At 41.3% G+C, this 57671-nt stretch carries 49 protein-coding genes (2 of these 49 cut by a window edge); 16 read left to right on the forward strand and 33 right to left on the reverse strand.

What is annotated here, in order from left to right; all coding sequences use genetic code 11:
- The 4 genes from J3455_RS13990 to prlC form a co-directional block, all read right to left on the reverse strand.
- A protein-coding gene (locus tag J3455_RS13990; RefSeq protein WP_349561942.1) for a methyl-accepting chemotaxis protein crosses the window boundary here: on the reverse strand, positions 1-441 show its 5' portion. The gene continues 1485 nt to the left of window position 1, outside the view; only the first 441 of its 1926 coding nucleotides appear in the window; it begins with the start codon at positions 439-441; the stop codon falls past the left edge of the window.
- 283 nt (positions 442-724) lie between these two features.
- Positions 725-1480, reverse strand: a complete 756-nt coding sequence (locus J3455_RS13995; protein ID WP_167658703.1) for a class I SAM-dependent methyltransferase — start codon at positions 1478-1480, stop codon at positions 725-727.
- A gap of 43 nt (positions 1481-1523) precedes the next feature.
- Positions 1524-2702 carry a response regulator gene (locus J3455_RS14000; protein ID WP_297330634.1) on the reverse strand — a complete coding sequence of 393 codons (1179 nt, stop codon included), beginning with the start codon at positions 2700-2702 and terminating at the stop codon, positions 1524-1526.
- A gap of 109 nt (positions 2703-2811) precedes the next feature.
- Positions 2812-4863 carry an oligopeptidase A gene (gene prlC, locus J3455_RS14005; protein WP_167658705.1) on the reverse strand — a complete coding sequence of 684 codons (2052 nt, stop codon included), beginning with the start codon at positions 4861-4863 and terminating at the stop codon, positions 2812-2814.
- A gap of 151 nt (positions 4864-5014) precedes the next feature.
- Here prlC and gorA point away from each other — a divergent pair, with 151 nt between their 5' ends.
- The 4 genes from gorA (at position 5015) to J3455_RS14025 (ending at position 10271) form a co-directional block, all read left to right on the forward strand.
- Positions 5015-6376 (forward strand): glutathione-disulfide reductase, encoded by a 1362-nt coding sequence (gorA, locus tag J3455_RS14010; protein ID WP_349561943.1) that lies wholly within the window; start codon positions 5015-5017, stop codon positions 6374-6376.
- A 119-nt stretch (positions 6377-6495) separates the two neighbouring features.
- Entirely contained in the window at positions 6496-7542 is a 1047-nt protein-coding gene (locus tag J3455_RS14015; protein ID WP_349561944.1) for a helix-turn-helix domain-containing protein, read from the forward strand.
- A 198-nt stretch (positions 7543-7740) separates the two neighbouring features.
- Positions 7741-9414, forward strand: a complete 1674-nt coding sequence (locus J3455_RS14020) for a hypothetical protein (RefSeq protein ID WP_349561945.1) — start codon at positions 7741-7743, stop codon at positions 9412-9414.
- Positions 9415-9539: 125 nt separating this feature from the next.
- Positions 9540-10271 carry a MauE/DoxX family redox-associated membrane protein gene (locus J3455_RS14025; protein WP_349561946.1) on the forward strand — a complete coding sequence of 244 codons (732 nt, stop codon included), beginning with the start codon at positions 9540-9542 and terminating at the stop codon, positions 10269-10271.
- A gap of 54 nt (positions 10272-10325) precedes the next feature.
- On the opposite strand, the gene tldD is transcribed toward J3455_RS14025, so the two are convergent.
- The 9 genes from tldD to J3455_RS14070 form a co-directional block, all read right to left on the reverse strand.
- A complete protein-coding gene (tldD, locus tag J3455_RS14030; RefSeq protein ID WP_130049770.1) occupies positions 10326-11765 on the reverse strand; it encodes a metalloprotease TldD in 1440 nt (479 codons plus the stop codon).
- Positions 11762-12592 (reverse strand): carbon-nitrogen hydrolase family protein, encoded by an 831-nt coding sequence (locus J3455_RS14035; RefSeq protein WP_130049771.1) that lies wholly within the window; start codon positions 12590-12592, stop codon positions 11762-11764. The genes tldD and J3455_RS14035 overlap by 4 nt, the downstream gene beginning before the upstream one ends.
- On the reverse strand, positions 12582-16439 hold the full coding sequence (locus J3455_RS14040; protein WP_349561947.1) for a YhdP family protein: 3858 nt from the start codon (positions 16437-16439) through the stop codon (positions 12582-12584). The genes J3455_RS14035 and J3455_RS14040 overlap by 11 nt, the downstream gene beginning before the upstream one ends.
- Entirely contained in the window at positions 16439-17911 is a 1473-nt protein-coding gene (gene rng, locus J3455_RS14045; RefSeq protein WP_130049773.1) for a ribonuclease G, read from the reverse strand. Before rng ends, J3455_RS14040 begins: the two co-directional genes overlap by 1 nt.
- A gap of 1 nt (position 17912) precedes the next feature.
- Positions 17913-18482 carry a Maf family protein gene (locus J3455_RS14050; RefSeq protein WP_167658712.1) on the reverse strand — a complete coding sequence of 190 codons (570 nt, stop codon included), beginning with the start codon at positions 18480-18482 and terminating at the stop codon, positions 17913-17915.
- Positions 18482-18961: a rod shape-determining protein MreD gene (mreD, locus tag J3455_RS14055; RefSeq protein WP_054552785.1), complete on the reverse strand. Its 480-nt coding sequence runs from the start codon at positions 18959-18961 to the stop codon at positions 18482-18484. The genes J3455_RS14050 and mreD overlap by 1 nt, the downstream gene beginning before the upstream one ends.
- On the reverse strand, positions 18954-19796 hold the full coding sequence (gene mreC, locus J3455_RS14060; protein WP_130049775.1) for a rod shape-determining protein MreC: 843 nt from the start codon (positions 19794-19796) through the stop codon (positions 18954-18956). Before mreC ends, mreD begins: the two co-directional genes overlap by 8 nt.
- Positions 19796-20839 (reverse strand): rod shape-determining protein, encoded by a 1044-nt coding sequence (locus J3455_RS14065; protein ID WP_054552787.1) that lies wholly within the window; start codon positions 20837-20839, stop codon positions 19796-19798. The genes mreC and J3455_RS14065 overlap by 1 nt, the downstream gene beginning before the upstream one ends.
- A 133-nt stretch (positions 20840-20972) precedes the next feature.
- On the reverse strand, positions 20973-23000 hold the full coding sequence (locus tag J3455_RS14070) for an SUMF1/EgtB/PvdO family nonheme iron enzyme (protein ID WP_167658713.1): 2028 nt from the start codon (positions 22998-23000) through the stop codon (positions 20973-20975).
- Between the two features lie 236 nt (positions 23001-23236).
- On the opposite strand from J3455_RS14070, the gene J3455_RS14075 reads away from it, so the two are divergent.
- A complete protein-coding gene (locus J3455_RS14075; protein ID WP_349561948.1) occupies positions 23237-24136 on the forward strand; it encodes a 1-aminocyclopropane-1-carboxylate deaminase/D-cysteine desulfhydrase in 900 nt (299 codons plus the stop codon).
- Here J3455_RS14075 and J3455_RS14080 read toward each other — a convergent pair.
- The 3 genes from J3455_RS14080 to J3455_RS14090 all read right to left on the reverse strand — a co-directional run bounded on the left by J3455_RS14080 (position 24133) and on the right by J3455_RS14090 (position 28191).
- Positions 24133-25860, reverse strand: a complete 1728-nt coding sequence (locus J3455_RS14080) for an EAL domain-containing protein (protein WP_349561949.1) — start codon at positions 25858-25860, stop codon at positions 24133-24135. The genes J3455_RS14075 and J3455_RS14080 overlap by 4 nt on opposite strands.
- 253 nt (positions 25861-26113) lie before the next feature.
- On the reverse strand, positions 26114-26803 hold the full coding sequence (ssb, locus tag J3455_RS14085) for a single-stranded DNA-binding protein (protein WP_054563349.1): 690 nt from the start codon (positions 26801-26803) through the stop codon (positions 26114-26116).
- 20 nt (positions 26804-26823) lie between these two features.
- Positions 26824-28191, reverse strand: a complete 1368-nt coding sequence (locus J3455_RS14090) for an MFS transporter (RefSeq protein ID WP_130049780.1) — start codon at positions 28189-28191, stop codon at positions 26824-26826.
- Positions 28192-28354: 163 nt separating this feature from the next.
- On the opposite strand from J3455_RS14090, the gene uvrA reads away from it, so the two are divergent.
- The 3 genes from uvrA to J3455_RS14105 all read left to right on the forward strand — a co-directional run bounded on the left by uvrA (position 28355) and on the right by J3455_RS14105 (position 32244).
- The gene (gene uvrA / locus J3455_RS14095; protein WP_130049781.1) at positions 28355-31174 is read left to right on the forward strand and encodes an excinuclease ABC subunit UvrA; all 2820 of its coding nucleotides are present in this window, start codon (positions 28355-28357) and stop codon (positions 31172-31174) included.
- Positions 31175-31186: 12 nt separating this feature from the next.
- Positions 31187-31675 (forward strand): hypothetical protein, encoded by a 489-nt coding sequence (locus J3455_RS14100; RefSeq protein ID WP_349561950.1) that lies wholly within the window; start codon positions 31187-31189, stop codon positions 31673-31675.
- A 68-nt stretch (positions 31676-31743) separates the two neighbouring features.
- Positions 31744-32244, forward strand: coding sequence for a hypothetical protein (locus J3455_RS14105; protein ID WP_349561951.1), 501 nt, complete (start codon positions 31744-31746; stop codon positions 32242-32244).
- 14 nt (positions 32245-32258) lie between these two features.
- On the opposite strand, the gene J3455_RS14110 is transcribed toward J3455_RS14105, so the two are convergent.
- Positions 32259-32504: a hypothetical protein gene (locus tag J3455_RS14110; protein WP_130049783.1), complete on the reverse strand. Its 246-nt coding sequence runs from the start codon at positions 32502-32504 to the stop codon at positions 32259-32261.
- A gap of 278 nt (positions 32505-32782) precedes the next feature.
- On the opposite strand from J3455_RS14110, the gene J3455_RS14115 reads away from it, so the two are divergent.
- Entirely contained in the window at positions 32783-32974 is a 192-nt protein-coding gene (locus J3455_RS14115; protein WP_130049784.1) for a hypothetical protein, read from the forward strand.
- Positions 32975-33029: 55 nt separating this feature from the next.
- Entirely contained in the window at positions 33030-33923 is an 894-nt protein-coding gene (locus J3455_RS14120; RefSeq protein ID WP_250661611.1) for a TraB/GumN family protein, read from the forward strand.
- Positions 33924-34050: 127 nt separating this feature from the next.
- Here the strand turns inward: J3455_RS14120 and trpS are convergent, their stop codons facing one another.
- Genes trpS through rpe form a run of 3 tightly spaced genes read right to left on the reverse strand, consistent with a single transcriptional unit; the run spans position 34051 to position 36454 of the window.
- Positions 34051-35055, reverse strand: coding sequence for a tryptophan--tRNA ligase (gene trpS / locus J3455_RS14125; protein ID WP_130049786.1), 1005 nt, complete (start codon positions 35053-35055; stop codon positions 34051-34053).
- A gap of 50 nt (positions 35056-35105) precedes the next feature.
- Positions 35106-35771, reverse strand: a complete 666-nt coding sequence (locus J3455_RS14130) for a phosphoglycolate phosphatase (protein ID WP_130049787.1) — start codon at positions 35769-35771, stop codon at positions 35106-35108.
- Positions 35768-36454 carry a ribulose-phosphate 3-epimerase gene (gene rpe, locus J3455_RS14135; RefSeq protein WP_167658718.1) on the reverse strand — a complete coding sequence of 229 codons (687 nt, stop codon included), beginning with the start codon at positions 36452-36454 and terminating at the stop codon, positions 35768-35770. The genes J3455_RS14130 and rpe overlap by 4 nt, the downstream gene beginning before the upstream one ends.
- A 333-nt stretch (positions 36455-36787) precedes the next feature.
- On the opposite strand from rpe, the gene J3455_RS14140 reads away from it, so the two are divergent.
- Both J3455_RS14140 and J3455_RS14145 read left to right on the forward strand, forming a co-directional pair.
- The gene (locus J3455_RS14140) at positions 36788-37084 is read left to right on the forward strand and encodes a hypothetical protein (protein ID WP_130049789.1); all 297 of its coding nucleotides are present in this window, start codon (positions 36788-36790) and stop codon (positions 37082-37084) included.
- Between the two features lie 5 nt (positions 37085-37089).
- Entirely contained in the window at positions 37090-37275 is a 186-nt protein-coding gene (locus tag J3455_RS14145; RefSeq protein ID WP_130049790.1) for a DUF2970 domain-containing protein, read from the forward strand.
- Here J3455_RS14145 and J3455_RS14150 read toward each other — a convergent pair.
- The 9 genes from J3455_RS14150 to J3455_RS14190 form a co-directional block, all read right to left on the reverse strand.
- On the reverse strand, positions 37247-38089 hold the full coding sequence (locus tag J3455_RS14150; protein ID WP_130049791.1) for a Dam family site-specific DNA-(adenine-N6)-methyltransferase: 843 nt from the start codon (positions 38087-38089) through the stop codon (positions 37247-37249). The two genes, J3455_RS14145 and J3455_RS14150, sit on opposite strands and share 29 nt — an antisense overlap.
- A 53-nt stretch (positions 38090-38142) precedes the next feature.
- On the reverse strand, positions 38143-39561 hold the full coding sequence (locus J3455_RS14155; RefSeq protein WP_130049792.1) for an AAA family ATPase: 1419 nt from the start codon (positions 39559-39561) through the stop codon (positions 38143-38145).
- Positions 39561-40631 (reverse strand): 3-dehydroquinate synthase, encoded by a 1071-nt coding sequence (gene aroB, locus J3455_RS14160; protein ID WP_349561952.1) that lies wholly within the window; start codon positions 40629-40631, stop codon positions 39561-39563. The genes J3455_RS14155 and aroB overlap by 1 nt, the downstream gene beginning before the upstream one ends.
- Before the next feature lie 27 nt (positions 40632-40658).
- Positions 40659-41177, reverse strand: a complete 519-nt coding sequence (gene aroK / locus J3455_RS14165; RefSeq protein ID WP_036973192.1) for a shikimate kinase AroK — start codon at positions 41175-41177, stop codon at positions 40659-40661.
- 179 nt (positions 41178-41356) lie between these two features.
- Complete coding sequence (locus J3455_RS14170; protein WP_286256953.1) at positions 41357-43450, reverse strand: type IV pilus secretin PilQ; 2094 nt, start codon at positions 43448-43450, stop codon at positions 41357-41359.
- Positions 43437-43973: a pilus assembly protein PilP gene (locus J3455_RS14175; protein ID WP_130049795.1), complete on the reverse strand. Its 537-nt coding sequence runs from the start codon at positions 43971-43973 to the stop codon at positions 43437-43439. Before J3455_RS14175 ends, J3455_RS14170 begins: the two co-directional genes overlap by 14 nt.
- On the reverse strand, positions 43970-44575 hold the full coding sequence (locus tag J3455_RS14180) for a type IV pilus inner membrane component PilO (protein WP_130049796.1): 606 nt from the start codon (positions 44573-44575) through the stop codon (positions 43970-43972). Before J3455_RS14180 ends, J3455_RS14175 begins: the two co-directional genes overlap by 4 nt.
- Positions 44565-45137, reverse strand: a complete 573-nt coding sequence (locus J3455_RS14185; protein ID WP_130049797.1) for a PilN domain-containing protein — start codon at positions 45135-45137, stop codon at positions 44565-44567. Before J3455_RS14185 ends, J3455_RS14180 begins: the two co-directional genes overlap by 11 nt.
- Positions 45125-46204 (reverse strand): pilus assembly protein PilM, encoded by a 1080-nt coding sequence (locus J3455_RS14190; protein ID WP_130049798.1) that lies wholly within the window; start codon positions 46202-46204, stop codon positions 45125-45127. The genes J3455_RS14185 and J3455_RS14190 overlap by 13 nt, the downstream gene beginning before the upstream one ends.
- Positions 46205-46336: 132 nt before the next feature.
- Between J3455_RS14190 and J3455_RS14195 the strand changes: the two genes are divergently transcribed.
- Positions 46337-48847 carry a penicillin-binding protein 1A gene (locus J3455_RS14195; protein WP_130049799.1) on the forward strand — a complete coding sequence of 837 codons (2511 nt, stop codon included), beginning with the start codon at positions 46337-46339 and terminating at the stop codon, positions 48845-48847.
- Between the two features lie 83 nt (positions 48848-48930).
- Here J3455_RS14195 and metL read toward each other — a convergent pair whose 3' ends face one another.
- Positions 48931-51276 (reverse strand): bifunctional aspartate kinase/homoserine dehydrogenase II, encoded by a 2346-nt coding sequence (gene metL, locus J3455_RS14200; protein WP_349561953.1) that lies wholly within the window; start codon positions 51274-51276, stop codon positions 48931-48933.
- A 5-nt stretch (positions 51277-51281) separates the two neighbouring features.
- Positions 51282-52541, reverse strand: coding sequence for a cystathionine gamma-synthase (gene metB, locus J3455_RS14205; RefSeq protein WP_167658725.1), 1260 nt, complete (start codon positions 52539-52541; stop codon positions 51282-51284).
- 224 nt (positions 52542-52765) lie between these two features.
- On the opposite strand from metB, the gene metJ reads away from it, so the two are divergent.
- Entirely contained in the window at positions 52766-53086 is a 321-nt protein-coding gene (gene metJ / locus J3455_RS14210; protein ID WP_036973203.1) for a met regulon transcriptional regulator MetJ, read from the forward strand.
- 99 nt (positions 53087-53185) lie between these two features.
- On the opposite strand, the gene J3455_RS14215 is transcribed toward metJ, so the two are convergent.
- Positions 53186-54427 carry a malic enzyme-like NAD(P)-binding protein gene (locus J3455_RS14215; RefSeq protein WP_130049802.1) on the reverse strand — a complete coding sequence of 414 codons (1242 nt, stop codon included), beginning with the start codon at positions 54425-54427 and terminating at the stop codon, positions 53186-53188.
- A gap of 572 nt (positions 54428-54999) precedes the next feature.
- Entirely contained in the window at positions 55000-55215 is a 216-nt protein-coding gene (rpmE, locus tag J3455_RS14220; RefSeq protein WP_036973208.1) for a 50S ribosomal protein L31, read from the reverse strand.
- A gap of 233 nt (positions 55216-55448) precedes the next feature.
- Between rpmE and priA the strand changes: the two genes are divergently transcribed.
- Together priA and J3455_RS14230 are read left to right on the forward strand one after the other, a co-directional pair.
- Entirely contained in the window at positions 55449-57629 is a 2181-nt protein-coding gene (gene priA / locus J3455_RS14225) for a primosomal protein N' (protein WP_130049803.1), read from the forward strand.
- Between the two features lie 15 nt (positions 57630-57644).
- Positions 57645-57671 carry the beginning of an SPOR domain-containing protein gene (locus tag J3455_RS14230; RefSeq protein ID WP_130049804.1) on the forward strand. The gene runs 501 nt beyond the window's last position, so only the first 27 of its 528 coding nucleotides appear in the window; the start codon lies at positions 57645-57647; its stop codon lies beyond the right edge, outside the window.

The following is a 57671-nucleotide window of genomic DNA, read 5'->3' on the forward strand; positions in this document are numbered from 1 at the left end:
CGGCTCGGCTTTGCTTGCATAGCCAATTAAAGATGAGGCCGAACCTGCCATTTGCCTTAACGAGTTATCGAGCAGCGCCATTTCGTTACCCGATAGCTTACCTAAAGCACGATACTTACCATTAATGTCTTTATCGAGCGCCGTCAGTTGGCTATTTAGTTGGCCCGCCAAGTCATTAGGTAGCTCAGTTAAATGCTGCTTTTTAACATCGCTTATTAGCGTTGAGGCTTTATTTAAGTGTTGGCTGTCACCTTGCTCTAAATAATCATCAAGGTAACTTTTTAAATCAATAATGATGGTGTTTTTAAGCTTATTATAAGCGTTATCTTGCTGCTCTAAACCGAGTAAAGTTTGACTAGCCCAGAACAGGGTTGCTGCCAGTAAAATACTAGCGAGAGTGAGTAAAACGGCCAATAGCCGAGTAAATGATGACACGCGCATAAACGATATTCCCAAGTAACGTTACGCGCGTAGAATATTAACCTTTTATGACAATTTGATGTAAACCGTAAAAAATAACAGGTAAAAACGAATCAAACTAAGCTAAAAGGGTTACATAAATACCAATTCGCTTAATTAAGGGGTCTATTTTGAGGCAATAAAACCTCGTCGATAACAAGGCAAAAATTTCGTTATTAAGTTGCTCTTAATGAAAAATTTTTAACGCTGGTAGCGGTAGGTTTAATCCCTCAAAATGATTAAGTATTATTGCGGATTAATGGTATTAAACCATTGCTGCCTTCACATACACATCAAAGCGGTTCTTTTTAGTTTTGATTTGCATACTCGGGGTTTTATCATTTAGAAATGGGGCGTAATCTGGGCGCTTTACGACTACTCGTTTACTAGCAAGCGGATAAGCAAAATCAAGAAGATCATCGGCATCGTTATCTCCGCCCACAAGCTCTTGGAATACTCGCATTTCTTTTTTAACAAGGGCTGACTTTTCACGATGAGGAAACATAGGATCTAAGTACACAACATCTGGTGTATCGCTGCACTGCGCCAGTAAAGTATGGCTAGAGCCAAACACTAGGCTCATGTTTTCTTTCATCCAAGGACCAATTTCAGCATCGTTATAGGCGCGTTCTAGGCCGTCAAATAATAGTGCAGCTACAACTGGGTGGCGCTCATGCAAAATCACTTTACAGCCTAGTGATGCCAGTACAAAGCCATCGCGGCCAAGGCCTGCAGTGGCATCAAGCACCACTGGTGTGGCACCTTTGTTCAAGCCAACCGCTTTTGCGATAGCCTGCCCTTTACCACCACCAAACTTACGTCGATGGGCTGCAGCACCAGTTACAAAATCAACATGGATAGCACCAAGTTTTGGCTCGTCCTTTTTCTTTAAGCTGAGACCCTGATCGTCATAATGAAGCGAAAAGCCAACATTCTGCTCAGCCCACTTAGCCAAACCAAAACGCTGTTCGATGGCATCTAAATAAGGACGCATTTCTTTAAAAGGACAATGAATTACCACGCAAAACTCCGAGCTAAATTATTCGGCGCCAGTATAGCATGGCTTAAAATAGCTCGATATCCGTTTGTGAAGTGACATCTTCAGTCTCACTCGGTTCAGCCATTTTTTGTAAGCTAGCTAAAAGTTCACTACGCGATTCGATAATATGCTTTAGCTGATACTTTATAAACGCTAAGTCTTCATTGAGCGAGGTAAACTGCAATTGAGTTTGTTTTAATTGCTGTAGGTGAAATGCGACTTCGTCGCTGCCCGATAAACCACTTTGCTCAATAGACTTGTTTAGCTCATCAAGTTGGGCGGCAAATTTCTCTACAGCATGTTCGCGCGAATCACTGTTTTGGTACATTTGATCAGATAACTCATTAAACGAGTTACCTATTTGCTGCGCCTGAGTCAGTGCCCGCTCATTGTTTTCCATGTCTTGTACTTTAGCGTTAGTCACTTCAAGAATATGCGGAAATAAATCTTTATAACGGCCATAAAGCTGGGCATCATCAAGTGGCATGTTTTTAACCAGCATCGACACTTTAGGGTAATTAATAATTGTGCGATGGCTAAAGTCAACAAAGCGATTTGCATCACGGTGTTTTTCGAGTAACTCTTGCTCTAGTGGACACACTCCGCCCTCAGCACTACAAAATACGCCAATATCTTGATACCAAAACGCCAGCACTACATCGAGCTCCATCGGATTAAAAAACTCAAACATATGCTCAGATAACGCTTTGATATCGTGTGCATGATAGCTCTGCCCAACGTAGCGCATTATACGACCCATATCGCCTGAATCTGTCATCGCGATTTCGGCAGTGATTTGCGCTCGCTCTACATCACTTTTAAGCTTTTTAGAGTGCTGACGATATTGATATAACACGCGAATACGTGCCATGAGCTCTTCAGCATTAAATGGTTTTACAATGTAATCAGCTGCACCTGCGTTATAACCTTTTACACGGTCAGGTAAATCAGCTTTACCCGACAAAAACATCACAGGCGTATCTTTTGTTTGCGGGTTGGCTTTTAATTCGTTACATACCTCAAAGCCCGTTTTACCCGGCATTTCGATATCAAGTAAGATGATGTCAGGGTTGTACTTTAACGCCTGTCTTAATCCTTCGTCACCATTTTTAGCATGGATCAGTGTGCAAAAGCCCGATAGCGATTCCTCAATCACATGATGGATATATTTATCATCATCAATGGCTAATACCAGTTTTGACATGCTTAATTCCTATAAACTCTTTTTTAAGAAGAATAGTACGAGAGCGTAATTTTGCGAAGAAATATTAATAAAAAAAGCGCCTTACGGCGCTTTAAATCAACAAAAATTATTATGCAGCAATGCCGCTATGTCTCAGTAGTGCATCGACTTGCGGTTCGCGTCCTCGGAACTTTTTAAATAACTCCATAGGCTCTTCACTACCCCCTTTCTCTAAAATGTTCTTTAAGAAAGCTTCGCCCGTTGCAGGGTTAAAGATACCTTCTTCTTCAAACTTAGAAAACGCATCAGCCGAGAGCACTTCAGCCCACTTATAAGAGTAATAACCTGCGCTATAACCACCCGCAAAAATATGGCTAAAGCCATGCTGAAAACGGTTAAACGCTGGCGCTTTAACAACAGCAGTTTTACTGCGCACCTCGTCAAGTGTTGCTTGAATATTACATGGCTCACCCGCTTTGTAAGTATGGTGAATAGTAAAGTCAAACAACGAGAACTCTAGCTGACGCAGCATTTGCATACCTGATTGGAAGTTCTTCGCCGCAAGGAGTTTATCTAATAACTCTTTTGGTAACGGCTCACCTGTTTCATAGTGACCCGAAATAAAGCTCAGCGCTTCTTCTTCGTAACACCAGTTTTCAAGGAACTGACTTGGTAACTCAACCGCATCCCATGCAACACCGTTAATACCTGCAACCGGCGCAGCATCAACTTGCGTCAACATATGGTGAATACCATGACCAAACTCATGGAATAAAGTTGTCACTTCATTATGAGTAAACAAGGCAGGCTTATCACCCACTGCTTTATTAAAGTTACACACTAAGTAGGCAACAGGGGTTTGTAATTCGCCGTTAGCACGTACTTTACGACCCATGCAGTCATCCATCCACGCACCTCCGCGTTTGCGATCGCGGGCGTATAAATCAAGATAAAAGCGACCACGTAAGGTATTGCTGCTATCGTAAATTTCGAAGAAACGTACGTCAGGGTGATAAGTATCAAACTCTGTTACTTCTTTAACACTAATGCCAAATAAACGATTTACTGTAGTGAATAAGCCACTTAATACTTTATTGGCTGGGAAATATGGACGCAGTACTTCATCAGAAATCGCATACTTCTCTTGCTTAAGTTTTTCGCCATAATAAGCGTAGTCCCATGCAGCAAGTTCCGTCACACCGTGCTTGTCTTTTGCATAAGCTGTTAGCTCAGCAAGCTCTTGCTCAGCTTGCGGTTTAGACTTAGCAGCTAAATCTTCTAAGAATGAGAAAACTTGCTCAGGCGTTTCTGCCATTTTAGTTGCCAGTGACATGTCAGCGTAGCTGCTAAAGCCAAGTAACTCGGCAAGCTCATGACGCAGTGCAAGCTCTTCGCTCATAATGGCAGAGTTATCAAATTCACCAGCATTAGGGCCTTGATCAGAGGCACGGGTCACAAACGCAGTGTAAAACTCTTCACGTAACTCGCGGTTATCTGCGTAGGTCATAATAGGTAAGTAAGATGGAAAGTCTAAAGTAAACACCCAACCTTCTAGCTCTTTACTTTGTGCGGTATCAGCACCAAGTGCTAAAGCAGACTCAGGTAAGCCAGCCAGTTCACTTTCATCAGTAATGTGTTTTTGCCAAGCAAGTGTAGCATCCATAACATTGTTGCCAAACTTAGAAGCCAGCTCAGATAAACGCGCACTGATTTCGCCATAACGTTTTTGTTGTTCAGGTTTTAAAGCAATCCCTGACAGCTCAAAATCACGTAATGCATTAGTAATGGTTTTTTGTTGGGCAATCGTTAATGATTTAAATTCATCGCTATTATGAAGTGTGTTGTAAGCATCGTACAAACCTTGGTGCTGACCAACAAACGTTGAATACTCAGATAACAATGGCAAACATTGCTCATAGGCTTCACGTAACTCATCACTGTTAACGACTGAGTTCATGTGTGATACCGGTGAAAATAGGCGTGATAACTTGTCATCAGCTTCCTCAAGCGGAAGTACTAAATCATTCCATGTGTATGATTTGGTTGCCAGTACCTCATCGATTTTAGCGCGGCACTCAGCAATTGCCGCTTTTACTGCTGGCACTACGTGTACAGGTTCAATTTTAGAAAATGGCGGAAGCCCTTCTAAACCAATGAGTGGGTTATTTTCTGCAATTGTCATTTTTGTTCTCAAATTTTATGCGAAGATGATTTTGAAGTTGGGGCGAATTGATGAAATACAAGGGGCTTAACCTTGGTCTTTATTATGCTATTATCAAGTTATTACTAAATCGATTAATTAATAAAAAATTATCTATTTTTGAGGACAAACTATGGCTCAGCATTTTGATTACATTGCAATTGGTGGTGGTAGTGGCGGTATTGCCTCTGCAAACCGTGCAGCAATGCGTGGCGCAAAAGTCGCTCTTATTGAAGCAAAACACATGGGTGGCACTTGTGTAAATGTCGGTTGTGTTCCAAAGAAAGTTATGTGGCACGGCGCACAAATCGCTGAAGCTATTAACGCATATGCACCTGATTACGGCTTTGATGTTGAGTTAAAAGGTTTTAGCTGGGCTAAATTAGTTGAAAGCCGCGAAGCGTATATTGGTCGTATTCACCAAGGTTACAACAAGTACTTATCTAGCAATGGTGTGACTGTGATCAATGGCTTTGCTAAGTTTGTTGATAACAAAACAGTTGAAGTTGACGGTGAACTTTACACCGCAGATCATATCCTTGTTGCTGTTGGTGGTCGCCCTACTATTCCTAACATCCCAGGCGCTGAGCTTGGTATTGATTCAAACGGCTTCTTCGAGCTAGACGCACAACCTAAACGTGTTGCTGTGGTTGGTGCAGGTTACATTGCCGTTGAAATCGCTGGTGTACTTCATAGCTTTGGCACAGAAACCCACCTGTTTGTTCGTAAAAACAAACCGCTACGTACTTTTGACCCGTACATTATTGATACGCTTGTCGATATCATGGCAAAAGAAGGCCCTACGCTTCACACTGATTGCACTCCAAAAGAAGTAGTTAAAGAAAGCGATGGTAGCTTAACGATTCATTTTGAAAATGGTCACAGCCAAAACGTTGATGAAGTTATTTGGGCAATTGGCCGTACACCAACAACTGACAAGATCAACCTTGCAGCAGCAGGTGTTGAAGTGAACGAAAGCGGTTACGTAAAAGTAGACGAATTCCAAAACACTACAGCTGAAAACGTCTATGCAGTAGGTGATATCATCGAAAACGGTATTGAACTTACGCCAGTAGCCGTTAAAGCAGGTCGTATTTTATCAGAGCGCTTATTCAATAAAGAATTACCTGATGATTTAAAAATGGACTACGAGCTAGTACCGACTGTGGTATTCAGCCACCCACCAATCGGCACGATTGGTTTAACAGAACAAGAAGCGATTTCGCAATATGGTGCTGAAAACGTAAAGGTTTATAAATCAAGCTTTGCAGCAATGTACACAGCGGTTACTCAGCACCGCCAAGCTTGTAACATGATGCTGGTGTGTGCTGGAGAAGACGAAAAAGTTGTTGGCTTACACGGCATTGGCTTCACAGTTGATGAAATGATCCAAGGTTTTGCGGTTGCCATGAAAATGGGCGCAACAAAAGCAGACTTTGATGCTGTTGTGGCTATTCACCCAACAGGCTCAGAAGAGTTTGTGACGATGAGATAAGATTAGCTTTAAGCTAAATTAAAACCTTGTGGTGCTGCCACAAGGTTTTTTTATGCCTATGATTACAAAGTGATGATGAGTTGTTAAACTCAGTTAAAAGAATAAGAACGTAAACTACTTTGCAATCAATCACTTTATTCCCTGTACACCTTGTACAGAGTATCTTTCTGTTCCAAATGTTATTTGGTGCATTATTAATTAATAGCCAAAAACAAAGTCGTTCCTTGGTACTGCTATTTGTATTTCAAGGCTGTGTATGCGCCTTTAACCTGTTAGAAGGGTTAGGCCTTTCTGATTACTTAATCACACCGGCATTTACATTACTGTATGGGCCTATGATTTACTTTTTTACCTTGTCGATTACAGGTAAGCAGCCCTTTATAACATCACACTACGCGGTTCACTTAATTCCTGCGGCTATTTCCTTGGCCTTTACCCACTACACGCAGGAGATCATTTTACTCGGTTCGCTCAGTCAACTTGGCTACTTCTACTTTGCTTATGGCACTTTAAAGGGCTACCACAAACAACTTATGCATGCGCGCTCAGATGCTGAGAGCCTTAAATTAAAGTGGCTGATCAAAGCATTATTTATTTTTGCCATTATTGTCGTATTCGATTTGCTGCGTATGAATGTGCAACCAATCACGCCGCTCGATTTAAAGATGCACTGGTATTTATTAAACGAAATACTGTTACTGCTAATGTTTAGCTTTTTGTTGTTTCACACCATCAAAAATAGCTTTCAATTCGAGCCAGTCACATTGCCTGAAGAACCCGAAGCTGAACAAACTGATTCGTCTGACGAGCAACTTGCGCAGCAAATTTTCTCAACCATTGATAACTTGATTATTAATGAATCGCTTTATCGACAACCTAGGTTGTCATTAAACGACTTAGCAAATCAAACTGGGCTCGGTAGTAAAGAAATATCTTGGGCTATTAACAGCACAACGGGGAACAACTTTTGTGAGTACATCAACCAGCATAGAGTGAATGATGTTAAACGCGAAATAGAGCAAGACTCATCTCAAAAACTCAGCCTGATAGAACTGGCATTTCAAGCTGGCTTTAATTCTAAATCGACTTTTAATGCGGTGTTTAAAAAAGAAACGGGATTAACGCCGAGTCAATTTAAGAAGCAAACACTAAAAAACTGCTCATAAAACAGACAAAAAACGTCCTAAATCCTGTTTTAGGACGCTTTTTTACAGCCCTAACGCTAATTTAAACAAAAAACAGCTTTGAGACTCCAGATGTACAAGTCCTATTTTTTACTACTAACATTGTGCCTATTAATAAGCTTTTCGAGCTTTGCTTTAGCAACGAATCATTCTTTAGAGGTAACAAATCAAGCCTTAAAAGTGCAACCAAGTCGCGTTGGTGCAAGCGACCCAATCGCTTACTTTCAATCGAAAACAGCAGCAATAGAATTTGCTAAACAACAAAACTGGGCTCTGGTGAATAAACTCACAAAACAGCTCATTAATGAATATCAAAATGATGGCGATACTTGGTATTTACTTGGTCTCAGTTATTTTCAATTGGCTGATTATCAAAATGCCAGCAATGCTTTGCAACGCGCACTTGCAATTGGGACTAGCTTAAAAGGCATTCCTAATGGGGCCAGTAACCCTAACGATTTAATGGTGAAAATTGCAGAGGCATACGCAGAGCTTAAAAACCAACAGCAAGCAGAATATTGGCTTAAAAAAGCACTGGCAGCAAGGTGGGATGACCGCCCAACACTTGCTGGCACCAGCTTATTTAAATCTGGTACTAATCCTCACTTTGAACGCTTTGCGCAATCAGCCAGTTACAAATCACTTGCAGGTAATGATTTAGATACTGAGCTCAATCGAGATCAAAAATGGCGCGCCGATTTAGCGTTTTTAGTTGCAGAGATTAAACGTTTACACGTGGCAATGTATCAAAACATGAGCTCACAACAGTTTGCAGAAAAAGTAGCTGAGATTGATAAATCGATTCCTGATCTGACTGATCAGCAAATTGTTTTTCAGTTTATGGAGCTAATTGCGTTACTTGGCAATGGTCATAATCTATTGATCCCAGCATGGGGTGAAAAAGGCAACTTTCAGCAACTACCATTTCAGTTTTATCAATTTAGTGACGGCTTATACATCACCAAAGCAAGTAGCGATTACCAGCAATATGTTGGCCATAAAGTTGAGGCATTTGCCGATACACCAGCCCAGCAAGCTCTTGAGTTAACTAAACGTGTTAATGCTCGCGATAATGAAATGCAAACCCTTTGGCTGGGACCATATTATTTAAGTTTGCTTGATGTACTAAACGGGCTTGGCATTAGCAAAGGTAACGAGGTAACGCTCACGCTCAGCTCGCCAAAAGGCTCTCTCACCACAGTTACACCAGCGCTCAAGTCAATGCAATTTGCAGGTTTTCCTAAGTTACCAAAACTTGCTGAACACCCTACGCTTAGATACTTAGCGAAAAACAACACTCCGTTTTGGAGCGAACAAATAAAAGCGAATAAATTACTGTATGTACAATTCAATGATGTACGTAATAGCAAAGATCTCACCCTTGCTGAATTTGCTATGCAGCTACAAGCACAAATCAAACACGATGACATTGAGCATATGGTGCTAGACCTTCGCCATAACAGTGGTGGTAATGGCTCGCTGACCCCGCCTTTGGTAGCAACGGCCGCATTTTTTAAAGTATTAAAGCCACAAGGAAAGTTATTTATATTAATTGGCCGCAATACGTTTTCGGCAGGCCATGACCTAGCAGTTAAGATTACCAATATAGTGCCAGCGATTTTTGTAGGTGAACCATCAGGCACCCGCCCTAACGTGGCAGGTGAAGCAGGCTGGTTTAACCTACCATACAGTAAACAAACAGGCCTTATTTCGAGCCAGTTCCACCAGCAAAGCCGAGCTGAAGATCATCGTATTTGGTTGGCGCCCGATATGCCAATTACACTTTCTGCAAAAGACTACTTTGCAGGTGTAGACAAAGTAATGGATGCTGTTTTAACCATAACCAAGCAATAAACAGTGCTGGCACAAACCTTGTAACTGTTAATAAAGTAACCAGTTATAGCAACAATTTGCCCTTGTTTACTGTGTAATTAAGCAACTTTTACGCAGTACTCAAGGCATTTTTACAAGGAGGCACTGTGTCTAAGTCTGCAATTTTATACCGCATGGTGACCGATGAGCATATTTGCCCGTTCGGTTTAAAATCAAAAGATTTATTAGAGCGACATGGTTACGATGTTGACGATCGTCACTTAACCAGCCGTGAGCAAACTGACGAATTCAAACAGCAGCATGATGTAAAAACCACACCACAAACCTTTATCAATGATAAACGCATTGGTGGTTACGATGATTTGCGCGACTTTTTTAATCTACCTAAGGCTGGCCAACAGGGCACCAGTTACACGCCTGTATTAGCCATTTTTGCGGTCGCTATGCTACTCAGCTGCGGTTTTACTTATGCCAGCGGTGAGGCTTTATTCTCTTTGCAAAACCTGATGCTGTTCGTTGCAGTATCAATGGCGGTATTAGCGATACAAAAGCTACAAGACTTATACAGCTTTTCTAACTCATTTATTACCTATGACTTACTAGCGATGCGTATTGTGCCCTACGCTTATGTATACCCGTTTATTGAGGCGTATGTAGCGATAGGTATGGTAGCTGAATTACCAGCCTTAGCTGTTGCCCCATTTTCATTATTTATTGGTGGTATAGGTGCAGTATCGGTTATTAAGGCTGTGTATATCGATAAACGAGATCTGAAATGCGCCTGTGTTGGTGGCGACAGTAATGTGCCGCTCGGCTTTATCTCTCTGAGTGAAAACTTATTTATGATAGCCGCAGGTATATGGATGCTAGTAAGCTAATACAAAAACGCGAGGGATTACCCTCGCGTTCATTATAACTATAATGTGGGAATATTAAGCCGTACCACCCACCGTTAAGTTATCAATTTTAAGGCTTGGTTGACCTACTCCAACAGGTACGCTTTGGCCATCTTTACCGCACACGCCAACGCCTTTATCAAGTGCTAGATCGTTACCTACCATTGAGATCTGCTGCATCACTTCTGGGCCATTACCAATTAGTGTGGCACCTTTGATAGGTTGCGTGATTTTACCGTTTTCAATTAAGTAGGCTTCAGAGGCGCTAAATACAAATTTACCTGACGTGATATCCACTTGGCCGCCACCAAAATTAGGCGCGAAGATACCCTTTTTCACCGAGCTGATAATATCGGCTTGGCTGTGCTCTCCACCTAACATATAAGTGTTGGTCATACGTGGCATAGGTAAATGAGCGTACGATTCACGGCGCGCATTACCGGTAGGGTTAACCCCCATCAAACGCGCATTTAGCTTATCTTGCATGTAGCCTTTTAGAATACCGTTTTCAATAAGCACGTTATACGCAGCAGGAGTGCCTTCGTCATCTACGTTCAATGAACCTCGGCGATCAGCAATGGTGCCATCATCCACGACTGTACACAGCTCAGATGCAACCTTTTGACCTACCTTACCGCTAAAAGCTGATGCGCCTTTACGGTTAAAGTCACCTTCTAGGCCATGCCCTACCGCTTCGTGTAGTAACACGCCCGGCCAACCTGCACCTAGTACTACTTCCATGCTACCTGCAGGTGCATCGATAGCTTCTAGGTTTACTTTCGCTTGGCGAACAGCTTCTTCCGCGTATTCCATCCAACGCGGTTTGCCATCGACTAACTCTTTAAAATAACCATAATCTAAACGAGCACCGCCCCCTGCACCACCGCGCTCACGACGACCATTTTTCTCAAGTAACACTGAACAATTTAAACGAATAAGCGGGCGAATATCGGTTGCAAAGGTGCCATCACTTGCAGCAATTAACACTTCTTCATAAACCGCCGACATTGAACTGATCACTTGCTCAGCATCAGGTGCTAATTGACGAATATAGCTTTCAAGCTCACGTAGCAGACTTACTTTGTCATCATTGCTCATGCTTTGAATAGGTTGATGCGGCGCATACTGCTCTTTAGCAGCAACATCACTGAATACCTGAATCGTTTTGTTTTCGCCTGCATTGGCAATACTACGCGCTGCGGTTGCGGCTTTATTTAACGCTTCAAGATTAATCGCATCTGAGTATGAAAAACCGGTTTTTTCACCACTAACAGCACGCACACCCACACCGCGTTCAACGTTGTAAGAACCTTCTTTCACTAAGCCATCTTCAAGCACCCAAGATTCGTGGTGACTAGATTGAAAATACAGGTCGGCATAATCAACTTGGTGTTGATGAATAAAAGCGAGCGTTTTTTCTAATTCTTCTCTCGTTAGTTGGCTGTCATGTAATAAATGCTGTTCAACCGTGTTCATAATAAATGCTCTCTAAATCGTTGCTGAGACTGCATAGGCATGTCTTGGCGAATTGTATTCAAGCGGTTTAAATCAAGCCAATGGCTGATAAACCCAGTACCAGAGGCAAGCTCACTGAGCGTTTCTCCCCATGGTGAAATAATAATGCTGTGGCCATAAGTGTGACGGCCATTCTCGTGCTCGCCCCACTGTGCTGCGGCAACCACATAACATTGTGTTTCGATTGCGCGCGCAGCTAATAAAATATGCCAATGAGCAGCGCCGGTGACTGTAGTAAAGGCACTTGGCACTAAAATGAGGTCAGCCCCTTGGCGCTGCATCGCGGTGAATAAGCCACTAAAACGTAGATCATAACATACTGCTAGGCCAATTTTACCAAATGGCGAATCAACCACCACAATATCCTCGCCCGCCTGCGTCGCATCAGACTCTCGGTAACTGCGCGTCGTGTCGGCAACATCTACATCAAATAAGTGAATTTTATTGTACTGTGCAACCACATCACCCTGGTTATTAAATAAAAACGAGGCAGCTAAATACTTACCATTTTGCTGCGAAACAGGGAGGGTACCAGCAGCTAACCAGATATCATGCTGCTTACATAAATCGGCAAGTTTCGCTTTATAAACCTCACTCTGTAGACCTAATTCATAGCTTGCTTGGCTGTGCTTACTAAAAATCAAAAAACTTTCAGGTAAACACACAAGCAATGGCCGAGTAGCAGGTAACTTGGTCAGTGTATCTGCTAGAAAAGCGAGGTTTTGCTCAGCATTCATGCTTGAGCACATTTGTACTGCGACAACCTGTGGTTGATGATTAGTCTTCATTGTTACCTAAACTCGCTGAAGATGCGGCATCTTTTAATTTTAATTGCGTCGACGACTGTGGCTGACTTTGCGCAGCTTGCGGTAACGTCACTTCACGACTCTTACGATCAAGCTCTTTCACTACAGGATCATTCATACTCCCTGTTACTTTAAAGTTGATCTCAGAGATTACTCGTGCCGAGTGAATTACTTTATCGATTGCCAGCGCTGCAAGACCACTTACGGGGTTGACCATCCATGCCACAATAACAGGAATACTTGAGGTTACCTGCGGTGCAACAGCCAGGTCGTAGTCAATTTCAAAGGTGTTTAAGTTAGTGTGGCCTTTAATCGTTAAATCGGCAGGTACACCATCAAGCTTGGTATCTTGAGTGTAAGCAATGCCCTTTTCTAGCTGCATAGTGCCTTGCATGCTGTTATAGAAAAAGCCTTTAGAGAATACATCTCTAAAATCGAGTTTCAGCTTACGCACTAACGAATCTAAACTCAGTAATGAGAATACCCGTGCACCACCATCACTAATTTCTGTAAGGTGACCTTCACCTAAACGCCAATCTAGCTCCCCCGCTAAACTGGGTACGTCAAAGTTATAAGGTGCGCCTTGCCATGCAAGATCAAACTTAATATCGGCATCAGAATCTTTTACTGTTGTTGTGATATCAAATTCATCAAATAACTCACCGATATCGTCACTTTGTAAGTTACCAGTAAAGCGTGTTTGACCATCGGCAAATTGCCCCTTACCACGCAATACATGATCGCCTTTGTCGATAACAAGCTCAGTGAACAAGAGTTTACCTTGCTCTCCTACTAAGCTGCTTTTAATTTTATCGAGTTGATAGTCTGCCACTTTACAATCTTCGCAGTTAAACTCGATTGCTGGAACACGAGTTAACCATCTTAAATCTTCAGGTTCAGAAACTTGATCTGCTTGCTCTGCTACTTCGTTGAAGTTAATACGCAGATAGTCAGTAAAAATTTGAATTGGTCTGCGCGTTTCACCGGTTGGAATAAGTGCGTCGGCACGTAATTCTTTAGCATTTAACCTTAACTCTAAGTCTGATTGTTTTGGTGCTAAGCGAAATTCAAAATCATTAAAGTCGATATTATGTAATGCCAGCTTATTAAATTTACCCGTTACGTTATTGAATGCAGGCATCACACTTGGCGCGTCAGACTTCACTTTGGTGAGCGCAATAATTTGATCAATTAAGCCAAACCAAGGCACTATTTTAGTTTCTGGCAAATCGATAGATACAGCAAAACCTTCACGATTAAGACCTAAATCTTGTGCGCCTAAAATTAAATGGGCATTACTAAATTTCTGTTTACCATTATCTAAAATCGCATTAAAGAAAAGCTGCTCATCGATATTAGCAGTAATCAGATTTGAGATGCGGTCGCCTTGTACCACCGCGGTTAATGGCCAACTTTGCTCTGAACTCTTGTTATAAGGTGCCGGCAACTGGCTAGTCACACCGATTAAGTCGCCACTCACATCTGCACGATAATTGAAATCATTCGGTAAAAAATTAAGTGAAACATTAATATCAACATCGCTTTGACCGCTTAAGTAACCTGCAAGCAAACCATGGGCTTGTTCAATTAAAGGCTCAGCTTCAAGCGCCAGTTTTATATCAATTTCTGCGAGGTAGTTATCAGCCACGCTTTCGCTGTTATAACTCGCAGTGAGTGGCATCCCCATCCAGTTTGCTTTAGCATTTTTTAGGTCGATTTTATCGTTATTAAACTTAACGATACCAGTCATGTTATTAAGTGTGATCCCCGGTTGTGCAAGGTAAACCGGAATATTTGCAAGTTCAACTTCACCAATCGCATCAACATGACCAGAACGTAAATTAACTAACAGCTCAATCTCGGCGGTTGCTTCACCTTGAGGTTGCACGACTTCAAAGACACTTGCTAAAGGCTTTGCAAGCGGAGTCTCAGTAAAGAAAGGATTAAGCTTATTGCCATGGGCGCGCTTGTTTATAGCAACTTTTAGTATCTCTGCATTCATTAAATCTGCAATACTGACGTGCACACTCTCTCCGAGAGATAAATTAACTAGCTTGCCTGACTTGCTATAGATATCCATGCGCTCATTTTCAAAATGTAAAATGACGTTAGCATTTTCAACTGTAGGCCAGCTCGGTGAGAATTTATATTTGGCACTCTCAACATTCGCTAAAACTTCAAATTGACCTTGCTGCTGTTTGAATGGAAAACCTTTAAATGGCCCAGAAAACAACACTTGAGCTTTGTTTACTTCACCGCCCTTAATTGCCCCATTGAGGTAATTAACCAACTTTTCGCTCATCACAGGTAATGGGAAATAATGCCCAGCTACGTTGGCATCAGGGGCATAGGCTTCAGCATATAAATCTAAACGCGGCTCATCAGTAAGACTAAGCATCATCTCAGCTGCAAGGGTAACTTCGTCGTTATCAAGCCAGATATTATCGCTACTAATACGCCAGCCATCGTCGTAACGATGAAGGTCTAGCTCGACATTTAATTGGTTATAAGCAATATCTTGGCTAAAGCTGCCGTTCGTGAGCAGTTGATTATTCTCGCCATATAACTGAATTCGACCAGCTGATTGATTAATTAAGCCATCAACACGAATAGCTTGCCCACCAGGAATACCTTGCAGCGATAGCCAATTAATTTGATCACCTTGAAACCAGAACTGCCACTTATCTTGCTGACCTAATTCTAAATAGGCATCACTTAATTGACCATTGGGTTGGCGTGCTAAAAATGGTGCTAGCACCTCAAAGTTACTTAACTGCGATAACTTGGCGAGTAATGCAAAATCAAATTGTTTAAGCCAGATTTGGCTTTTATCGCCAAGTTGAGCTTCAAATTGTAAGGTCGGCCATTCTTTTAAGTCACTTTCAAACGTGAGTCCGGTGCTTTTTAAGCGCCAGCCATTTTGCTTTGGAAATAAATGAAAGCCACCTTCACTTAAGCTAATTTGATGTGCTTCTTGGTTTTGCTGCCAGTTGATAAAGCTAGGTAGCCACTGCACTTTTACATCGCTGATCAGGCCTTTCTCAAGGCTAAACCACGTCTTTAAGTTGATGTCTGAATTAAGCTGCTGTTTGTCAGTATTAATATATTGCGCCAACCACTTAGACACATCGACGTTCGCTGCTTGGACATAAATATCACCAGCCATGGTTTCGAGGGTTGAGCCATTAAGTGCCATACGGGCGTCAAAGCTACCAACAGAAATCCCCGGTAACGCTAATGTTCCCGAGCCTTGATGCTGCTCTGGGGTATTTTGCCAAACAATGTTTTCAAGGATCAGCTTACGCTCTTTGCCATCACTGAGGGTAAGGTTAAGGCTACTGTCTTGCACTGCAAAGTGGCCTGTTTCACCAAGGAATAAGCCTTCAATCAGTTCTTTTTGCTCAAAGTTGCCTGCTTGCTGGTTATTACCCAAATCAAGCATAGTGGGTAAATCAACATCAGCATGAAAGCCATTGATCACAAAGTAGCTCGATTTAAGCTGACGGCTTTTCACCGACTCCCATAAGTTTACTTCAAGGCTGGCTTTATCAATGGTTAATGCGATGGGTGAGGTTTGGTTATCTTCAAACGAAATGTCTTCAATGACTAAGGCAGGACCTTTGCCCTGCCAGCTAGCCGAGATAGAACCAATCGCTAAATTAACATCAAAACGTTCATACAAAAACGCTTCAATATCATCTTTATAGTCATTCGCATAAGGGAGTGAATACTTCACAACAGAGACAATAACGGCCAGCAGTACGAGAGTGATAGCAAATACTTGCCATAACTTACGTAAACAATAAAAGCAGACCGTTTTTGCCTTCATTACATCATTACCACATCAAACTGTTCTTGGTTGTATAAACTCTCTGTTTGAATACTGACTTGCTTACCGATAAATAGTTCCAGCTCTGCAAGATTGTGATACTCATCGTTGATCAGCGCTTCACTTACCGAAGGAGCGGCATAAACCATGAACTTATCAGCCGCATAAGCACGGTTTACCCTAACGATTTCACGTAAAATTTCGTAGCAAACTGTTTCTACCGTTTTTTGTGAACCACGACCGGAACACGCAGGACACACATCACAAAGGATATGCTCTAAGCTTTCGCGGGTACGCTTGCGGGTCATCTCTACTAAGCCTAGTGCAGATAGACCATTTATGTTGGCTTTTGCACGATCTTTTGCAAGAGCTGACTCAAGCGAGTGCAATACTCGGCGCTTGTGCTCATCACTGACCATATCGATAAAGTCGATGATAATGATGCCACCTAAGTTGCGTAACCGCAGTTGACGTGCAATCGCAGAGGTCGCTTCGATATTAGTATTAAAAATGGTTTCTTCTAAATTACGATGACCAACAAACGCACCAGTATTTACATCAACGGTTGTCATCGCTTCGGTTTGGTCAATAATTAAATAACCGCCCGATTTAAGCTCAACTTTACGGTGGAGTGCTTTTTGAATCTCGGTTTCAACATCGAATAAATCGAAAATAGGCCGCTCACCAGGATAATATTCAAGTGCTCCCGATAAGATAGGCACAAACTCTTCTGTAAACTCTTTAAGCTCCTGATAAGTGAGCTTTGAGTCAACACGAATACGCTCCATGTCTTCACCTACGTAGTCACGTAAAGTGCGAAAAGCGAGTGTTAAGTCTTCATGCAAGATGCTTTCTTTACTGATTTTTTTACGCTTAGTAACAATTTTTTGCCACAGTTTTTTTAAGAACTCAGCATCATGACGTAGCTCAGCTTCCGACGCACCTTCTGCTGCGGTACGAACAATAAAGCTGCCATCATCATCGCCATATTCAGCAACAATTTTCTTTAAGCGTAAACGTTCTTCTTCAGTTTCAATGCGCTGACTCACACCAACATGAGTTGCATCTGGCATGAACACTAAGTAACGTGAAGGAATGGTGATATCAGTTGTTAAGCGTGCACCTTTGGTTCCAAGAGGGTCTTTAACCACTTGCACCATGATATATTGACCTTGGCGCACAAGCTCACGAATATCTTGTACTTTCTTTATTGGCTGCTCATCAACGCCTTCCACAATCGAGGCACTGTTTACAATGTCCGATGCATGTAAAAAGGCAGCTTTCTCTAAGCCAATATCCACAAACGCAGCTTGCATGCCTGGTAAAACACGGCTGATTTTACCTAGGTAAATGTTACCGACAATACCTAGGTTGCCAATTCGCTCTAGTTGAATCTCTTGCAGTACGCCATTTTCGATAAGCGCAACGCGACTTTCGCTCGGTGTAACGTTGATCAGTAATTCAGTGCTCATGTTACCCTCTTAAAAATTCGTTTAATAACTGCTCTGTCTCATATAAAGGTAAGCCTACAACTGCAAAATAGCTACCCGAAAGATGACTAACAAAGCGCCCACCTAAGCCTTGTATGCCATAACCACCAGCTTTATCTTGTGGCTCACCACTATGCCAATAGGCATCAATTTCAGCATCGCTGAGCACTTTAAATGTGACATCAGTCACAACAAGACAGCTTTTTACTTGCTCACTATCAGCAATTGCCACAGCCGTCATCACTTGATGGGTACGGCCAGATAAACGCTTCATCGTGGTAGTAAAATCTGCTTGGTCTAGCGGTTTACCGAGTGCGGTATCATCAATTACAACTACGGTATCGCTGCCAAGTACTGGACGGTCAATGTAACCCATAGCTACGCCTGATTGTGCCTTGAGTCTGGCAAGACGCTCTACATAGTCACGAGGGGCTTCGTTTGGGAACTGACTTTCATCTGCATCAACGCTAAATTGAGAAAACTCAACGCCAAGTTGGCTGAGCAACTCTTTTCGGCGCGGTGATGCAGACGCCAAATAAATTGCGGTTTGCATTATCTAATCCTGAAATGACGGCGATATTTACGCAAAATTAAGAAAATCCACCACCAACAAAGCATGCCGGTTAGCACTGGCCACATATAATGGGGGCTAAAGTAAACGCCCATTAAAAAGTGGTTAAGCCAAAACTGCATGAGGTGATAAAGCGTTAAAAACAAAGCAATTAATATACTTTGCTGCCATAAAGAAAAGTTTCTAATTTTTTGGAAGTTACTAGCAGTGATAAATATACACACCGAATAAGTCAGTGAGTTCACACCTAATGGCGATCCTGATGCAAGGTCCATCAATAAACCAACCACCCAAGCTGTGCCAATATTTAAACGGTGTGGCACCGCTAATGACCAATACATTAATACCATTAACACCCAATCTGGACGATAGGGCTCAAACGAAATAGGTAACGGCATTAACGCCATAACCAATGCAAAGAAAATACTGATAGCAATCAGCAAAGAGTGACGACTATTCATTGCTCATGCTCTCCTGCTGATTACGCCACAGCACAACCAATAAGCGAATACGATCGAGTTGTGCAATGGGTTCAGCATAAACTTGTGCAAACGGACGCCCTTCATCGCGGTTAATTTCGGTCACCACTGCAACCGGATACCCCTCTGGGAACGTGCCCCCCAGACCTGAGGTAACCAGAATATCGCCAATGCGAACATCAAGGCTATGCGGAACGTGCGAAAGCTTTACTACGTTAATTTTGCCAATCCCTTCAACTACGGTTCGCACATCGTTACGTAGAATACGCACTGGTGTGGCATGGGTTGTATCTGTCATCAGTAGTACTCGAGAAGTAGTCGAGCCCACTTGAGTGATTTGCCCCACAACCCCCATTTCGTCAATGACGGCTTGACCTTCACTTAGACCATCAGTTGTGCCACGGTTAATAACCACCTGATGGCTATACGGATTAGAGTGAACAGAGAGTACTTGTGCAATGATTTTACGATTTGATTGCTTAGCTGATGAACCCAGTAACGCTCGTAACTTATCGTTTTCACGAGATAAAAATTGCAATTGTTGTAGTTGTTCGCTTTGTAGTAACTGCTTCTTTTTTAACGCTTCGTTTTCAGTTAATAGCTGTTCGCGGGTGTGCAGATTCTTCGCGCCAATACTAAATAACTCATAGGGTAAATTGGCAAGATAAATAAGTGGGCTAACTAGGGTATTTAAACTAGTGCGGATTGTTGTACCACCTTGAGTGTAGCGATCGCCCACGATCAACACGACACTCAAAAGCACTGCGACAAAAAGTCGCAGTTGCAAAGAGATGGTACGACCAAACAGTAACTTCATTAGTCGTAACTAAATACGTCACCACCGTGCATATCAATCATTTCTAGTGCCTTACCGCCGCCACGAGCAACACAGGTTAATGGGTCATCAGCAACCACAACTGGAATACCGGTTTCTTCCATTAATAAACGATCTAAGTCTTTTAATAATGCACCACCACCTGTTAATACCATACCATGTGCAGAGATATCAGACGCAAGCTCTGGCGGAGATTGCTCAAGCGCAACCATCACTGCACTTACAATACCCATTAATGGCTCTTGTAATGCTTCTAAGATTTCGTGTGAGTTCAGTGTGAAAGAGCGCGGTACACCTTCAGCGAGGTTACGACCACGTACTTCAATTTCAATTGGCTCGTCAGTTTTGAAGGCCGAACCAATTTGGTGTTTAATGTTTTCAGCCGTTGCTTCACCAATTAAACTACCAAAGTTACGGCGTACATAGTTGATAATCGCTTCATCAAACTTGTCACCACCGATGCGTACAGATGAAGAGTAAACCACTCCATTTAGTGAAATAATGGCAACCTCAGTTGTACCACCACCGATATCAACAACCATCGAACCCGTTGCTTCAGATACAGGCAAACCTGCACCAATCGCCGCAGCCATTGGCTCTTCAATTAAATAAACTTCACGTGCACCAGCACCCATTGCTGATTCACGAATAGCACGTTTTTCAACTTGAGTTGCACCACAAGGCACACAAATAAGTACACGCGGGCTTGGACGCATAAAGTTGTTGTTATGCACTTGTTTAATAAAGTGTTGAAGCATTTTTTCTGTCACATAGAAGTCAGCAATAACGCCGTCTTTCATTGGACGAATCGCTTTAATGTTACCCGGAGTACGACCTAACATTTGCTTAGCTTCAGTACCTACAGATGCCACGCTCTTAGGGCCACCAGCACGCTCTTGACGAATAGCAACAACTGAGGGCTCGTTTAATACGATACCTTCTTCTTTTACATAAATTAGGGTATTGGCTGTACCCAAGTCGATCGATAGATCGTTTGAAAAAATACCACGGAGTTTTTTAAACATGAGGCTGGATGACCTTTGAAAAATTCATTCTTATACTAGCTGCTCTCACTCTATCATGCTAATCATGAGAAAGCGCAACTGCTTTATTTAAATTGCTAAAAAAGGAAGCATCCATTGCTTCCTTTTCAAATTCCTATCGTTCGCGTACTAAACGGAAACCGATATAGTTTGCACGGAAATCTGGCGCTAAGATTAAGCGCGTTGATACGCGTGCTAGGCTAGGGGCAAAATTCCATGCACCGCCTCGAACAGCCACATCAGACTGTCCTGACTTTTTGTTTGTCCATTCCCACACATTACCTACTGTATCGTATAGGCCAAATGCGTTAGGAGAAAACGATCCTGTTGGTGCAGCGCTCTTATTTGACCATTCGCTACCACACCAGCCACAGTTCGCTAGATTCTTTCCAATTTCGTTACCCCAAGGGTATTCAGTTTCTTTACCTGCGCGTGCAGCGTACTCCCACTCAACCTCATTGGGTAAACGAAATAACTGGCCTGTTTGACCCGATAACCAATCTGCATACGCTTTGGCATCATTGTAAGTTAAACAAACCGCCGGAAAATCACTTTCTTGATCAAAGCCTGGGTTACGCCAGTTTAGGGTTGCTTCCCACACAGGTTCACCATTTAAGTAATACGCACAGCCGCGATCTTTTTCTGCTTCTGTTTTGTAGCCCGTATTCGCAACGAATTGCTCATACTCGCCAACGCTTACTTCTTTGCTTTGCATTGCAAATGAATTAGCAATGGTTTTTTCTACCACTGGACGTTCATTCGCTAAACCGTTGCCGTTAATATCACCCATCTTAAATTTACCAGCGGGTATAACCACAATGCTGGCAGAGCTGGTTTTATTAACAATACTTGCCACGGGAGCTATTACTGGTTGAGTTGGTGCTGTAGTAACCTCAGCAACAACTGGTTCTGGTACTTTCACTAGATTTGCATTAATTGTTTGCGCTTTACGCAGATCAATTCGCGCTTTATAGCTTTTGTAGCCTCGTTTGCGAATTTCAATATCATGGAAACCTTTTGGTAATGATGTCGTTAACCTAGTTGCGCCATAGCTCACACCATCAATAAACACTTCGTCATCATAAACATTTGAACGCAGTGTTAATTCAACCATTTTAGATTTTTTTAGATCAGGTAATGGTTCAACCTTTATTGGCTTTTTTACAGAGTAATCGCTTACAGGTTGTTCACTCATACGTGAAACCGATACCACCTGCCCATTATCCTGAGGATCACTGAATGTTAACTGACTATCTGAATATGTGGTCCCGTAGCTTGGCTGAAAGTTTCCAGCTAAAGGTGTGCCATAGTCTGCACAAAAACGGTTGTCTAAATTAAGTAAGCTACATAAACGGCTACTATTTACATCACCGCGCATCGTCACGCTTAAGTTAACGTTGTAGTTACCTTGCCCACTAAAAGCGCTATTCACTACATGGCTACTTAAAATCTTAACTTGTGCACCAGCAAGGTTGCGTTTTGGTTCAACTAAACGCTCTTCAGTTAAGTTAGCAAAAATTTGGTCTACAAAACGTTTAGTGGCTTTTTGTAAGCCCATTTGCTGGCCGCGCTGTTCACATGCAGCAAGTGTTTCAGTGCGCTTACAGTTAATTGTATGATTAACCTCTAATGTGCCTTCACGAGTGAATTCGTTACGTAAACGCTCAACACGTGCCGTTGCTAACTGCTCTTTTAAACTTTCTAAGGTGTTTAACTGTGTATGTTTTGATACACGAATTTGCTCAATGTCTTTTCTATGTGAAGCAATTGCCGCCAATTGCATCGAAATATCATCTTTGTTTTGTTTGTGATCAACAACCGCTTTTTGATAGCGCGACTGCGCATTGCTGATATCAAGGGTTGGGTCATCAATTAGTCGGCGGTACATCTCGTTCATTGCATCTAGCGCTTGATTCTTTTCTTTGTCTAGCTCAGTTGAGCGGGCGCGCAATAATTCGAGTTGTTTTTGTAACTGACTTTCTTCTTTTAGGTGTTTTTCGAGGATTAGGGTCGAGTTATCGTATTCGGCTTGTTTTTTACTGATCTCTGATTCAATGCCAGTTACCGTAGCAGTATCTTGTGCAAATGCACTAGTTGCTAGCAAACTAACTGAAATTAACAGAGATAAAGGAGCAATTCGCATATATTCCATTCCCAAAAAGCGGCAATTATTTGGTCATTATTATTTTTTTATAATTAAACTCTTATGCTATGTACTTGCAAAGCAAAACACAAGCTTTGTTCAATTATTATCTGAGTTTACATCTATTACCTTAGTTGATGCCAGTAAATAACAAAATCATTTTGGTTTAATTGACTAATTTCTATCTGTAAGACAACTTTGCTACAATTGGATGTGTTTTTTTACTGAATGATACCGTGTACACTTTCTTTGAATCACCAATACAAACTGTTAATCACCCATTACTAACTGCACGTAAAATTCACCTTAGTATCAAGCGTGATGATCTTATTCACCCACAAATTAGTGGCAATAAATGGCGTAAGTTAAAATTTAACTTAGATGCTATGAAACAACAGAGGAAATCTGAGTTACTCACTTTTGGTGGTGCGTTTTCAAATCATATCCATGCTACGGCCACTGCAGGCAAACTATTTGGTTTTAAAACCCATGGTATTATCCGCGGCCCCGAATTAGATGAAGCAAACCCAACACTAAATTACGCTAAACAATGTGGAATGAGCTTGCACCCTGTTAATCGTATTACTTACCGTTCAAGGCACGATCAAACTTATTTGGCAAAATTACAAAAGCAGTTTCCTAATGCGTACATATTACCCGAGGGTGGCACCAACGCAGCAGCGCTTTTAGGCTGCAAAGAATTAGCACAGAGCTTACCAAGTTGTGATGTGCTTGTTTGTCCAACAGGTAGTGGTGGCACATTAGCGGGCTTAATTGAAGGTATGCCAGAGCATACTCAGTTATTAGGTGTGGCAGTGTTAAAGCAAGCTCACTATTTAATTGAGGAAATAAAGCAGCTCAGCAATAAAGCAATGCTACAGCAAAACTGGCAGCTGCTTTGCGATTTCCATGATGGTGGCTACGGAAAGTTTAGCGATACTTTATGGCAGTTTTGTCAAACGTTTACTAAGCAACACGCAATCCCACTTGAACCTATTTATAGCGGTAAAATGCTTTATGCCGTTTGGCAACTAATTGAACAAGGTTATTTTAGCGAAGGAACGCGCATTATTGCTGTCCATACTGGTGGGCTGCAAGGTTTAGATGGCCTTAAATATCGAAGGCTAATAAACTAACTATGAGGCGTAATATCAGCCAGCCTTTGCAATGGCTCTGCAAAGTAAAAACCTTGTGCAGCTACTACACCTAGGTTTTTCAAGGTAGCGAGTTCGTTTTGAGTTTCTACCCCAACCGCATACACTGGAAAGTTTAATTCTGTGCCTTTAGTAATTATTTGTTTAACGGTTTTTTGTTGCTGAGTATTAGTATCAATATTGTGAATAAGCTCAAACGCCAGCTTAATACTGCGTACACTTTTGATATTTTTTTTATAAGTTGCTAGATGCTCTGCACTGCGAACATTATCGATAACAATACCTGCCGACAGTTTTTCTAAACACTCGAACTGGGCACTGAGCTTTTTATGCTGTTTTAAATAATCATCTTCACTGAGTTCAAATTGCAATTTTTCTGTACAATTAAAATCATCCATTTGCTGTTTAAACCAAACCCAAAACTCATCATTAAACCAATTCATTGCATGCAAATTGATGCTTACTATTAATGTGCCAGTTTCGTTCACCAGCATTTTCTTCACTTGCGAAACCACTGTTTTATCCAACAGCAAGACATCTTTTTTACTGCTCATGTGCGGAATAAAGTGCCGCGCAGCCAACAAACCTAAGTTTTTATGGCGTATGCGGATCAATGCCTCGTGCTGCAAAATGTCACCTGTTTGTAAGTCAAACAACGGCTGAAAAAACAACATAAAATGCTTTTTCTTTATATATTCAAAAAGGTGCTCTTTGCTATCAGCCAAAATACTTGACTGTGTATGACCAAAAGGCAAGCGGTGAATATGCTGCCAAGCACTTTGTTTCGCCAATGCTAATGCCGATTTCGTAAGCTGATATACAACGGCCTGATCGGCGCCTGTACGGTAATTACATACGCCAATTTTAATATCAGAGCGAGACAAGTCACTTCGGTAGTTTAAGCAAGCTTGATATATAACTTGATGTAATCGCTTAGTGTATTTGTCGACTTCAGTAGCAGGTACACTATTTAAGGTCACGGCAATACCACCAGATGGCAACAATTTAACAGAACGATTTACAAGCTCACCAAACCCTTTAGCTATTACTAATTTAAAGTAATTATCAACGTCGAGGTTGGCAGGAAATGGGTTCTTCCAAAAAAACAACGCAAACAAGTGATTATAATTTGTGGGTACACCATACAAAATATTCAAATCTTGATGGCCTAAAGGTTTTGGCGATGCTATTTTTTTTGTCGCCGACTGAATATTCGGCTTCTTAGTTGGATTAATTATTGGTTTATCTACGACAGCCAATTGCTTGAACATTTTTTTCCACCAGCGAAACCCCCAATACCCTGCTCCAAGCAAGATTAAATTTAAGAAAATAAATAAGTGGCTTTCGACCAGCCAAGAAGGCCAATGAAAAAGACGTAGATTAACCGTTTTATAGCTAAACACCTCTTGTTCAAGGTTAATAAAATTTGCAAAGTTAGAGGGTACGTCACTGACACTCACAGCAAAGCCTTGGCTCTTAGCTAATGAAGCAATAATATCTTGCGAGGCAACTGGGTCGAGATTTAACTCATAAACCTGTTTGGCAAGCTCAGTCCCTGTGCGATGCACTTTGTCGTGCAGCACATCACTTAAGAAAATATTAAAAACAACCAATAGCAAAAACGCGGCCATCATATAGATGACCACCGGTTGCTTGAATTGTGAAGTTAAATCTCGTTTCATTTCACAGGTTAGTTGCTTAAACATATACAAAGTGTTGTCCAAGAACCCTATAAATACAAGGCTGCAGGGCGATTTAAAGCAAGATCAGAAAAATCCTATAACCAGCGCTGTCAAAAGTTTTGTAATTTTAAATACCTAGCAATAATAGTTAATGAGAATTATTTTGTAACCAACACGACTCAATTAAAGAGTAGTGATACGAAGTGTTATGCAAATAAAAAACCCAGCTACTAGGCTGGGTTTAAAATATTGCAAACACTTAACGGTGTCTGGTCATTTAGAACGGGATATCGTCATCAAAGTCGATTGGTGGTTCCATTGGATTTGATGCGCCACCTTGTGGTGCATTTTGAGGCTTAGGAGCAAAACCACCTTGTTGAGGTGCGCTGCTTTGCTGCTGACCATAACCGCCACCATATTGGTTATTGCTTTGTTGTTGTGGTGCAGATTGCTGTTGCGGACGCTGTTGCTGCTGTGCTGGCGCAGACTGTTGCTGTGGAGCATAACTATTATTGCTTTGTGATTGCTGAGCACCACCGCCGTATCCGCCACCTTGTTGCTGACCACCTTGGTAACCGCCTTGTGATTGACCACCTTGATAGCCACCACCTTGTTGCTCACCACGGCCGCCTAACATTTGCATTTGACCGCCCATGTCTACCACGATTTCTGTGGTGTATTTTTCTTGGCCTGATTGATCAGTCCATTTACGGGTTTGTAAACGACCTTCAATGTACACTTGTGAACCTTTGCGAAGATACTCACCAGCAACTTCTGCTAGTTTGCCAAATAACACGACACGGTGCCATTCAGTACGCTCTTGCATTTGCCCTGTGTTTTTATCTTTCCAGCTATCTGTCGTAGCAATGCTGATATTCGCTACGCCATTGCCATTAGGCATATAACGTACTTCTGGATCTTGGCCTAAATTACCAACCAAGATAACTTTGTTCACACCGCGTGCCATGGAACTTCTCCTATAAAACGTTAGATTAAACCAGCCACTTTGCGTGCTTGGTCTAGGTCAAATTCTTTATCATTAATCTTTAAATAGCTGCGATTTTCATCACAGACGACCGTTGCTTCAATTACGCCCGGTAAAGCAACAAGACGAGAAGCAAGCGCTTGTGCCTGCTGCTCTGAACTTAATTCAGTCATTAAGCTAATTATTTTACTTCTTGGTGGGACTTGCATATTCCAAGCAAGGATAAGCCATATTACCCCAACAAGTGCCGCCGCCGCAAACACTGCTTGCGCACTTAATGCTTGAGCAACGTAACCTCCTAATAAACCACCTAAAAAGGCACCAAAAAACTGCGTAGATGAAAATACCCCCATCGCAGAACCTTTCTGGTTTGCAGGGGCAATACGCGACACAAGTGCAGGCATGGTTGCCTCTAAAAAGTTAAAAGCAATAAAATAAACCAGCATACAAATGCCAATGCCAATCACCGAATCAACCCATAACGACATCGCTAACATACTTAAAACAAGTAGCGCGATTGAGCCAATAAAGGCTTGTTTTTCTTTTTCTTTACGAATCGCCACAATCATCATCGGTGCCATCAAGAAAAACGCTAAAAACAGCACAGGGATATATAAGTACCAATGGTGATCTGCAATTAAACCATCTTTTATAAGCTGCCCTGGTAAGGCTACAAATACGGTAGTTAATGTAAGGTGAAGTAGCATTACACCGAAATCAAGGCGCGCTAATTGTGGGTGTTTAATGAGTTGTTTAATGTCATCAACTGTCGCTAGCGTATCACCTCTTGGTGCCTTACTAACAGCATTTGGCACTAAAAATAACACGATTAAAATACCTAAAATGGCAAGTCCAGCAGTAAGCCAAAATACCCCAGCGACTCCCCAAGATGCAGCGACAATTGGCCCAAGTAACATGGCGACTGCAAAGCTCATACCGATACACATACCGATTACAGCCATCACTTTCGGGCGTTGTTCATCACGGCTTAAATCAGAAGCAAGCGCTAATAACGCACTGGCAATTGCCCCCATCCCCTGTAGTGCGCGCCCTAGCGTAACCATTTGCACAGACTCAGCCGTTGCCGCGATCACAGAGCCAAGAGCAAACACACAAAGGCCACCTATAATGACTTTTTTACGGCCAATTTTATCTGACAACCAACCCATTGGGATTTGCAAAACAGCTTGTGTTAAACCATAAGCACCAATAGCAAAGCCAATCCAAAGCGGTGAAAACCCTTCCAACTGCTGACCATAAATCGCCAACACTGGCATCAGCATAAATAGGCCAAGCATACGGAATGCAAATACGCTCGCCAACGAAACGGCTGCGCGTTTTTCTCGAGAGTTGAGTGAAGATGCTGTCATGAATTACTGATCTTGCTGTCTATTTAAAATTTGAGCGTGGATTCTACCACAAGCGAAAACTAAATAATCACCTGTAAGTGATGATTTTTTCTTTGATCAAGGATTAATCTTATCGCGTATTATGAGATACTGAAAAAATAATTAGGTAATAAAACGAGATAGCATGGAAAACATTGAAGTCCGAGGCGCCCGTACGCACAATTTAAAAGACATCAGCCTAACCATTCCCCGTGATAAGCTGATAGTTATCACTGGCCTATCTGGTTCAGGGAAATCGTCTTTAGCGTTTGATACTTTGTATGCAGAAGGGCAACGTCGTTATGTTGAATCACTGTCAGCGTATGCAAGACAGTTTTTATCGCTAATGGAAAAACCCGATGTGGATCACATTGAAGGTTTATCGCCTGCTATCTCTATTGAGCAGAAATCAACGTCGCATAACCCGCGTTCAACGGTTGGTACTATCACCGAGATTTACGATTACCTACGTTTATTATTTGCCCGTGTAGGTGAGCCACGCTGCCCTACTCACGACTTACCTCTTGCAGCACAAACCATCAGCCAAATGGTTGATACTGTTTTAGCCCTACCTGAAGGCAGTAAGCTAATGCTGTTAGCGCCGGTCGTCAAAGATCGCAAAGGTGAGCATGTTAAGTTGCTTGAACAACTAGCAAGCCAAGGCTTTATTCGCGCTCGTATCGATGGCGAAGTATGTGACTTATCTGATCCACCTACCCTTGAGCTTCATAAAAAGCACACCATCGAAGTGGTCGTTGACCGCTTTAAAGTAAAAGATGGCCAACAACAGCGTTTAGCTGAATCATTCGAAACCGCCCTTGAGCTGTCGAGTGGTATTGCCCATGTAGCGGCAATGGACGACTCACTTAGCGAAGACATGCTGTTTTCAGCTAACTTTGCCTGCCCTACTTGTGGCTATGCCATGAGTGAGCTTGAGCCTCGTTTATTCTCGTTTAATAATCCAGCAGGTGCGTGTCAAAGTTGCGATGGTTTAGGTGTACGCCAGTACTTTGATCCAAACCGTGTTGTGCAAAATCCAGAGCTAAGCTTATCTGGCGGTGCAATTAAAGGCTGGGACAAACGCAGCTTTTATTACTTTCAAATGCTGCAAGCAGTCGCAGAGCATTATAAGTTTGACCTAGAAGTGCCTTTCCAAGAACTTAGTAAAGATGCGCAAAAAGTTATTCTTGAAGGCTCTGGCAAAACCAAAATTGCCTTTAACTACCGTAACGACCGTGGTGATTTAATTACTCGTAACCATGAGTTTGAAGGCGTTTTGAATAATATGAATCGCCGCTACCGTGAAACCGAATCAAACTCGGTTCGCGAAGAGCTCGCTAAATACCAAACAAGCCAAGCGTGCCCGAGCTGTCATGGCTCTCGATTACGTGAAGAAGCTCGCCACGTATTTATTGGCCAAACAAACCTACCAGCCATCACCACTATGAGCATTGGTGAAAGCATGGCATTTTTTGATGGTTTGAATTTAACTGGTCAACGCGCACAAATTGCCGATAAAATTCTCAAAGAAATTCGCGATCGTTTATCTTTCTTAATTAATGTGGGCCTTAATTATTTATCGCTTGAACGAAGTGCCGACACTCTGTCAGGTGGTGAAGCGCAGCGTATACGTTTAGCAAGCCAAATTGGTGCTGGCCTTGTTGGTGTTATGTACGTATTAGATGAACCATCAATTGGTTTGCACCAGCGCGATAACGATCGCCTGCTAAAAACCCTTATTCACTTACGTGATTTAGGCAATACGGTGATCGTGGTTGAGCATGACGAAGATGCCATTCGCGCTGCGGATCATATTATCGATATTGGCCCAGGTGCGGGTGTTCATGGCGGCCATGTGATTGCACAAGGTACCCATGACGATATTTTAGCGAGCAAAGATTCAATCACAGGTCAGTATCTCTCTGGAGAGAAGAAAATTGAAGTGCCAGCGGCTCGCCATCAAACCAACGACAAATGGCTTGAGCTATTTGGTGCCACAGGTAACAACTTAAAGAACGTTGATTTACGTATTCCATTTGGCTTAATGACCTGTATCACAGGTGTATCAGGCTCAGGTAAATCGACGCTTATCAACGACACTTTATTTAAGCTGGCTCATACAGAGTTAAATGGCGCAACTACCGCAGAGGCGGCACCGTATAAGTCAATCAAGGGTCTAGATCATTTTGATAAAGTCATTGATATTGACCAAAGCCCAATTGGCCGTACTCCGCGCTCAAACCCTGCAACTTACACCGGTATATTTACCGGTATTCGTGAGCTATTTGCAGGTACTCAAGAAGCCCGCTCGCGAGGCTATAAAGTCGGTCGTTTTAGCTTTAACGTTAAAGGTGGTCGCTGTGAGGCTTGTCAAGGCGATGGCGTGATAAAGGTAGAAATGCACTTTTTACCTGATGTGTATGTTCCTTGTGATGTGTGTAAAGGTCAGCGCTACAACCGCGAAACGCTCGAAGTACAATACAAAGGTAAAAACATTCATCAAGTACTCGAAATGACTGTTGAAGATGCCCGTGAATATTTTGATAAAATTCCGGCTATTGCACGTAAACTGCAAACCTTAATGGATGTGGGCTTGTCGTATATTCGCTTAGGTCAAGCTGCAACAACCCTCTCTGGTGGTGAAGCGCAGCGTGTGAAACTGGCTCGTGAGCTTTCAAAACGCGATACCGGCAAAACCTTATATATCCTTGATGAACCAACTACTGGTTTACACTTTGCCGATATTCAGCAATTATTAGTAGTACTTCACCGCTTACGCGATCATGGTAATACCATTGTTGTTATTGAGCATAACCTTGATGTGATCAAAACCGCAGACTGGATTGTCGATTTAGGCCCAGAAGGTGGCTCAGGCGGTGGTGAAATTTTAATTTCAGGTACACCTGAAGATGTCGCCGATTGTGAGCGCTCACACACCGGAAGATATTTAAAACCACTACTTTAAAAAGGAAATTGCGTGCGTAGGTATTTAAAAATTGCAAAATGGCGCGCTAATAAACAGTTTCAACAACAGCAACGTAGCTGGCAGCCGCATAGAACAAGGCTGGTTGAACGATTACAAGCCATTTGGTTTAACTTAAGTACCGCACAAAAGCTTTATCTTTTAGCATTAAGCAGCCTGATTGTTGTGCAATCGGGCTGGTTAAGCGCCTCTATCACAATTGTTGCGTTAGTTATTGAATTTTGGCCCAAGTTTAATCAGCTTTGGCATTCGCTTGCTGGTAAAGCACTGATTTTAATATTCTACGCCAGTGTCGCTAATTTTGTGTTAGCCAGTGCGAGCGGTATTGTAAATGATGTAACACATGTTTCTGCCAGTCATTTTAACTACACGCATAACTTTGCCACCCTCTTGTATTTACCCCCTTGGGCTATGGGCATTAGCTTAGTTACATTGTTGTTATTTCAACTTTTTTACCTTTTTATATTTTTATTCTTTTGTTGATAAAACCGTTTGGTTCTGAGCGAATTAAGTTTATTAGCCAAAGTTACTCACCGCTGTTAACCGCTATATTGCGTTTTATATTAGCGTCAGTCGTATTTATTAATCTAATTTCGTTTATTGACGACAAGCCAGTTGAAGAAGTGGTAGACGATGTTGTCAGCAGTTTTGCAGATAGCAAAGCTATTGCAGAGGAGACACCTACTGATCAGCAAAAAGCAGTTGAAGAACTCAGTGAAAAAATAGAGCAGCAATTACCAGACAGCAGCAATTCTGTGCCGATTCTAAGGCGAGATGTAGATATTGAAGGTGATAGCGAAACTGCGCAAAACCTACGTCAGTTTTTAGACACTAAGGGTTACTTTGAAAGGAGTAAACGCTTAATTGCTATGTTTGCTTATAGCTTTGAGGCTGATAGCTATTCTCGCTGTTTAAAATCACAGAACAGTAAAACTGTTGAGCTGAATGATTATGAAATTGTGCAAGTAACCCCGGATCACAATGCCGAATACGGCTATCGATTTGAAGTCATTGCGTGTGACTCACCTGGTGTCACTCCAGTAGCAAAGTAACGCAGCAATCAATACTACTCGCTTGGCTTACTGCGTTTTTCTCTGATGAAATGAAATACCGAAAGCCCAATAAAGCCAAAGCAAACTAAGGCGATTACTAAGTTGGGTATAAAAATAAGCAGCATGCTTGCGTCATAGCCGACCTTTGCGAAGGCTGCGCAAAGGCTACCAATAATAAGTTCAGTTAAAATTAGCTCCCATTCTAATGAGCTATTCGCAGCCACAGTTTTAGCCGCATAATGTTTTACTTTAAAGCCCATACCAAAACCTACTAGTTCCTATTTTAATACACCTACACTAGCATCAAAATGCACAGACTCAAAAATAATAGACAATAAAACCTTATTTAACCCCGTAAGGATTAGACATAAAACATTGAAATTAAAAAGATTAACTTTTTAGAACCTTATAAATAAATCGCTTAGATGTAGATAAGCGACACTCACTATTTTCCTCGCTATTGTAGTTTCCATCAACGGGCTACCAACCAATTTTGCTTCGCTGATAAAACTAACCAACCAATTAAAGGAATTAAATTATGACCAGCTCAGTTTTAAAAATGATGTCACTTCTAACAGTAACGGTAATTGTTTTTACATCACCAAACACCTTATTAAATAGTCAAAATGCCCAAAAGCTAAATCAGCAATTAGAGACCTCTATCGAGGCTTCTATTGAACAAATGAACAATAAAATTGATCACCAAATTGAGCAACAGCTCAATAAGTAATATCTAGCTTGTCCAATATACTGGGCAAGCTTCATCTAATTAACAGGCTTAAGTAATGAAAACACTGACTCGACACTTACTCATCTCATCGATTGCAGTATCAGGCTTATTAATATGTGAATTTAGTATTGCTAAAAGTGCTGTTTGGCTGGTAAGTAAAGGTGATAAATATATTTACATTGCTGGCTCAATTCATGTTTTGCCTCCGAAAGAGATACCATTACCTGCTGAGTTTAATCAGGCTTATCATCTGGCAGATACCTTAGTACTTGAAGCTAATATGCCAGCACCAAGCAATAGCTCGGCACAACTGACAATGCTCAAAGCTCTCAGCTACCCAGCGGGTGAAACCTTAAGTGGCAAGCTGACAGCACACGTGAAGCAACGATTAGAAAAGCAACTAAACCGCTATGACATGCAACTCAGCGAATTCGATAGCTTTCGCCCGTTTATGGTGGGTTTGTTGATGATGTCGTTGGAGCTGAAAAAGCAATCGCTTTTGGGTGAAGGTGTCGATAGCTACCTTACTAAATTAGCTAAAAAAGATAGCAAAAAATTAGCCTACCTTGAAAGCTTAGCTTATCAATTACATCTATTTAAGGAATTAGGCAGCCAAAACGAAAATGCCTTTATTGAATCACAGTTAACGCAAATTTCTCGCTATCAGCATGATTATATTGCCATGCTCGCTGCATGGCGAAACGGCAATATGCGGGCAATGAATGAGCTTATCATCATGCCATTGAAAGAACATGATCCCCACACTTATCAAATACTCATAAAGCAACGCAATTTGAATTGGCTTAATCATATTGAGCATTATTTAACTGATCAGCAAAAAGAGCTGGTAGTCGTTGGCGTAGCTCACTTGGCCGGAGAAGATAGCCTATTAGCCTTGTTAAAAAATAAAGGTTATGAAATTAAGCAGTTGAATACAGATGAGGAATAAGAAAATGGAAAAAACCGACAAAACCGCCGCAGCACTTATCTGTTTGTTTACTGTTTTAATTGTGCTTAGCTTTTAATAAAAAATACCGCTTAAAAGCGGTATTTTTATATGTGACTTAAGTAATAGCTTACGGACGCGGGATAAAACCAACAGCGTCATATACTGCTTTTAATGTTTTTTCAGCGCGAATACTCGCCTTTTCAGCACCTGATTTCATAATACTATCAAGCAGTGACTGATCTTCGCGAATTTCTTTAAAACGTGTCTGGATCGGCTCAATCATACTAACAACAGCTGCTGCTGTGTCTTTTTTCAGGTGACCATACATTTTATCTTCGTACTCAGGTACTAAGTCTTCAATTGAGCGCTTAGTAGCCACAGATAATAAAGTTAGTAAGTTAGATACACCTGGCTTTTCTTCACGATCAAAGTAGATACGTGCTTGTTCGTCTGAATCGGTTACTGCTTTTTTCAGTTTCTTTTCAATCTTCTTCGGCTCATCTAATAACATAATGTAACCGTTTGGATTTTCATCAGACTTAGACATTTTCTTAAGCGGATCTTGTAAGCTCATTACACGTGCGCCAAACTCAGGAATGTACGGCTCAGGCAGTTTGAACACATCACCGTATAGGTTGTTAAAACGTGTTGCGATATCACGAGTTAACTCAAGGTGTTGCTTTTGATCTTCACCTACTGGTACTTGATCTGCTTGGTATAACAAAATATCAGCAGCTTGCAGTACAGGGTAAGAGAATAATCCCACGTTTACGTTATTAGCATGCTTAGATGATTTATCTTTAAACTGCGTCATACGATTAAGCTCACCCATTTGAGCATAACAGTTTAATACCCAGCTTAGCTGTGCATGTTCTGGCACTTGAGACTGTACGAATAACGCAGCTTTCTCTGGGTCGATACCGCATGCAGCATATAGCGCAATACCGTCAAGTACGCGCGAGCGTAGTTGCTCTGGATCTTGGCGAACCGTAATGGCGTGCAAATCTACTAACATAAAGAAACTTTCGTGGTCTTCCTGTAGCTTAAGCCACTGGTTAATAGCGCCAACATAGTTGCCTATTGTCATACCACCGGTTGGCTGAATGCCACTTAACACTACTGGTTTACTCATGATGTTCCTTTATATTTTTACTAAACTAAAAAGACGAATTTAAAATGCTCTTACCTTTGAGTAAGAACGGGTATTATATCTAAGAAATTCTCGCAGAGGTACTCTGGATTGAAATCAGCAAGGTTTTCACCTTGGTTATAGCCATAACCGAGCGCGACAACGTCAACATTAGCAGCTTTTGCTGCCAAAATATCACTTTTTGAGTCGCCTATCATAACCGCTTTGGCTGGGCTGACATCGAGTTGCTGACAAGCAAATTGTAAAGCCTCAGGTGATGGTTTCTTTGCCATATCATCACCACACACAATCAATTGAAAATGACTGGTCAGTGAGAGTTTATCAAGTAGCTTCTCGGTAAAACGACGTGCTTTATTGGTGATCACCACTTTAGGAATACCAGCAAGTGCAGCAAGCCCTGTTTCTACATGTTGATAAAGCGCACTATAGTCACCCACAACTTGGTCATAGTGCTGATAAAACAAATTAATAGCTCGCTCAGTAAGAGCTTCATCTAAATGCTCACTGACTTGCATATCGCCACTCAAACCGCGTTTAACGAGCGTTTCTATACCATTACCTACCCAGCTTTCAACTAGCTTCTGTGTAACAACCGGAAATGCTAGGTCAGTTAGAGTCAGGTTCATCGCAATGTATAAATCATAAACACTATCAACTAAGGTGCCATCTAAATCGAAAAAAGCCGCATCGTATTTCATGACTCAACCTTTGCAAGTTCACTACGCATTGCATCAATGACCGCTTTGTAATCTGGTTGATTGAAAATCGCAGAACCAGATACAAACATATCAGCTCCTGCTTCTGCTATTTTAGCAATGTTATCAACACCCACACCACCATCAACTTCTAAACGAATATTGCGACCTGAATCATCAATAATTTTACGCGCTTGGCGAAGCTTTTCGAGAGTATGTGGAATAAAACTTTGCCCGCCAAAACCTGGGTTAACCGACATTAATAACACCACATCTACTTTATCAAGCACATGTTCAAGATAACTAAGACTCGTAGCTGGATTAAACACGAGTCCTGCTTGGCAGCCACTATCCTTTATTAGTTGTAAAGTACGGTCAATATGCTCACTCGCCTCTGGGTGGAAGCTAATAATAGATGCACCTGCATCAGCAAAATCGGGAATTAAGCGATCGACAGGCTTCACCATAAGGTGCACATCAATAGGAGCTGTGATACCGTAATCGCGCAGTGCTTTACAAATCATTGGGCCAAAGGTTAAGTTTGGCACATAGTGGTTATCCATTACATCGAAATGTACAACGTCAGCCCCGCTTGCAATTACACGATCAACATCTTCACCTAAACGGGCGAAGTCAGCTGATAAAATAGAAGGGGCAATTAAATACTTTTGTAATGTTTCCAACATAAAAGATTCCATCATAATTTGCGACTGCAAGAAGAGCGCATAATGTAACCCAATCGACAGCTGATTAAAACACCACAGCTGACTGTTAAGAGGCTATTACTTAAGGCTAGTCCTTTTAGCTTATTGAATTAAAGTGAATTTAATCAAAAATTGAACAATAACTCTATTCAGCTACTTGCATTGACAACCCCAAATAAAACAAAAAATAAACATAAAATTTACTTTAAAGAACTAATTTTATTATATTTTTATTTAATTCAGCCTTAATTAAGTTTGTTATTTGAGCAATTATTATGTATGCTTGTCTAAATAACACAAACAAGGGTTATTCTCATGCGTGCTTTTAAAATAGGGATCTTAATCGCGTCCGCACTTACGGTTGCTACGTTTGTATCTTTTTCATCTGCCGATGAAGACGACTTTTTAGCAGCGGCGTCTAGTTGCTCATGCAATACACTAAGCGCATCGTCATCATCTGCTCAATGTATGAAAGCAGAACAAGAAACAGGATGGTTTTCTTGGTTAACTGGTGATAGCCGCAGCGCTCAATTTCATTATCTTGATTTACTTGAGTTATTAACAAGTAGTGAAGAGTCAAAGAAAGTTAGCAGTTTAGGTTCTAAGTTCTAAATCGCATGAACAAATTCATTAGTGCATTGCAAAGTGTCTTCGCGGCATTTTTTGGTGTGCAATCAGAAGACAAACGTCAAGCTGACTTCAAAGAGCATTCACTCAGTACTATCATCATCATCGCGCTCATCTTATTTAGCCTGTTTGTAGCAGCGATTTATTTCACCGTTTCTTTGGTGCTAAATACATAGCCATTAACTCATTCACTTTATTACGTGAACCGCCCTTCGGACTAATAGTTCGCTTCACCTGAATTTCATCAAGTGAAGCTTGGCTATAGATTTTACGAGTCCATACTGTATCGTGATTAGATATGAGCACTGGTGTGTTATTTTCGAATGCAGTTTGCTCAGCCAAATTAGCCAAGTTAGCCTGATCATCTAAATTGAAGCCACCTTTAGCGTAAGAAGTAAATGATGCAGTTTTACTCAAAGGCACATATGGTGGATCGCAATACACAACTGCATTATTAGGAATAAGCTTAAATACCTCGTCATAACCTAAACAAGTAAAGGTTGCTTGCTGCGCTTTTTCAGCAAAAAAGTGCATTTCTTTTTCAGGAAAATAAGGGCGCTTATATTTACCAAAAGGGACATTAAAAATACCTTTAAGGTTGTAGCGACACAAACCGTTATAGCCATGGCGATTCATGTATAAAAATAAAATTGCACGCTCATACACATCACTGCTTTGATTAAACTGAACACGATACTCATAATAGGCTTCAGGGTGGTTATTAAGCTCTACAAACAACTTCTTTGCATCGCTAATAAATTCATCAGGTGTTCGCTTTAGCTCAGTGTAAAGGTTGATCAGATCCGCATTGATATCGTTTAAAATATAATGCTTAAAGTCCGTATTAAGGAATACAGAGCCAGCACCAACGAAAGGTTCAACTAAGGTGTCAGCATCCATACTCGCTTGCTTCAAGCGGGTACGAATATCTTCAACTAGGCTGTATTTTCCACCTGCCCATTTAAGGAAGGCTCTGGTCTTTTGCTGCATCTGCTCTTAACTTCAATTCTGTGTTGCGCGATTTTACACTAATCAGTTTTAATTTACTGATTAAGTGAAGCGATTTCTTGTTTAATTTTACTTATTTTTTTATAAAATGGCTGATTTTTACGCACATTATCAGAAAGTGTTGTTACACCTTTCTTAGCTTCATTCAGTGTGGCATAACTGCCATAAGTTACAATCCACCAAGGCTTACCACTGCGTAGACTTCGGTATGTATTAACCTGCCCTAGCAAATCATTTTCACTAATAAATTTATCGCTAATCTCTGGTTTAGTAACCGCAAGTAATTGGATGACATAATGATCGTCTGGCTGAGTCAAATACCAAGCATTACCTTCAAGCGTTAGCTCAGATTCAGTAGTTTGCTCGAGCGCAGCTACTACCGGCTTAGTATTAGTATTTATCGCTGTCGCTATTTCCTCTGTGCTTTGCTGCTCGCTATCTTGTGCTGCATGTTGTTGCTCAGCAGGAAAAAGGCTATCGACAATCGCAGCAACATTATTGTCATGGATTTCGTTCTCATGACTTTCTTTTTCTGAAGTTTCTACTGGCGGTTGAGCAACTGGGGTGGTATTTACAGCATGTTCAGTAATGGCTTGCTCTGGTTTTGTTAGCTTATCTAACGCTTGTTCTGATACTCGCTCGTCACTTTCTACTTGCCTATTGACTATCGTCTCTGCGGGCAGCGCTGTTGCCACAGCGCTCACTGTATCTTGCTGATAATGCGCTTTCCACCACTCGGTCATATCCGCTTTATACAAAAAGCCAATAATTAACAACATTGTTGTGAGTAACAACAAAATTATATAAAGCAATTTGTAGCTTTTTTCTGGTACTCGAATGTCTGCGCTTTGTTGCTCAGGCTGCCATGCAAGTAATAAAGCTGGATTACCATGAGCCTCTTGTAAAAAGGTGCGAAAAACAGGATCTTCTTCAACCGGCAGGTTATCGAAAAACCAACGCATAAGCTGTTTGCTTTCGCTCAAATTCAGCGCTTCTAGATGAATTTCAACAGCTTGACTAAATTGCCCTACCGACTGGGATGCTATTAAAATGTATAGTGTGCTCGGGCTTTGCTTTGCTAAAATTTCTAGTTGCTGGATTAACTCTTCAGATAAATGACGCCCTCCATCAATCACCCATAAGCAATCACCACAAGGCTGTTGTTTATAAAGTTGATAGAAGTTTTCAGACAAACTCAAAGAGTGGTCTATCAGTGGGTTACTAAAGCTTTGTTCAAGCAGTTCGGTCATAAACTGCTGGTCGGTCATTTTTCCCGACAATTGAACAAACGCCTTGTTAAAGTCGAGGTATTTATCTGTAATAAAGGTTTCTAGTAAATAACTTTTGCCTAGCCCCGATGGACCAAGTAAGCAAATTAGGTTTTGCCCATATTCAAACTGCAGAGCGATTCGATCAACTAGCGCAGCACGGCTAGGCAATATTTGTGATTGCATTAGCGCGCTATTAAATCACAAACCTGCTGATCAGTAACATCACTTACCAGCGCACATTGACCAAATTGGGTTGGAAGAATAAAGCGAATAGTACCTTTCTTATTTTTCTTATCTTTACGCATATGTGTTAAAAATTGCTCACCAGTCATATCTCTTGGAATATCAACAGGTAAATCATACTCAGCAATCAATTTAACAATGCGTTCAACTTCAATAGCAGTTAAATCACCACGGGTTTGCGCTAAACGAGCTGCGAGCACCATACCTGCCGCAACGGCTTCGCCGTGTAACCAATTGCCATAACCCATTTGTGCTTCAATCGCGTGCCCAAAGGTGTGTCCTAAGTTTAGCAGTGCACGTAAGCCAGCTTCTTTTTCATCTTGTGCAACAATCAAAGCTTTAATTTCACAACAACGGTAAATCACATGCTGCAAAGTTTGCTCGTCAAGTGATTTAAGGTTGTTAATATTTTGCTCTAGGTAAGCAAATAATTCAGTGTCGTAAATGAGGCCGTACTTAATAACCTCAGCCATACCTGCAGCAAATTCACGCTCAGGCAAAGTATGCAGCGATTGAGTATCGATAAATACAGCTTGTGGTTGGTAAAACGCGCCAATCATGTTTTTACCAAGAGGATGATTTACTGCCGTTTTACCACCTACAGACGAATCAACTTGCGAAAGCAAAGTAGTTGGCACCTGAATAAAAGGCACACCACGTTGATAACATGCAGCAACAAAGCCGGTTAAGTCGCCAACAACACCACCACCTAAGGCAATAAGGCAAGTATCGCGACCACAGTTATGTTCAAGTAAGAACGCCGAAATCTTTTCAAACCACTCAAGTGATTTGTATTGTTCGCCATCTGGGATGGTAAAAGATAACGGGTTAAGATCAGCCAACGACGTCATTACATCATCAAGATATAAAGGTGCAATGGTGTCGTTGGTGATAATGATAGGTCGACAATCGCCGATGTGCTCGCGTAGCCGACCACTCTCTTTAAGAGCAGATTGACCAATATAAATAGGATAACTTCGCTCGTCCAAATTAACTGTTAATTCAAGCATAGCTAGTTCCCTTTTTATTATTGGTTTTTAAAAATCTAATTTCTCGATGATTTGATTAGCAACAACTTTCGCGCTTTGCTCATCAGTGCGGACAACAAAATCAGCAACTTCTTTGTATAACGGTTCGCGTTCTTCAGCTAAGCGTTCTAATACATCACGCGGTGCTTCTTCTGTTTGCAATAATGGGCGACGCTTGTCGCGCTGCGTGCGTGCAACTTGCTTTTCGATTGGTGTCTCTAGGTATACAACGATACCGCGAGCAGATAGCTTGTTACGCACTTCTTTACTGATCACAGAACCACCACCAGTAGCAAGCACAATACCTTGCATCTCTGTTAGGTCTGAAATTACAGTTTCTTCACGAAGTCGAAAGCCCTCTTCACCCTCAAGATCGAACACCCAAGCAATATCTGCTCCAGTGCGACGCTCGATCTCTTGATCTGAATCGAAAAATTCAAGGTGTAATTGATCAGCAATGTGACGACCAATTGTGCTTTTGCCAGCCCCCATAGGGCCCACTAGAAATATATTACGTTTCTCAGCCATATCTTTTTAGTACAAACGAACTCTAAAATTTGAAATAAAACCCCGCCTAACGACCTGGCCCCAAAATTAAGGAGGGGATTATCTCAGTAATTGCTTGGGTATTTCAAGTCAATTAGCATAAAAAGCCAGATAACGAGCAATTAAACATGCTAATTGCTCGTTGCTTAAGAAAAAATCACTTATTCAATTTGGATTTTTGGTGTTACAAAGATTAACAGCTCTTTTTTCTCGTTAAATTCACTCGTACTTTTAAACAACGCACCAAGGTATGGAATATCACCTAACAGAGGTACTTTCTTAGTTGAGTTAACGATTTGCTGTTGGAAGATACCACCAAGCACCACAGTTTGGCCATTTTCTACTAATACCTGCGTTTGGATCTCTTGGGTATTAATTGCCACAGCAGAACCTGTTGGTGTTTGCACTGTATCACCGCGGGTATCTTGTGTAATAACTAGGTCCAAAATGACCTTATTGTCAGGCGTGATATGTGGCGTTACTTCTAAGCTCAACACCGCTTTTTTGAAAGTTACCGTAGTTGCACCACTTGATGCTGCTTCAACGTACGGGATCTCTGTACCTTGCTCAATGCGAGCTTTTTGTTGGTTCGCCGTAGTAATACGTGGACTTGCGATAATCTCACCACGGTTTTCTTCTTCAAGAGCACTTAGCTCTAAATCTAATATTGTACCGTTGGCTAACTTAGCTATTTGTACACCAATGCTACCGGCAGGACTTGAAACAGGTAAGTTAACATTTAAGCGGTCAGAAATACTTGGAATATTATCGTAAGAGCCAGCACCAAACATACCACCGGCACCATCTAATGTGCCAGAAATAGCGCCATCACTACCTACATCGCTGATCCCCCAACGAACACCTAAGTCTTCTTGGACATTATCATTCACTGTCACCATACGTGATTCAATTACCACTTGTTTAACAGGAATATCTAAGGTTTCCACCATACGGCGCACGCTTTCGATGCTTTTGGCTGTATCTTTGATGAGTAAAGTATTGGTACGTTTATCAACAGAAACACTGCCTCGTGAAGAGATTATGCTATTGGTGTCTGTTTTTAAAAGATCAGCAAATTCTTCAGCTTTTGCATAGTTAAGGCGAATATATTCACTGTAAAGCGGCTCCAAGTCTTCAACTTGCTGCTTAGCTTGAAGCTCCTTTGCTTCACGAGCGGCTAACTCCTCTGCAGGAGCCACCATCAAGATAGTGCCATCCATACGCTTATCTAAGCCTTTAATCTTCAGCACCACATCAAGTGCCTGATCCCAAGGAACCCCGCTTAAACGTAAAGTGATATTGCCTGTTACAGAGTCACTTGTGACAAGGTTAAATTCGTTATAACCAGCAATAATCTGTAATACAGAACGAATAGGAATATCTTGAAAATTAAGACTCATAGGGCGGCCTTGATATTCAATTCCACCATCAAGGTATGCGCGCTGAGTATCGTCTTTTTCAACTGTAAGGGTAAAGATGTTTTCAATTTGTTGGTGTGTAAACTTAAATGCCGCATTTGGTTCAACCTCAATGCGTGTTATGTTGCCTTCTTTGAAGGTTTCAATGTTGCTTACAACCGTCCCAAAATCAATCACATCTAATTGATATAATAAATCGTCTAAAATATCTGTGTGGTGAAACTCCGCAATGATTTTGCCACCGCTTTCATACACATTAATTGCCGCTTGCGTATTTTGTAAAAAGACTAAGAGACGCGCTTCACCTTTTTCACCACGACGAAAATCAATCGACTGTACTGTGTTAATATAGTTCTTAGAAGCGGTTAATCCATCCTTTGAGTCATCTGTTGTAATCGGATTGTCTGAAACATGCAAAGTAACAATGTTGTCTTTCGCTGTTGTTTTATAAATTTTTAGTTTATCTAAGCTAACAACTACTTTTAAACCATCTTCAGTCATAGTGCTGGTTACATGCTGAATACCTGCTTGATTAACTGGTACATCACGTACTTCATTATCTACACCTACATTACTAAAAAGCATTTCGATACGAGCTGGCGAGTTATATACCTGGATTTTAGGTTCAAACGTAAGAGCTTCATCAAACACAAGTTGTAATTGTGTTTCGCCTTGCATTAATGGATTATAACGAACGTCGTACAATAAAGGGGCAGCGATTGCCGCCTGAGCCACAATTAAGGCTAACGCAGCTAACACGCATTTATTTATGTGCTTTAACCAAGCCATTCCTTTATGCATTTTCTTTTCACCTTTCATATGATTAACCTGCACCATTTGTACTTGCCTCTGACATTTCTAGCTTGGTCAGGCGCTCTTTCCAGCAACCAGCCCCATCTGGGATTAATTCTAATAATTCAATATAATTGTCGTGCACTTGTTTTATTTCACCGTGATACAAGCCAATATAATTACCCACTGTCACTCGATAAAGCGTGTCATCAGTCGCTTTGATCAGTGCCCAAGTATTGTCAGCACGACCGATAGTCCCTTGCATAACTAAATTATCCAATGGGTATTTCTCAAGTGGTTGACGAACCCTATTAGGGTCTGGATGTAAGCAATTTTTAACTTGTACTAAATTGTTTTGGATTATTTCTGGCTTAGGTGCCACAAACGGGCTGCGTAACTTACCAGCACTATATTCAAAATGCTCAAATTTTGTGATTTCAGGTATCGGTTCAACTTTAGGCGTCGTACTCGCTTTTACTTGATCAATAAACTCTTTTTGTTCAGAAGTATCATCATTACAAGCAGTAAGCACAATAGCCATTGCAATAACTAAGGGAAGCTTCTTCATTTTTTAGTCCCCCCTTCATAACGATAAGTCTTTGCAACAACACTAAAAGTTAGTTCGCCATTACCGAGTGTTTGAATCGTAAAGTCATGTAAACTAACAATACGCGGTAACTGAGCAACTTTACCAACAAACTCACCAAATTCATGATACGTTCCTACCACTTCTATTTTAATTGGTAGTTCTGTATAAAACTCTTTTTCAATTTCTGGTAACCAGCCAATTTTCAAAAAAGTTAAGCCACTAGTTGTACCAACATAAGATAAATCATCTAGTAAACCAGGAGTCTCATTGGAGGTTGGTAAGCGTTTTAAGAGCTGCGAAAACTTATCTTCCATTTCAACCATTTGTTGACGATATATTTCCAAGTTACTCGCAATCGCATATTTTGCTTTGTATGTTTGGCGCAGTTCAGTTTCTTTAGCTACTGCACTGTGGTAGCTAGCAATTTCATCTGAAACTAATAAGCTATAGCTAAAATACAAAACAATTGCAGCCACAAACGCACAACATAGCGCTTTCACTGCTATGGGCCAATCGCCCATATTTTCAAGTTCTATTTCATTCCAATCTATTTCTGTTAACGCTTTGATATCAAGGTTCATTACGTGCCTCACCTATCTGATCAAAAGGCTTAACATAAAAATCCATATTAAAGTCACTCAACAATCGCGACGTTTGCTCACCAGCTACAATGCCTTGCATAATCGGTCGTTCTAATAAGTAAGAACCTTGCACTTGGCGCAACATAGTCGATAAGCGATTATTGGATTCACTGCGACCGATAACATGAATGCGATTATCATGTCGCTCTAGTTTAGTTAAATAAACACCGGCAGGGACTATATTGGCCACTTCATCCATAATTTGTGTTCCCAAATTACGGTTACTTTGTAACTCTTCAATTAAGCGCATACGTTGTTGTAAGTTCTCTTTTTTCTTATCTAGCTCATTAATTTCACGAATACGTTGGTTTAATAATGCTATTTCAGTATTTAAGAAGTTGTTCTTTACATTCTGCCCTTCACGTAAGCCGCTGTAAAAAGAGCTTAATAAATACATACTCAAGAAGCTAACAACAACAACGCCGAACAAAATTGTAATGAACTTGTTCTGGGAATCTTTTCTTTGTTGTTCGCGCCATGGCAATAGATTTATATGTGGCATGATGAAAAGCTCCTTAAAGCCAATCCTGTAGCTATCGCAAACTGAGTGCGATGACGCTGTAACATATTACGGTCAACCTTCGGCGAAATTTCAAGATTTGCAAATGGTTCAGCAACAATGGTGTGGATTCCTAACTCTTCAATTAGCAACCTATCTAAGCCTTCAATCATGGCGGTTCCGCCAGTCAGCACAATGTAATCGACTTGATCTTTACCACTGGTAGTTAAGAACATTTGTACTGCACGCCTTACTTGTTGCAATAACGATGTCTGGAATGGCGCAAGAACTTCAAACGTGTAATTTGGTGGTAAGTCACCTGTTGTTTTACCTATTTCAGCTTCATCAAAGCTCTTGTTGTAATAAGCAACAATACTATTGGTATATTGGTCGCCACCGAAAACTTGGTCACGAGTGTAAATTGTTTCACCTTCCTGTACTACGCTGACAAGCATCAATACAGCACCAATATCAACCACGGCAACACACTTGTTGAAAGCATCACTAGGTAGTTGTTGGTAGTAAATATCCATTGTTCTACTTAGTGCATAACTTTCAACATCAACAACCGCAGCCTTTAAGTTTGCAGCTTCAAGTGCACCGACTCGCGCTTGCACACTTTCAGTACGAGCTGCAGAAAGAAGAACATTTACTTTACTTGGATCTGCTTCGTTGATTGCCAGCTTTTCGAAATCGATATTTACTTCATCAAGTGGATATGGAATTAAGCTATCAGCTTCAATGGCAATTTGTGACTCTAATTCAGCATCTGTTAATGATACATCCATAAAAATCACTTTCGTTATTACAGTTTGACCAGAAACAGCGACTGCTGCAGCTTGAACTGATTTAGGAATTTTTCTTTTTAATTTAGCGATAACATTGCCTATCGCTTCTATGTCTTGAATAGAACGCTCAGACATAGCGCCTTTTGGCATAGGTTCAATAGCTAACGCTTCAAGCCGCATACCTGCGTCTGTTTCTTGCAGCAACACTGCTTTTATACAGTGCGATCCGATGTCAATTCCTACCATCATAGATGAAGGCTTTTTAAATAGCTGACTTAGCATGTTTGCAACTTTGCCTTTGTTTTAATAATAAACAAGTTATAATTTTTATCTGAAAAAATATTATTCATTTTTTAATCAATATATACTAGCAGTCTCCGATTCTAATTGGGAGTCCATTTAGGGAAAATATAAGTGATTTTATTAAAGCGAACTTTACAATTTATTATCATTTGCTCATTCTTAGGGCTAATCACTTTAGTTGGTCTATACTATTACGTTAAACCTGACATTCCTAGCGTTCAGGTACTAAAAGACGTTCAATTACAAACACCTATGCAAGTATTCTCACGCGATGGTTTATTGATTAACCAATTCGGTGAAAAACGACGCATTCCCGTTACGATAGATCAAATCCCTCAACCATTAATCGATGCTATTTTAGCAACAGAGGATAATCGCTTTTACGAGCATATCGGTATCGATCCAATTGGTATTGTTCGTTCTGCCATTGTACTCATATCCACAGGTGAAAAGAAACAAGGCGCAAGTACGATAACTATGCAGCTTGCCCGTAACTTCTTCTTAACCCGAGAAAAAGCATACATCCGTAAAGTCAAAGAGATCTTCATCGCTTTACATATCGAAAGTATATTAACTAAAGACGAAATCCTCGAATTATATTTAAATAAAATTGAACTTGGTAACCGTGCTTTTGGTATTGGTGCTGCAGCACAAGTTTATTACGGTAAGGAATTAAATGAACTTACCTTGGCGCAAATGGCAATGATTGCAGGTTTACCTAAAGCACCTTCAGCACTAAACCCTATACGTAACCCTACCCGTGCTAAAAGCCGTCGTAATGTTGTTTTAGGACGTATGTTAACCGAAAAGTACATTACGCAGAGTGAATACGCAGAAGCCACTAAGGCGCCTATTACTGCAAAATTCCACGGCGCAGAAATTGAAGTGTATGCACCATATATCTCTGAGATGGTGCGTGCTGATATGGTTGAACGTTATGGCCATGAGCGCGCTTATAATTCTGGTTTTAAGGTCTACGCTAGCGTTGACTCAAATATTCAGCAAGCAGCACAAGATGCCATTGTTGATAACCTACATGCTTACGACATGCGTCATGGCTACCGTGGTGCTACGGCACAGTTATGGGACAGTGAAAACGAGAGCCCACTTAGCCAAGAAGAAATCTTAAATAAACTAAAAGATGTTAAAGAATTTGGCCCGTTATTGGCTGGTGTTGTAACAAATGTCGCAGAGCAGTCAATCGATGTGCTTTTAAAAAGCGGCGAACAAGTTACTATTGAGTGGGATGGCTTAAAATGGGCACGTAAATATATTACGCGATACCGTCAAAGCTTCGCACCAAAAACCGCTGGTGAAATCCTAACGGCTGGAGCGCAAATTTGGCTGCGTAAAAATGCAGATGACAGCTATATATTAAGCCAAGTGCCCGAAGCTTCGAGCGCATTGGTTTCACTAGATCCACAAGATGGTCGTATTAAAGCGATTGTTGGTGGTTATAGTTTTGAGCAAAGCCAATACAATCGTGCAGTCCAAGCAAAACGCCAAGTAGGTTCAAACATTAAGCCGTTTATTTATTCAGCGGCACTTGAAAATGGATATACACTCGCTTCTATTCTGAATGATGCACCAATTAATCAGTGGGATAAAAGTCAAGGTGTCGCATGGCGCCCGAAAAACAGTCCTGCGGTTTATAATGGACCTATCCGTATTCGTAGAGCACTTGCCCAGTCGAAAAACGTAATTTCGGTACGCTTATTACGTGGTGTTGGTCTTGAGCGCACAGCCGATCATTTGCTTAAGTTTGGTTTTTTAAACAGTGATATTAACCGTAGTGAATCGCTGGCACTTGGCAGCGCCTCTATCACTCCTCTTGAACTTGCGAGGGGGATGAGTACTTTTGCTAATGGTGGGCACTTAATTACTCCGTACTTTATTTCAGAAATTCAAGACTCTGCCGGAAATGTGTTATTTAAAACAGAGCCTGAACTTGCCTGTGATGAACCACAACAAGCCATTACCCCTGAATTTGCATCTCTGGATGATACTCAGATAAATATTCCAAATACTCAGGTTACTAGCGCCCCACGTTGTGCACCACGAATCATTTCAAAGCAAAATGCTTTCTTAATTTCACAAGCTATGCACAGTGCTATTTGGGGTGGCGGTAGCTGGACTCATAAAACGGGTTGGAGTGGTACAGGCTGGCGTGCACAAGCCCTTGGTCGTCGTGACCTAGCCGGTAAAACAGGTACCACCAATGACTCTGTTGATACTTGGTTCAGCGGCTTTAACCGCAATGTGATGACTTCGGTATGGGTTGGTTTTGATAACCCAGGTAAGGCCCTTGGCCGTTCGACCTATAATAATAACCTCGATAAATCGCAAATATCTGGTGCAGAATCAGGCGCTAAAACAGCGCAACCGGCATGGGTCGACTTTATGCGTGCAGCCCTTGATGGTATGCCAGAAGCACCTATTGAACTTCCTGAGGGGCTAGTATCGGTTCGTATCGACTTAGCGACGGGCCTTTTAAGCCATAAAAACGATTACACTAGTCGCTTTGAGTACTTTATTAAAGGCACTGCGCCAACCAAGTATGTACTTGATCAACCTACTGATGTGTTTGAAGAAAAGCTCAGCACAGAAGAAGAGCTATTTTAAGCAATTTGTATAAGTAGTTGTGATAATAAAAAAGCGCCCAAAGGGCGCTTTTTGCTTAGCCATTTAAACTAAGATCAGCAAAATTATTTTAGGTTATTCACTAACCAATAAAGATCTGAGTGAATCCCCGCCGCGGTGACCTCTTTGCCCGCTCCAGGGCCTTGGATCACCAATGCATTATCTAAATACCACTGTGAATTAATTACAAAGATATTATCGCCCGGTTTAAGACCTGCTAGTACATCATCTTTGCCAACATTGACTAAGCCAACTTGTGCTTTGACCTTACCATCTACTAATGTAATAGCACCGGTATAGCGCACAACTTTATCTTCAGCTGCAGCCAAGTTTGCTTTTTCAGTCATAAAATCATCGAGTAGCTGCTTATTTGCAAGAAAATCTTGCCAACTACCTATTGCTAACGCTTCAGGCATGAGTGGAGTTAAAGCAATGTCATCAAGCTCTAAATCAAGACCGAGATCTCGCGCTAAAATTAGCAGTTTACGCTGCATATCGCGGCCAGATAAATCTTCACGAGGATCTGGCTCTGTATAGCCCATTTGCTGAGCTTGAAGCACTAAATCTGAAAACGGCACACTGCCATCATAGCTGCTGCATAACCATGACAAGGTACCTGAAAATACCCCTTCAATACGGTTAATTCTGTCACCACTATTTTGTAAATCAGCTAAAGCAAAATTAATTGGTAAACCTGCCCCCACACTGGTGTTATAGCGCCACAATAAATTTCGCTCGGCTAAATTATTACGTAATGTTTGATACCAACTACTTGCGGCGGTGCCAGCATATTTGTTTGCACTGATCAAATGGCAGTTAAGTTCTATAAAATCAGGATAAAACTGACTAAAGGCCTCACTGGCTGTAATATCAATCACTACTTTGTGTTCATAATCAAGCTCATTGATACGTGCTAATAACTCAGCTTTGTTGTAGCTTTGCGCTTCGTTGTGCCATTGCTCTTGCCATGTTTCAGTATTTAAACCACTGGCACTAAAAAGCATTTGCTTTGAGCGTAAAAGAGCAACAACTTTTACTTTATACTGAGCAGATAAACGAGCAAACTGAGCTTGTAGTTGCGATAAGAACACCTCACCCACATTACCAAGACCAGCAACGATAATGGCCAGCTCTTGGCCTTTGTTGACTAACTTGTCATGTAGAAGAGTTAAAACATCACTATCAATTGCCTGGTCATTTAAGATCAACACATAGTTATCATCTTGTTGTACAAAACGAGGATGAATGCTTTGCTCTTTTAAAAGCGCTGTCGCTTGATCTGTAAGCGTAATTACATCAGTTGTTGGTGCAACCACTGCACAACCACTTAAATTAGACTCAACAATATTGGCGCGACCCGCTAAGTGGCCTACAACCTGATGAGTGCTTTGGCCTGGCACTAATAAGTAAGTATCGCCATCTTTAGTAAAGTGGTGCAGGCTGTGCTGGATTAACTGGCTTAGTTCACCTACTTCACCACTACTAAGTTTATCAACCCGTAATAAATCGATGTTATCTAAGGTAGTAATAAAACGTTTTGCTTTGCTATAGCCTTCTTTTACTACTTCGGTTGGCGTTGCATCGCAATCAAAGCTACTTCTAACAACTAGCTTGATCTCGGTGCCTTTTAACGGCGATAACGTCTTAGCATGCAGTACAGGATTACCTAAACGCGCTAATAAGTTAGCTTGCTCGCGACAAACCTTGGCATATTTAAGCGCATTTTTAACTTTACGAGGATCTGTACTAAACACTCCTTGTGTATCGGTCCATATAGACACTTGTTTCGCAAAAGTATAACTGGCCAGTAACGTCGCACTGTAATCACTGCCGTTGCGCCCTAATGTAACCGTATTGCCTTGGCAATCCACAGCTATAAAGCCCGTTACTACGTTTATGTGTGACTTACTAATTATACTTGTGCATTGCTGCTGATTTTTTTGATGTAATAGTTGCCCGTCATTTAAAGTAAATAACTGCCTTGCATCAACATCTTGCGCAGCGACACCGAGCTGATTTAGGTAAGCGGCCAACAAGCGCGCCGACCACACTTCACCATGGGCAAGTAAAGGCGCCTCAAGTAACTGCTGTTGACTAATTAATTCATTTAAAACCGCAAGCTCATCATTTAGCTGCGCCAACGCCTGTTGTTTATTCTGGCCTGTAAGTAATTGCTCAATTAAGGCTCGTTGATTGTTATCAATAAGCAATAAAATATCGCTAACAGCTTGCCTATCTTGCTGCTGGTAACTTTGCCAAAGTTTTACTAGAGTATCGGTTGTTTTACCTGATGCCGACACAAACACACAGTCACCCTGCTCTGTATTCGCTAGAACGATGTTAGCTACCGCATGATAACGATCTGCAGAGCTTAAGCTTGAGCCACCAAATTTATGAACAATATTTACCATCTCTTCTACCACAATGCCGTATGCGCAGGCGTTAACTTAAATGACGCGTTTTGTTGTGTATCTTGCTGTGTTTGTTTTACTTCAGCTTTAGCAGCTTGCTGGCCTTGACCTGGTTTTACTAAATTGAAAACACGGTCTAAATCTGCGATAAGATCTTTTACATCTTCAATGCCTACAGAAATACGGATCAAAGTATCGCCCACACCGGCTTCAAGGCGCGCTTTAGGCTCCATGCCTGCGTGGGTCATTGTTGCAGGGTGACAAATCAAGCTTTCTACCCCACCTAACGACTCTGCAAGGCTAAAGTCTTTAAGACTGGTTAAAAACGCTGCAGCATCGTTAATGTCGCCTTTAATATCAAAGCTCACCATGCCACCAAAACCACGTTGCTGTGCTTTAGCAAGCTCATGTTGTGGGTGAGAAGCAAGGCCTGGATAATAAACTTGGCTTACAAAAGGAGAGTTTTCTAAATACTCCGCAATCGCAAAAGCATTTTCTTGATGCTGCTTTAAACGCACATTTAAAGTACGTAAACCACGAAGCGTTAAGTAACTGTCAAATGGTGCACCAGTAATACCGATATTATTTGCCCACCAAGCAAGCTCATCACCTAGCTCTTGCGTAGCAGCAATCACCGCACCGCCAACCACATCAGAGTGACCATTAATATATTTAGTAGTTGAGTGAACAACAATATCAACACCAAACTCAATTGGGTTTTGCAGCGCAGGTGATAAGAAGGTGTTATCAGCCGCAACTAAAGCATCACACTGCTTAGCAATACTAGTGATTGCTTTAATATCTGTTAAACGCAAGATTGGATTACTTGGCGTTTCTATCCAAATCAACTTAGGTTTAATCGATAAAATTTCTTGGAGATTTTCAGATTTCGTTAAATCCAAAACTTTTAGTTTTAACAGGCCACGCTTTTCAAGCGAAGTGAATAAACGATAACTACCACCATAGCAGTCATGTGGGATCACTAAGGTGTCGTCACTGTTTAATAGCTGAGTCGCTAAATGCACTGCTGACATACCTGTTGCAGTAATAATACCTCTAGCGCCACCTTCAAGTTCAGCTAAGGTTTCAGCTAAGATATCGCGATTCGGGTTACCGCTGCGGCCATAGTCATACTGGCGCTTAGTATCAAAATCAGCAAATGAATAGGTGGTTGATAAGTAAATGGGCGGTACAACCGCGCCATGATGTTTATCGGCTTCGATGCCGTGACGAACAGTAATCGTCGCTTTATTTTTATCGCTCATTTCATCACCTATTCCTGAATTGGATGTTTAGACGTCTAAAAGGTTAGATGATCAAATATGAGAAGTCAAAGCATTTATTGCTCACACATAGAAGTTTATACATTTACACCACTAGATGGCTAAATAACTAGTATTTGACTATCTTTTTTAAAGAGATAGAATTTCCGCATCTTGCGCTGTGAATAAGGCGTAAATCACTGACAACCGAGGCAACGAAACAACTTATGGCTAAATGGAACGGTGAATACATTCACCCATATGCAGAACACGGTAAAAAATCAGAACAAGTAAAAAAGATTACCGTATCAATCCCACTTAACGTATTAAAAGTATTAACTGACGAGCGTACACGCCGCCAGATCAATAACCTGCGTCATGCGACGAACAGCGAGTTATTGTGTGAAGCTTTCTTACATGCTTTTACAGGTCAACCATTACCAAATGATGACGACCTTCGTAAAGACAACCCTGAAAAGGTACCTGAAGAAGTTAAAAGAATTATGCAAGAAATGGGGTTAGATATCCCAGTGCTTGATTCAGAATAAGTATTTCGGCCATCGGATCACCGCCGATAATCGCAGATATAAAAAAACTCAGCCAAGGCTGAGTTTTTTATTAGCGTTATACAATTTGAGTAATTAAGTTTAACGCATGTAATCTTCTGGCATCTCGATTTGCGCTACACCTGACTCCACTGCAGCTTCAGCAACAGCACGTGCAATACGAGGTAATAAACGCGGGTCCATTGGCTTAGGAATGATGTACTCAGCACCAAACTCTAGTGACTCAACACCAGCCGCTTTCAGTACTTCATTTGGTACAGACTCTTTAGCGATACCACGAATAGCGTGTACTGCTGCAATTTTCATTTCATCATTAATTGCCGTTGCACGCACATCAAGCGCACCGCGGAAAATAAACGGGAAGCAAAGCACGTTATTTACTTGATTAGGGAAGTCTGAACGACCCGTAGCCATAATTAAATCGTTACGTGCACTGTGCGCAACTTCTGGTGCAATCTCAGGATCTGGGTTTGAACACGCAAACACGACTGGTTTATCAGCCATTAGCTTAAGATCATCTGCAGTTAATAGGTTAGGACCTGATACACCAACGAATACATCAGCATCAGCAATAACATCTTGTAATGTACGCTTATCAGTATTATTAGCGAATAGTTGCTTATACTCGTTTAAGTCATCACGACGAGTATGGATCACACCTTTACGGTCAAGCATATAGATGTGCTCACGTAGTGCGCCACATTTAATTAAAAGCTCCATACAAGCAACTGCGGCAGCACCGGCACCTAAACATACAATAATGGCATCTTCGATATCTTTACCTTGTACTTCAAGGGCATTAAGCATACCGGCGGCAGTAACAATAGCTGTACCATGCTGGTCATCATGGAAAACGGGAATATCACAGCGTTCAATAAGCGCTTTTTCGATTTCAAAACATTCTGGTGCTTTGATATCTTCTAAGTTGATACCACCAAAGGTATCAGCAATATTAGCAACCGTATTGATGAAATCTTCTGTTGTGCGGTGTTTTACTTCAATATCAATTGAATCAAGGCCAGCAAAACGTTTGAATAGTAAGGCTTTACCTTCCATTACAGGTTTTGATGCAAGCGGACCTAAGTTACCTAAACCTAAAATTGCGGTACCGTTTGAAATAACCGCAACCATGTTACCTTTACCTGTGTACTTATAGGCATTTGCTGGATCAGCAGCAATTTCGCGGACCGGTTCAGCCACACCTGGGCTATAAGCTAAAGCGAGATCGTTAACCGTTTCGGCTGGCTTGGTTAGTTCAACACTAATTTTACCTGGAACGGGGTGAGCGTGGTAATGTAATGCTTGTTCACGAAAATCTGACATAACGCGATAGTATCCTGCAAAAAGTTAAAAAGTGAGAGAGCTTGCATCAGTACGATACCTGTAATGTATAAAAATTCCAAGTATTATCAGGTCTATCCTGTTATAAGCTATATCGCTTAATTTTAAAGGATTTCCCCACAATTTCTGTGCATAGTTGCGATTAATTAGACATAAAAATTCACCTATTTATGGCCTTTTAAGCACGTGTTTTTGTATTTTGTATGCACGAACACTGCAAATAGCCGAAATTAACCTAAAACCGCCATTTCAACGAAGTTCACAGCATTTAATTACGAAATTATTTAAAATTATTATTTTTAATAACTTTTAGATACCAATACGCTTAATTAAGTATTATTGCGGATTGGTATGCATTTATACAAAAAAGAATATAGCCAAGGGTTTACACTTTGTCTGCACAATTAGCGACATAGTGGGCATAACACTCAGAAATAGTTATGCAAAAGAAATAAGTGAAGATGGTAAGTTAGTGATGAGTTCAAAGTATACTTAATGAATTTTAGGTATAAAAAAAGCACCCTAAGGTGCTTCTTTTAACTAAACAGCAGAAATTACTTCTTGCTGCTAAGTGCACCGAAGCGCTTGTTGAAACGATCAACACGGCCGCCAGTGTCTAGAATCTTTTGCTTACCAGTGTAAAACGGGTGACACTCAGAACATACGTCTAAGTGGATGTCTTTACAAAGAGTTGAGCTAGTTTCGAATTTGTTACCACATGAACAAGTTGCAGTGATAGCTTCGTACTTAGGGTGAATACCTTCTTTCATAGGGAACCTCTAGTTAAGGCCGTATCGCTCTCCAAACCCGAAGTCTGGCACCATACGCAGTTAATACAATTAATAGGCCGCGTATTTTATAGCTCAAGTGACCTTGCGACAAGCTTTAAATTCATCTTTCGCTAAAAAAATAATCAAGTGGCCTGTTGTTCAGTATTTGTTGGTAGGTTTTTAACAGTAATTTTAGTACATTATCCTTCTATCTTTGTTTCAGTTGAGTTGTTATGCACTTTGTAGAAGTTGCCATAAAAGTCCCTTTACAGCGTACCTTCGATTATAAAGTTGAACAGCTGCTGCATAGCCCTGACTTAAAGCCAGGTATGCGAGTTCGTGTGCCATTTGGCAGTCAAAAAAAGGTCGCTGTGGTACTCGCTCTAAAAACATCAACAGAAGTTCCTGCAGACAAAATTAAAGCTATAATTGATGTAATAGACGACACACCAGTTTTATCAGAGCAGCATCTAGCCTTGCTAAAATTTACTGCCCGCTACTACTGTTACCCATTGGGTGAAACCATTCATACGGCACTTCCGGCTGCTTTAAGACAAGGCGAATGTCCAGATAAAACCAGTATTAATATGGTTGAGCTGACCGATAAAGGCGCAAAGCTTCCATCACTAAAAGCAAAAACCCAGTTGAGTTTATTAAAGCAGCTAGCCGAATCGGGCAAATCATCTGTTACTGAATTAAAAGCACTCGGATTTACAAAAAAAACCATCGACGGCCTACTCGATAAAGAATTGATCACTCAGTTTATCGAACATGATAACCAATGGCAGCAACGCGTGCCGACCGTTGGAAACAAACCAATTCTTAATAAAGAGCAAGCCGTTGCCTGTACCAGCATTAATCAAGCTTGCGGCTTTACTAGCTTTTTACTTGAAGGGGTTACCGGAAGTGGTAAAACTGAAGTGTATTTGCAATGCCTAGAAGAAGTACTTAAAAAAGGTCAACAAGCCTTAGTATTAGTGCCCGAAATTGGCTTAACACCTCAAACCGTTAACCGTTTTCGTCGCCGATTTCCTGATACACCAATTATGCTATGGCATTCAGCACTAACAGACAATGAACGCTTACAAACCTGGCGTTTCTGTGAAAAAGGCAGTTGTGCCATAGTGATCGGTACACGTTCGAGTATTTTCTTACCCTTTTTATCGCTTGGGATGATCATTGTTGATGAAGAGCACGACAGCTCGTTTAAACAGCAAGACACGTTACGTTATCATGCCAGAGATTTAGCCGCTTATAGAGCATACCAGCATAATATTCCACTGGTTTTAGGTAGCGCCACACCGGCACTTGAAACCTTACACAAAGCAATTAATAACAAATATCAGTTATTGAGTCTTACTGAACGCGCCCAAACCAGCACTGATAATCAGTTCCAATTAATCGATATGAAAGGCCAACCAGAACAAGCTGGTATTGCCCATGCCAGCCTTGCCTATATGCGTCAACATTTAGAGCGAGGCAAGCAAGTGATGGTGTTTTTAAACCGCCGAGGTTTTTCACCTACCCTCATATGTCATGAGTGTGGTTGGCTAAGTGAGTGCTCACGTTGTAGCACTAGCGCAACCTTTCATAAAGCCATTGGCCAAATGATTTGTCACCACTGTGGTGAGCAACATCAGGTGCCCCATCAGTGTCCAGATTGTGGCAGCACGCAGATTTTTCCAAATGGTAAAGGCACTGAGCAAATTGAAGAGTTTTTAACACAAACCTTCGCTGATATTCCGATTAGTCGTATTGACCGCGACTCAACCCGTCGTAAAGGCAGCTTAGAGAAAGCACTTGATGATATTAATCAAGGTGGTGCTCGTATCTTAGTCGGTACGCAAATGTTGGCAAAAGGCCACCACTTTGCCGATGTGAGTCTCGTTTTAATCTTAGATGTCGATAGTGGTTTATATTCCTGTGACTTTCGCGCGACAGAGCATTTAGCACAGCTAGTTACACAAGTGGCAGGCCGTGCTGGGCGAAGTGGTGAGCCAGGGCAAGTATTACTGCAAACTCACTTTCCTGAGCATCCACTACTACAAGACCTAGTAAATAATGGTTACCAAGATTTTGCCCGCTATGCACTCACAGAGCGAGAAGATGCGCAGCTTCCACCTGTCACTAATATGGCCATGGTTCGTGCAGAAGGGCATAACATTAATCAAGTGGTCGATTTTTTAACTGATTTGGTTCCTGTCCAGAACGTATCTGGTATACAATTGCTTGGTCCGATACCTGCGCCACTGGAACGTGTAGCAGGTAAATATCGCTTTCAATTACATATTCAGGCGCAGGAACGCTCTCACTTACACCAATATTTAGCGCAGATGGTTGACTATATAAGTACCAGTAAATTAGCGCAAAAGGTGCGTTGGAGCCTAGATGTTGATCCTATAGATATGATTTAAGGCCAATTAAGAATCATGGCACAACACGATTACATAAATAAA

The sequence above is a fragment of the Pseudoalteromonas sp. NFXS39 genome (assembly GCF_040148775.1).
In the GTDB taxonomy this organism is placed as follows: domain Bacteria; phylum Pseudomonadota; class Gammaproteobacteria; order Enterobacterales; family Alteromonadaceae; genus Pseudoalteromonas; species Pseudoalteromonas apostichopi.

What these genes read in the sequence shown, in the direction of transcription:
- J3455_RS14000 (WP_297330634.1), bottom strand. Translation starts at nt 2,702, where the DNA reads ATGTCAAAACTGGTATTAGCCATTGATGATGATAAATATATCCATCAT.
- prlC (WP_167658705.1), bottom strand. Translation starts at nt 4,863, where the DNA reads ATGACAATTGCAGAAAATAACCCACTCATTGGTTTAGAAGGGCTTCCG.
- gorA (WP_349561943.1), top strand. Translation starts at nt 5,015, where the DNA reads ATGGCTCAGCATTTTGATTACATTGCAATTGGTGGTGGTAGTGGCGGT.
- tldD (WP_130049770.1), bottom strand. Translation starts at nt 11,765, where the DNA reads ATGAACACGGTTGAACAGCATTTATTACATGACAGCCAACTAACGAGA.
- J3455_RS14035 (WP_130049771.1), bottom strand. Translation starts at nt 12,592, where the DNA reads ATGAAGACTAATCATCAACCACAGGTTGTCGCAGTACAAATGTGCTCA.
- J3455_RS14040 (WP_349561947.1), bottom strand. Translation starts at nt 16,439, where the DNA reads ATGAAGGCAAAAACGGTCTGCTTTTATTGTTTACGTAAGTTATGGCAA.
- rng (WP_130049773.1), bottom strand. Translation starts at nt 17,911, where the DNA reads ATGAGCACTGAATTACTGATCAACGTTACACCGAGCGAAAGTCGCGTT.
- J3455_RS14050 (WP_167658712.1), bottom strand. Translation starts at nt 18,482, where the DNA reads ATGCAAACCGCAATTTATTTGGCGTCTGCATCACCGCGCCGAAAAGAG.
- mreD (WP_054552785.1), bottom strand. Translation starts at nt 18,961, where the DNA reads ATGAATAGTCGTCACTCTTTGCTGATTGCTATCAGTATTTTCTTTGCA.
- mreC (WP_130049775.1), bottom strand. Translation starts at nt 19,796, where the DNA reads ATGAAGTTACTGTTTGGTCGTACCATCTCTTTGCAACTGCGACTTTTT.
- J3455_RS14065 (WP_054552787.1), bottom strand. Translation starts at nt 20,839, where the DNA reads ATGTTTAAAAAACTCCGTGGTATTTTTTCAAACGATCTATCGATCGAC.
- J3455_RS14070 (WP_167658713.1), bottom strand. Translation starts at nt 23,000, where the DNA reads ATGCGAATTGCTCCTTTATCTCTGTTAATTTCAGTTAGTTTGCTAGCA.
- J3455_RS14080 (WP_349561949.1), bottom strand. Translation starts at nt 25,860, where the DNA reads ATGTTTAAGCAACTAACCTGTGAAATGAAACGAGATTTAACTTCACAA.
- ssb (WP_054563349.1), bottom strand. Translation starts at nt 26,803, where the DNA reads ATGGCACGCGGTGTGAACAAAGTTATCTTGGTTGGTAATTTAGGCCAA.
- J3455_RS14090 (WP_130049780.1), bottom strand. Translation starts at nt 28,191, where the DNA reads ATGACAGCATCTTCACTCAACTCTCGAGAAAAACGCGCAGCCGTTTCG.
- uvrA (WP_130049781.1), top strand. Translation starts at nt 28,355, where the DNA reads ATGGAAAACATTGAAGTCCGAGGCGCCCGTACGCACAATTTAAAAGAC.
- J3455_RS14110 (WP_130049783.1), bottom strand. Translation starts at nt 32,504, where the DNA reads ATGGGCTTTAAAGTAAAACATTATGCGGCTAAAACTGTGGCTGCGAAT.
- J3455_RS14115 (WP_130049784.1), top strand. Translation starts at nt 32,783, where the DNA reads ATGACCAGCTCAGTTTTAAAAATGATGTCACTTCTAACAGTAACGGTA.
- J3455_RS14120 (WP_250661611.1), top strand. Translation starts at nt 33,030, where the DNA reads ATGAAAACACTGACTCGACACTTACTCATCTCATCGATTGCAGTATCA.
- trpS (WP_130049786.1), bottom strand. Translation starts at nt 35,055, where the DNA reads ATGAGTAAACCAGTAGTGTTAAGTGGCATTCAGCCAACCGGTGGTATG.
- J3455_RS14130 (WP_130049787.1), bottom strand. Translation starts at nt 35,771, where the DNA reads ATGAAATACGATGCGGCTTTTTTCGATTTAGATGGCACCTTAGTTGAT.
- rpe (WP_167658718.1), bottom strand. Translation starts at nt 36,454, where the DNA reads ATGTTGGAAACATTACAAAAGTATTTAATTGCCCCTTCTATTTTATCA.
- J3455_RS14140 (WP_130049789.1), top strand. Translation starts at nt 36,788, where the DNA reads ATGCGTGCTTTTAAAATAGGGATCTTAATCGCGTCCGCACTTACGGTT.
- J3455_RS14145 (WP_130049790.1), top strand. Translation starts at nt 37,090, where the DNA reads ATGAACAAATTCATTAGTGCATTGCAAAGTGTCTTCGCGGCATTTTTT.
- J3455_RS14150 (WP_130049791.1), bottom strand. Translation starts at nt 38,089, where the DNA reads ATGCAGCAAAAGACCAGAGCCTTCCTTAAATGGGCAGGTGGAAAATAC.
- J3455_RS14155 (WP_130049792.1), bottom strand. Translation starts at nt 39,561, where the DNA reads ATGCAATCACAAATATTGCCTAGCCGTGCTGCGCTAGTTGATCGAATC.
- aroB (WP_349561952.1), bottom strand. Translation starts at nt 40,631, where the DNA reads ATGCTTGAATTAACAGTTAATTTGGACGAGCGAAGTTATCCTATTTAT.
- aroK (WP_036973192.1), bottom strand. Translation starts at nt 41,177, where the DNA reads ATGGCTGAGAAACGTAATATATTTCTAGTGGGCCCTATGGGGGCTGGC.
- J3455_RS14170 (WP_286256953.1), bottom strand. Translation starts at nt 43,450, where the DNA reads ATGGTGCAGGTTAATCATATGAAAGGTGAAAAGAAAATGCATAAAGGA.
- J3455_RS14175 (WP_130049795.1), bottom strand. Translation starts at nt 43,973, where the DNA reads ATGAAGAAGCTTCCCTTAGTTATTGCAATGGCTATTGTGCTTACTGCT.
- J3455_RS14180 (WP_130049796.1), bottom strand. Translation starts at nt 44,575, where the DNA reads ATGAACCTTGATATCAAAGCGTTAACAGAAATAGATTGGAATGAAATA.
- J3455_RS14185 (WP_130049797.1), bottom strand. Translation starts at nt 45,137, where the DNA reads ATGCCACATATAAATCTATTGCCATGGCGCGAACAACAAAGAAAAGAT.
- J3455_RS14190 (WP_130049798.1), bottom strand. Translation starts at nt 46,204, where the DNA reads ATGCTAAGTCAGCTATTTAAAAAGCCTTCATCTATGATGGTAGGAATT.
- metL (WP_349561953.1), bottom strand. Translation starts at nt 51,276, where the DNA reads ATGGTAAATATTGTTCATAAATTTGGTGGCTCAAGCTTAAGCTCTGCA.
- metB (WP_167658725.1), bottom strand. Translation starts at nt 52,541, where the DNA reads ATGAGCGATAAAAATAAAGCGACGATTACTGTTCGTCACGGCATCGAA.
- metJ (WP_036973203.1), top strand. Translation starts at nt 52,766, where the DNA reads ATGGCTAAATGGAACGGTGAATACATTCACCCATATGCAGAACACGGT.
- J3455_RS14215 (WP_130049802.1), bottom strand. Translation starts at nt 54,427, where the DNA reads ATGTCAGATTTTCGTGAACAAGCATTACATTACCACGCTCACCCCGTT.
- rpmE (WP_036973208.1), bottom strand. Translation starts at nt 55,215, where the DNA reads ATGAAAGAAGGTATTCACCCTAAGTACGAAGCTATCACTGCAACTTGT.
- priA (WP_130049803.1), top strand. Translation starts at nt 55,449, where the DNA reads ATGCACTTTGTAGAAGTTGCCATAAAAGTCCCTTTACAGCGTACCTTC.